Source organism: Acinetobacter sp. TAC-1, from assembly GCF_029025845.1.
Lineage (GTDB): Bacteria > Pseudomonadota > Gammaproteobacteria > Pseudomonadales > Moraxellaceae > Acinetobacter > Acinetobacter guillouiae.
On the sequence record NZ_CP118892.1, the window covers coordinates 4,723,654 to 4,770,596 of the forward strand.

Genomic DNA, 46,943 nt, shown 5'->3' on the forward strand with positions numbered 1-46,943 from the left:
TCGCCATCGGTATTCCTCCAGATCTCTACGCATTTCACCGCTACACCTGGAATTCTACCATCCTCTCCCATACTCTAGCTTCCCAGTATCGAATGCAATTCCCAAGTTAAGCTCGGGGATTTCACATCCGACTTAAAAAGCCGCCTACGCACGCTTTACGCCCAGTAAATCCGATTAACGCTCGCACCCTCTGTATTACCGCGGCTGCTGGCACAGAGTTAGCCGGTGCTTATTCTGCGAGTAACGTCCACTCATCCTAGGTATTAACTAGAAGAGCCTCCTCCTCGCTTAAAGTGCTTTACAACCATAAGGCCTTCTTCACACACGCGGCATGGCTGGATCAGGGTTCCCCCCATTGTCCAATATTCCCCACTGCTGCCTCCCGTAGGAGTCTGGGCCGTGTCTCAGTCCCAGTGTGGCGGATCATCCTCTCAGACCCGCTACAGATCGTCGCCTTGGTAGGCCTTTACCCCACCAACTAGCTAATCCGACTTAGGCTCATCTATTAACGCAAGGTCACAAGTGATCCCCTGCTTTCCCCCGTAGGGCGTATGCGGTATTAGCATCCCTTTCGAGATGTTGTCCCCCATTAATAGGCAGATTCCTAAGTATTACTCACCCGTCCGCCGCTAGGTCAATTACCGAAGCAATCTCCCCCGCTCGACTTGCATGTGTTAAGCCTGCCGCCAGCGTTCAATCTGAGCCATGATCAAACTCTTCAGTTAAAAATCATTAGTGACTTAAGGTCACAATTCTGGCTCATCAATGTACTGACAAATTCTCTCAAATAAACTTCGAGTAATTTAAACCAATCAATCAATGATAATATTTCGATTAATCAATCAGTAAAAATCCACACAAGTTGTTCTTCATATTCTCTTAATGATCTTCTCAATGCTTCGTCAGCATCAAGCTAGGTCGGCTATACTACTCTCTATCTCTAAAAAGTCAATCAATAATGTTAATTATTTTTTCTAACAAACCCAACTCCAATCTCATCTTAAAATCTCAATTCGAAATCTTAACAACTTAATCAAGTGCCTGATTTATCAGAAGTTTTATTTAACATCACCGCCGATGGATGTGCATTCTACAGCATTCCCAACCCAACACAACCCCTTTTTTTAAACTTTTTTATCGGATGTGCGTTTTTTCCTCAAAATCAGTGTTTTTTTATGCTTTTTATCTATTTTTTAAGCATTTTTCATTATTTTTTTCATATTAAAGTTATTTTTATGCTTTGTTTTCCACTCTCGAATCACAAAATCTAAGCATTATTCAACTGAATTAGGATTCAAAAAGAAAAACCGCATCAATTTGATGCAGTAAATCCTATACTTTGTGCACTTTTATATTTTGCAGTCATTTCATCTGTTAAATGCTGCAAAATAGAATCCACATTTTCAAAAGGATGAAAACAGGACTGTCGTACAATCACCGCAAAGTCTCCAGCACTTAAACGATCTAAAGATTGCAGTTTTACTTTTATATCAGCTTCATGAACATCAAGTTTGAGTTGTGTACAGACATTTTCCAATAAAGCCAAACGCTGTGCATAATTTAAAAAATCAAAATGCATTTTAAAATCGAAACGGCGTAACGCAGCTTGATCAAGTTCATCAAAGCGATTGGTTGTCGCCACCACGATGCCATTAAAGCTTTCCATTTGAACCAAAAACTCATTTACCTGCGAAACTTCCCAAGAGCGGGTTGCTTGGCGGCGATCTTGTAATAAACCATCTACTTCATCCAGCAATAAAATTGCCTGTAAGTCTTCGGCTTCATGAAACGCTTTAGCAAGGTTCTGTTCTGTTTCACCAACCCAAGCAGAAATTAAGTCTGAACCACGCTTAATCAGTAATGGTCGATTGATGGTTTCAGATAACCATCGTGCAAATGCAGTTTTACCTGTTCCTGATGCTCCATATAAACATAAACGGCCAAAACCATGTTGCTGGATACCTGATGCGATCGCCGCAAGATTCTGCTTACAATTGATATAGTTCAGATCATAGAACTTGGGCAAAGCATTACTATCTTGCAATTTAATACCTTGATGGCCCTGTGCTTTTAAGGTATTGGACACCAATTTGGTCATGCTTTCCTGAACCACTAAATGCGCATTGTGCATTTGAGCCGCTTTGGCAACACGATAACTACGGCGTAAAATTGCTGGAGATAATTGCTCAACATTGGCCAAGGCTTCCTGATACAAAGGATTAAGTTCTTGACCACAATGTTGTTCGATAAAGCTTCTGCGTTGCTTTTTAGGTGGCACTTTAATTTCAAGCACCATATCAAAACGGCGTATAAACGCAGGATCGAGCTGATCAGAATTAGACACCCAAATCGTTGGTGTACGATTTTGCTCTAAAATACGATTGACCCAAGCCTTACGACTTTGCGCAGTGCTTTTCATCCCCACGCCATTTTCGGTGTCATTAAACACATCCTCAACTTCATCAAACATCAATAAAGCAGATTGACTGTCGAAAATGCACTGTGCTGCACGATACGCACATAAACGCCCTGTGGCTGAAATTGCATCACCATCTTCATCTTCACAGGAGATTTCAAAAAGTTGCACCGCCATTTCATCTGCAAGGGTCTTACACAGTTGTGTCTTTCCTGTGCCTGAACTGCCATAAAGGAAGATATTTACCCCCTGTTGCTTACTCATTTTGACTTGCTTTAAGTAAGCTAGGAGTAAAGTCAATTCAGTGTGTAAATGAGGATAATCCTCTAAGGTTAATTCAGCAGGCTGACTTTTATTAATGGTTCCAACAAACAGATCCATCACATCATTGGTTTTCACCAATAACTTATCGGCCAATTGGTTTGACACCAGATTCAATTTCCCACGTAAATAATTACGATAGTGTTGTTGAACACTGATTAAGCCACTGCGATGTAAACGACCTTGTACAGACAAAGCCTGCCGAATTGCTTCATAAGGTAAATCTAAAACCACAGCCAAAGCACGTATGGTTTTAGACGCAGTCAATTCACCGATGGTATCCGCAATATCATCTAGAAGTTGTTCACTGTTTAACATCACAATAAAGCCTAAAATCGTGCTTTCAACAGCATTTAAATCCAGTAATTGCTGTATTAACTTTAGGTTATATTGCAACTCAGCATTGAACTGAAAATTATCTAATAAATTTTGCTGTTGGCTATTTTTATGCAAATGGTTGAGTTCCTGATAAGCAGCTTGCTCATCGAACTTATCTGCAAGTAATGCTTCAGAAAAACCTAACTTTTTTGCAATCCATTGATGACTAAAGCAATGATCAGAAATAAATTCTTTTGCACCGCCTAACTCGACTAAAAATCGAAAAGCCCAAAGTTTTACAATCGGAGAAATTTCAGCAAAATCCGCTACGTCAACCTGATGCATATTTTGTGCAAAAGGTTGATTAATATATTCGTTCATATATTCACTTTTTTCTTTTCATGACTAAGGCTAAACTTTTTTCAATTTGCATTTTCTGCAAGCAAAGTCATCCCTCAGAACATGTATATTCTTTAAAATAAGGTTTATTTTCGTTTAATTTAAACGATTAAAAATGTATAGGGTCTATTCAAAGCCCAAAATGAGAAATACGTTAAACAACATGATTTTTCTCCCGAATATTGAATTTAACAGCTGATTCAAATCACATTTTAAGCACCCTGCTTAAAATGATGGGTTCAATCAAGATATTATGGTTATCCTGCAACCAGTCAGTGGTTGTAAACAATCTTGTCAAAAGGCAACGTTACAAGATCAAATTGAGGCAAGTGAAAAGAAAATTAGCTTTGTCATTGTGATTATTTAAGCCATCGTGGCTAAATTTTGGCTCATTTTAAAGTTAAGCATGGTTTTTTGCAATTATTTATTCATCACCAACATAGGATTTTGTCAGTTTTCATCAATGAACCAACGAAAAATCCCGCCGAAGCGGGATTTTGATTGTCTGTTTCAGTTTATTTTGCTTTATCGATAAATAGCTGGGTACTGTATTCAGCGGTTGCTAATTTATTAATTTTCTTTTGACCTGTCTGACCAGCCAAACCTTGGGCATATTTAAGGAAAGCCTCAGCATAGTCTAAGCCAACATTCACACGGCGCTCACCAGTAATGGTTTTCAAGGTGGTATAGTAGTCACCACCATTGGCAAGAAAATCAATCGTGATCGCTTTGTAAGTCTTATTGAGATCTAGATTTTCATATTGCCCAGATGCATTACGTACTTGTATTTGGTTAAGACGCTGGCCTTTGTCTTTGGTAAAGTCAACATTCCAACGCATACCACCGGTATATGGGTAGCTACCCGTATTATTCTGGGTAATCACACCATCTATTGCATCCTCTAAGGTGGCTTTAACTTCAGCACCCGTCAGATCTAAACGCAACAATGTATTCTTGAACGGTAAGACATTATAAATTTTACCAACTGTCACATCCCCTAAAGCAACATCTTCACGGACACCACCACCATTTTGGAATGAGATATCAGCGCCAAAGAAGGTCTTTCCTTGTTGTAAAAACGCTTCAGCAATGATTTGTTGAATATCTCCACCATGTTGATCGACATGGGTATTCTTATTACAGATATCGCCGAGTGTTGAACGATTTACATCACGTTGTGTACCAGGGACTCGACGTGAACAGAGATTATCTGTGGCTTGACCTACGATTTCCTGAGCAAATTTTTTCTTTTGCTCTTGATACGGTTTTAAAACATCCAAGGTCTTTTGTAGTGGTGCTACAACAGTAAATGGAACCTGATCTGTTTTAAATTGCGTCAGTATTGCTTGTTTTTCTGTTTCGGTGACTGCTTTTGCGTCTTTGGCGGTACGGGTAAAGTTATTGCCAATAAGTACATGTGGTGTCCCACTACAGCTTTCGACATTCCCGTTTTTGTCAAACTTCACATTTAAATCACCCACGATATAACTGTACTGCCAAGCTTGTGCAACGCAGACCAATTGACCATCTTTGTTTCTCAGCTGTGTTGGATAAGCACCTTCTGGCGTCATGCCATATTTTTTAAGACTGTCAGGGCCCAATAATGTATGTGAATCGCCCCCAATAATCACATCAACATCGGTAAGTGATTTTGCCAACTGTTGGTCTAAGTCGTATCCCACATGGGTTTGAAGAATAATATTTTTAATGCCTTGCGCTTTATATTGATTAATTTCTTTTTGCGCTGTTTCAATTTCATCTGCAAACAATGTATCAGCATTCGGTTGCGAAGAGTTTTTGGTTTTCTTGGCAACCGTTAAACCAATGATTGCAAATTTCCCCCCCTCTTTTTCAAACACTTGTGACTTCAAAATGCGATTGGTTTTATACAGTGGTGATGATGCACCAAAATTGACATTGGCTGTTAAAATTTGGGTTTTGTCTTTACAAGAACTTTGATCTAAGTAGCCAATAAATTTCTTTAATCCATCATCTTTAGAATCAAACTCATGGTTACCCGGCGTAAATGTATCAAAACAAACGGTGTTCATTGCATCTGCGTCTGCTTTCCCATCCGTTAAGTTATAGTACAAATCGCCAGTGATCGCGTCACCTGCATGTATTTTTAAAGCATTTTTCTTTTCTACTGCAAGTTGGTTAATTAAGCTGGCAACACGTGCAAATCCACCACTTGCAACACTAAACTCTTCATCCCCTGTCCCCACATTGCTTTTAAATTTAATGCTTTCTTCATCTAAATGTGAATGATGGTCATTAATATGCAAGATATTCAGTTCTAAAGCTTTTGCCTCTACTGGTTTTTCAGTATTTGAATGATCATTATCATCATTACAAGCAACCAACAGCGTAGACAGTACACTCAGCAAAATGATTTGCTTTTTATTATTAATCAACATGATATTTCCAACAAGCAATAAATATTTATGGCCTAGTATGTTGATCATTTGTTTAATTTTGATGAATAATTAAACATTATTGCTCAGTAACAAGGTTTCATCAGAGCTTGAATATTCAAATTGTTTTGTGAACACCGACAAACACAGCATACCGATACTTTGAACAACAGCTCATTTTATGATTTTTTCTTTAATGTATTTTTTAAATATTGAAGTTTCAAAAAGTTGTATTCAACTTCAGTTGTTTCAAAAATAAAAAACCAATCAAATTTGATTGGTTTTTATAACAAGTTAAACCTTAATCTGCTTGATAAAAAGGTTTATCACCCATCAAAGTGGCTCGATTCATAACACGGTGCTGAGGACGGTAATCATCAACAGCATAGTGGAAAGTACAACGATTATCCCAAAATGCCACATCATTGGCCTGCCACGACCAACGCACTACAAACTCTGGTTTCTGAATATGTTCAAACAACATTTTCAAAACAGCATCGCTTTCTTTAGCTTCGAGTTCATTGATTCGTGTGGTAAACCCTTCACTCACAAATAAAGCTTTACGACCTGTGACAGGATGAGTGCGAATCACAGGGTGGCTAATCGGAGGATGTTTTTTCTTAGCCTGTTCTAGCTTTTCTAATTCGGCAGGATCACCACCAAAACGATCTACTGGAAATGAACGTGCAATATCATGTGTTGCAGTTAAACCAGATAACATCGCTTGCATCGGCTTGGATAATGCTTCAAACGCCGCTGTTCCACTTGACCAAAGTGTATCTCCACCCCATGCAGGGACTTTTTTTGCACTTAAAATTGCGCCCATTGCTGGTGCTTCAAGAAAAGTCACATCGGTATGCCACAATGCATTATCCCGTAAATCATTTAATTCCGTATCTAAAACCATGATTTCGGGTTGTTCTGGAATATTTGGGTAAATTGGGTGGATGTGTAACTGACCAAATTGACGTGCCAAAGCCGCATGTTGCTGTGCAGTCATCGGCTGATTTCTAAAAAAGATCACCTGATGTTTCAATAAAGCTGCTTCAATCAAAGCCTTTTGTTCAGGTGTTAAAGGCTGACTGAAATTCACACCTTCAATCAGCGCACCAATCGTTGGATTTAATGGGGTAACTTTAAAAATATTTGAAACAACAGCGTTCATTTCTTCCTCGATCATCTCACGATATATTAAAATGTTAAAACTAAATATGGCGATATGCTATCGAACAGTGTAGCGAAAATAACTTACTGAGATTGCTTATCCCAAGGGACTAATTTTCTTTGCAAACGACGCAAACCAATTTCCAGAATAAAGGCAATCACAGCGATAATTAAAATCCCGACAATCACCACATCTGTGGCCAAAAGCTGTGAAGATGATTGCACCATAAAACCCAAACCTTCAGAAGCACCAACCAACTCTGCTGCCACCAAAGTCGACCATCCCACCCCAAGACCAATACGGATACCAGTTAAAATGCTCGGTAAAGAACTTGGTAAAACCACATGTTTAATAATTTGCATTGGGCTTGCACCCAAAGACTGTGCAGCACGAATTTTGGCTTGGTCGACTGAACGGACACCAGTTGCTGTTGCGATAACAATCGGTGCAAAAATTGCCAGATAAATCAGTAGCACCTTGGACAATTCACCAATACCACACCAAATTACAATCAAGGGTAAATACGCCAACGGCGGAATCGGACGATAAAACTCAATGATGGGATCTAAAATACCCCGCACAATTTTATTGCGACCAATCGCAATCCCCACTGGGATCGCAGTGATAACCGCAGCAATCAACGCTGTACCAATACGACCCAAACTTGCGCCAATATGACTCCACAAGCTAATACTCATATAGCCATTGCTGAACAAATCATTGAAACGCTGCAACACGGCGGTTGGTGATGGTAAGAATAAAGCATCAATCCAGCCTAAAGTGGTGACCAGCCACCAAATTGCAATCAAAGTAATGATCGTGATACTACTGATCAAAGTAATATTGACTTCACGTGGAACCTTCACCGCCACAGTCTGAGATTCAACTGTACGAGGGATCAATTTAGGGTCTAATTGTGCTGTCATTACTCCACCTTTTCCACTTGAGCTTGGTCGCTCTGAGCAACATGGTATTGATCCTGATTATTTTGAATGAATACACAACTCAACACATGCTCTCGCATTTCAATAAACTTGGGATCTGATTTAATACTTCGTGCTGGCTCGCCATTGGCATAGCGTTTAGCAAAACCCAACTCCAGCTTTTCCACAATTCGCCCAGGATTTGGTGCAAGAATAATCAGATCTGTAGCCAGAAAAACAGCTTCTTCAATGTCATGGGTAATTAAGAAAGTAGGTTTGGACGTACTCTTCCAAACATCTAATAATAAGCACTGCATTTGTTCACGAATGAACGCATCCAAAGCACCAAAAGGCTCATCCATCAATAATATTTTAGGGTCAGAAGCCAAAGCACGCGCTAAACCAACCCGTTGACGTTGCCCGCCTGAAAGTTCCCAGATATGGCGTTGCCCAAAGCCTTCTAAATTCACCAATTTAAGCAATGCTTGTGCACGGTTTTGACGTGTTTTTTTATCAACCCCTGCAAGCTCTAAACCAAAAGCAATATTGTCTTCTACATTCTGCCAAGGCAATAAAACATCATCTTGGAACACCACACCACGGTCTCGGCTAGGTGCAATGATTACTTCACCATCCAGTTTTAAAGTGCCTGCTTGTGGCTGAGTAAATCCAGCAATCAAATTTAATAAGGTTGTTTTACCACTGCCTGAAGCACCTAATGCAACCATCAGTTGCTCAGAGCCTAGCTGAAATGACACATCTTTCAGTACCGGTTGTTCAGCACCCGGATACTGTGCTTGTACATGTTCTACAGTCAATACAGCCATGATGAATACTTCCGATCTCTATTTCGATGTTTGAATAAAACGCGTGTTAATAAACTGTTGATAATTTGGAGAAACCTTTCTCACCAAACCTTGTGCTTTTAAAAAGTTCACTGAGTTGACAATATTTTGTGTAGTCCGCCCACCAAGGTATTGAGTGCTTAATTGCGCCTGACGATCTGGATAGGCGGCACCAGCAAGAAGCGCTGGCACATCTTGAGCATCTACGCCGGTAATTTTGGCAATTTTTTGCACTTCAGCTGAATTGGCCGTCCAACGACTTTTATTCTGGTTATAAGATTGGTAATAGTTCAGTGTCACTGTAGAAAACTTTGTTAAGACCTCAGGATGCTTCTGTGCAAAATCTTTACGTACCACCCAAACTTCAAATGTAGGTGAACCCCATTGCCCAACCTGCCCTGCATCCGTCATAACCTTGCCAGTTTTCTTAATATTGGCAAGTGCAGGTGACCAGACAAAAGCTGCATCTATATCGCCTCTGCGCCATGCTGCATTAATTTCAGCTGGTTTTAGGTTCAACAACCGTATTTGATTGGTTTTAATATTCCAATGCTGCAAAGCCCCCAATAAACTGTAATGGGAAGTCGAAGCAAATGGGGTTGCCACCTTTTTCCCAATCAAGTCTTGAGGACTATTAATGCCTGAACCATTTCTCACCACTAAGGCTTCCGCACTTTTCAGATCGGTAGAAATTAAAAATACCTCTATGGGCAAATTATTGGCAACAGCTGCCCCTAACGGACTTGAACCAATCAGTGCGATATCTACAGAACCAGAAGCCAATGCAGTTAAAACCTCTGCACCACTATTAAATAAGCGCCAATCCAGTTTTTCCCCAATCACTTTGTCATACACACCATCAGCCTGTGCAACTTTGGCAGGTTCTATGTTGGTTTGATAACCAATAACGATAGGGCGAGCATTTGCCAAACCACTATAGCTATATAAGCTTATAGCTGAGCAAAGCAAAATCAGTTGCTGAAATTTCATGATCAATGTATGGACTAGAATAAATAAAAAGAGATGGGAATCAGGTTCATGGTACGGTTTTTTTGTATATTATTAAAAATACGTTTTTTAGATTTACTTATACGTTTTATTGATTAACAAAACTTGAAATCTATTTTATTTTTCTAGATCGATCAAAATTAACAAGATTTTAATTAAGCCACTAAACCCACACCAACAATCAAAACAATATCACAATAATATTTTATTAAGATAAATAAATCACATTAAGCAAGCTATTCAATGGTTTATTCATCGGAAATAGAGTAAAAACTCTATTTTTATTCAAATAAAATTACTATATTTAGTATAAATAAAACGCGTTTTAAGTATAAGGATATAACATGAAAAAGGAATTTCTTGCCCTTACTACAATCGTATTATTAGGAATATCAAGCACCTCTCAAGCTAAACAAGAAATCTGTGTTTTTGATTTATTAGGGAAAGCTGGTGAATCCTATAAAATGATGGAAGAGTGGGCACTCGCTGCAAAAACATGGCATAGCGATGTCCAGCTGATTGCTTACCAAAATGAAGAGCTTGCTGATAAAGATTTTAAAAATGGTAAATGTGATGCGGCCTATATCACCACAATGCGTGCACGCCAATACAATAAATTCGCAGGATCAATTGACGCGTTGGGGGGTGTTCCAACCAATGCCATTGCGCTCAAGGCGATTACCTTTGTCTTGGATAAGCGTAATGTAAAACGCTTAAAAACCACGATAGACAATGAAGAAATAGAAATTGGTGGAATCGGTCAAATCGGCCCTGCCTATATCTTTGTAAATGATCGAGCCATCAATACCATTGAAAAAGGTAAAGGCAAGAAATTCGCGGTATTGGCGTATGACAAAGCGCAAATTGCAATGGTTGAACGTGTCGGGGCAATTCCTGTTCCGTCCGATATTTCCAATTTTATTAAGAAGTTTAATACCGGTGAAGTACCGATGGTGGGTGCACCAGCCTATGCCTTTAAACCCTTAGAAATGGAAAAAGGGCTTGGCTCTAAAGGTGCATTAATCAATTTCCCTGTGCTCAATGTCACTGCTGATTTGGTGTTTAGATCTCAGAAATTCCCAGCTACTTTTGGCAATGATTCTAGAACCTGGTTTATTAAGCAGCTTCCGCGTCAATTCAGTATGGTCAAACGTTTAGAAGAAGGCATCCCAGCCAAATATCGTTTGAATTTAAGTAAAGCAGATACTGAAAAATATCAAAAGCTGTTACGAGATGGACGTATGGATTTAACCCGACAAGGTATTTACGATCCAACCATGATGTCAGTGCTTAAACGGGCGCGTTGTACTGTAGATAGAACCAACTTTGAATGTTCTTTGGCGGGTGAATAAGGTCTGATCAAAATTTCTGCTGTCAAAGCTTACGTATAAATCACGTGAGCTCTAAACTAGATACGGCGCAATTGCTTAGCTTGGTTTTTTGCGCCGATTGCTGTGACACATCTCGCAACGTCCCTGACTACACCTTAACTCTACGTGATAAGGCCGAATCTCGCTTGCAAAGAGACTCTCGAAGAAGTATCTGATAGTCTGGATGTGCAGCTTCTCGCACTGATGCACGTTCAGCCAGCGCCGTGCGCCAAGCTTTTGTCTTGGGTAGATCATCAAAAAAGTGAAAATCACCGAGGCGATCAAATACATCGAAGTAACGAAATACTGGACCAAATACAGCATCCACTAGGCTGAAGTGTTCTCCAGCAAACCAAGGCCCGTTGACGAGTTCCGCCTCAACCTGCACCAGTTGTGCACGAATCAACTCGGCTTGCACATCCAGTGCCGTATCATTTTTGGCATTGTAGAAGGCGCCAATGCTGTTGAGCATTGATGAACCAAACGCCATCCATGCGCGATGCTGGGCACGGATCAAGGCATCGTTGGGATGTAAACGTGGTGTCAATGTATCTTCTAAATATTCGCAGATCACGGCCGACTCGAAAATCCGCACATCATCGACCAACAGTACGGGTGTCTTACCCAAAGGTGAGCACGCCTTGAACCAGTCTGGCTTGTTTGCCAAATCTACATCACGACGTTCGAAACAGACTCCTTTCTCCTTGAGCACAATCACAGCACGTTGCACATATGGGCACAGCACATGGCTGACCAAGATAAGATGGGGGCTCATTATGTGTTCCTCCATTCAATATTACTCAGTAAGAAACAATCACTGCACCACAACACGGCTATCCACTTAATACTTAAATGGATATGTAGCAATGCACTACTATAGAGAGCGCAAGAAGTTGTATTTGCCATAAAAACTTCCAATTTACCAATGCATAGCTTTCATCATATGATTGCAATATCACAATAAAAATAGGCAAATAAGAAAACAATGATTGCAAAATCGCAATACAAACTAGAAGCTCGTGATCTAGAAATCATTCTGGCTTTGGTACGAACGGCTAATCTTGCGAGAGCTGGTGAACAATTAAACGTCGATGCTTCAACGATTTTTCGTGCAATTCGTCGTATCGAACGTGGCTTAGGGCATCAGTTATTTGAACGCTCACGGGCGGGATATTTACCATCTGAACAAGCACAAGTACTGGCCGAACATGCCGAGCAAGTGGAAACACAGTTAGAGCAAGCCCGTTCCGCCATACAACTCACACCAGAGCAGGTATCCGGTACAGTGCGCATCGCCACCACGGATACCCTCCTACATGGTTTGCTCACGCCCGCACTACACAAACTCGCGAATATTCATCCCTTGTTGGAGTATGAGTTGCATACTGGCAATGAACTGACGAGCCTGACGCGACGTGAAGCCGACATTGCAGTGCGCGCAACCAACACTCCCCCACTCCATCTCGTAGGCAAACACATCGGTCCGATCCGAATGGCGTTATATGGCAGTAATCGTATCGAGTACGATCAACAAGTTGAGGCTGCCGTCGACTGGATCGTCCCTGACGATGGCTTACCTGAGCATCCTTCGGTAATCTGGCGCAAACGTCATCATCCCAAAGCCGTACTCCGTTATCGCGTTAACAGTATTCTCACAGTCATGGAGTTGGTGGCCGCTGGTATGGGTGTGGGAGTACTGCCGCTATTTCTTACCCAGCAACGCAGAGATCTGATCGCTTTGACCGACACCCTCGATGAATGCCAGACTGAATTGTGGCTTCTCACACATCCCGAGTCAAAGCATCTACTGCGAGTGTCCACAGTATTCCGACATCTGAGCAAGACATTGAATCTATAATGCATAGACGTTTCCGACGATATTCGTCTGTTTATTCTGCTCAATGTTGGCGCAGCTAAAAACGGCTTTATTTTATCAACCAAGAACTTATTGTTTGGATTCTAATTTATTTGTCATCGTGCTTAAATTATTGATAAAAAATCAGGCAATGGAGGCATCCATAAATTGCCTGATTTTTTATTTTAAAATTTACTGAGCTGAAGGTTGTTCAACTAAACTTGGGTCATTGGTTGCTTGAGCAGGTTGTGATTGCTGAATCGTCGCATCGCCCTCAACAGCAGTACCTTGTTGCGTCGGATCTACAGTCGCAGTTTGTGCTGATTGCTGTTGATCTGCAGAACCCATTGGTGCTGATAGGGTTGTTTCAGGTGCTTGGGTTGTTTCACTTGATGTACACGCCGTACTCATGACCGCAACACCAGCCAATAGCATAAAAATAAGACCTGATTTTTTCATCATAAATTCCTTTATCACTCTATCAAAAAACGGCAACACAGGACTGCGTTGTCGTGCTGACTATGATTGCTATTTTTTCTGAAAACTTCGTTGAAGCTTGGTTAGACTTTTAAGGTGTTGCCGTATAAGTTATGCAAAGTTTATTAAATCAATGATTTAGGTTGACCGATTTTATTTTTCATTATACTTGTTTCATTTCGCTGGGTTTTTTGATGGGATTTAATGTGGTTAGGCAAAAGTCAGCCTGATAAAAGATATACTTTTACCATAAAAGTTTCGCATTACTTACATTGTTAATGGCTTTTAACAAGACAAAAAAAAGCTTACCCAAGAAGATTGGATAAGCTATGAAAACATTGTTCAAACTAAAAAAAGAAACTACAGCCATAGAATCTATGAAGCATGATAATTAAATTATTGCTTTTTCGCAAAGCCTTATTTTCAATAAGTTTAATCGGTTTTACATATGAATTAAGTATTTTAATCTATTCATTCAATTTTAATTTTTGAATTTACTCATCATTTTTAAGCAATAACCGCATCAATTCCCCATAAATTTAAATTTTTAATCTAAAAAAATAATCATTGATTTGATGATTATTCCAACAAAAATATCTTTAAATTTTGGGATTTCTCTCTTAGATCATCTTTTTTCACTGAATTTCATTAAATAATGTCTAAAACTGCTTGAATTTTAGCGGCTCGCCCACATTTCTTATTCATTAATGAATTAAACGATCATGGCAGTTCAAAAATGAACACAGTGCAAAACTGCTGCCGATAAGGACTGTACATGTTTAAGAACCCATTTAAACGGAGTAAATCAATGGCAACTGAGCAGAATCAAGAAGCCCAAGATATTCAAAACGAGCAAGCCGAACAGCAAACTCAGGCTGAAAATGAACAGGTTGAAGTTACCGTTGAAGCTTTACAGGCTCAAATCAGTCATCTTGAAGAAAGCTTAAAACTCGAAAAAGCACGTACTGCAAATGCAGTTTATGAAGCACAAAAAAGTGTAGAACGTATTCAACGTGATGCTGAAAAGCATAAAGACATTGTGTTAGAAAAGTTTGCGAAAGAATTATTAAATTCTGTCGATAACCTTGAGCGTGCGATTCTCGCAGGTGGTGATGAAGAAACACCTGTACTCGAAGGCGTAAAACTGACCTTGAAATCACTTCTCACCACTTTAGAAAAATTCGGTGTTGTTGAAGCAGACACAACCAATGGTTTTAACGCGGACTTACATCAAGCTGTCGGGATCGACCCAAATGCACAAGCTAACCAAATTGGCACAGTTTTGCAAAAAGGCTACACCTTAAATGGTCGACTACTTCGCCCTGCAATGGTGATGGTTGGTCAATAAGCGTAATAAATAGGAGCTTTTTAAAAATATTTTCATGAATTTTCACAAATCATGACTTGAAAATTTTTGAATGGCTCTCATATCGGATAACAAGAAAATCCCTTTTAACTCCCCTTTGCAAAAAGAGGAAACCAGGGATTCAAAAGAATTTAGAGGAATTTGATTTATGGCTAAAATTATTGGTATTGACTTAGGTACAACGAATTCATGTGTTGCTGTACTTGAAGGCGATAAAGTTAAAGTGATTGAAAATGCTGAAGGTACCCGTACAACACCTTCTATCGTTGCATATAAAGATGGCGAAATTCTTGTGGGTCAATCTGCTAAACGTCAAGCAGTGACCAACCCTAAGAATACATTATTCGCAATCAAGCGTTTAATTGGTCGTAAGTATCAAGACCAAGCAGTACAAAAAGATATCGGTATTGCACCATTCAAAATCATCAAAGCTGATAATGGTGATGCTTGGGTTGAAGTAAACGACAAAAAACTTGCGCCGCAACAGATCTCTGCAGAAATTTTGAAAAAAATGAAAAAAACTGCGGAAGATTATTTAGGTGAAACAGTAACAGAAGCTGTTATTACAGTTCCTGCTTACTTCAATGATGCACAACGTCAAGCAACAAAAGATGCTGGTCGTATTGCTGGTCTAGAAGTTAAACGTATCATTAACGAACCAACTGCTGCTGCACTTGCGTTCGGTATGGACAAAAAAGAAGGCGACCGTAAAGTTGCTGTATATGACTTAGGTGGTGGTACATTTGACGTATCAATCATTGAAATCGCTGACTTAGATGGCGACCAACAAATCGAAGTATTGTCAACCAATGGTGATACATTCCTTGGTGGTGAAGACTTTGATAATGCATTGATCGACTATTTGGTTGAAGAGTTCAAGAAAGAGCAAAACTTCAACTTGAAACAAGATCCACTTGCATTACAACGTTTAAAAGAAGCAGCTGAAAAAGCTAAAATTGAGCTTTCTTCATCTAATTCGACTGAAATTAACTTGCCATACATCACTGCGGATGCAACTGGTCCTAAACACTTAGTGATGAATGTAACACGTGCCAAACTAGAAGGTTTAGTTGCTGATTTAGTTGCGCGTACAATTGAGCCTTGCCGTATCGCACTTAAAGATGCAGGTCTTTCGACTTCTGACATCTCTGACGTGATCTTGGTTGGTGGTCAATCACGTATGCCAATGGTTCAACAGAAAGTACAAGAGTTCTTCGGTAAAGAACCTCGTAAAGATGTGAACCCGGATGAAGCTGTTGCAATTGGTGCTGCAATTCAAGGTGCGGTATTGTCTGGTGACAAAACTGACGTACTTTTACTTGACGTAACACCATTAACACTTGGTATCGAAACCATGGGTGGCGTATTAACTGCAATTATTGAGAAAAACACCACGATTCCTGCGAAGAAATCTCAAGTGTTTTCTACAGCAGCAGATAACCAACCAGCGGTAGATATTTCAGTTTACCAAGGTGAACGTAAAATGGCTCAACAAAACAAATTGTTGGGTAACTTCCAATTAGGCGACATTCCACCTGCGCCACGTGGTGTGCCACAAATTGAAGTATCGTTCGACATCAATGCTGATGGTATCTTAAAAGTATCAGCAAAAGACAAGAGCACTGGTAAAGAACAGTCGATCCAGATCAAAGCAAACTCTGGTTTGTCTGATGCTGAAATCGAAGCAATGATCAAAGATGCTGAAGCAAATGCTGAAGAAGATCGTAAGTTTGAAGAGCTTGCAAAAGCACGTAACGAAGCTGATGCTTTAGTTGCTTCTGCAAACAAAGCTGTGAAAGATCTTGGCGAACAAGTCACTGCTGATGAAAAAACTGCAATTGAAGCAGCAGTTTCTGAGTTAGAAGTGACTGCAAAAGAAAATGATGTTGATGCGATTAAAGCAAAAACTGAAGCTTTACAAAACATCATTATGCCGATCACTCAACGTGCTTATGAAGCAGCTCAAGGTCAAGGCGGCGCTGAAGGCTTCGATCCTAACCAATTCGGTGGTGATGCAGGTCAACAACAGCAAAAAGCTGATGATGGCGTTGTAGATGCTGAATTCACTGAAGTTAAAGATGACAAAAAATAATTTGTCACTTTAATCTTAGAAAACCGCTCAAGAGATTGAGCGGTTTTTTTATATGATCTATTTTTATCCGTAAAGCTATGGAGTCACTTTTGTTTATCTCTGATACCTCTAAAAAAACAGGACTCTCTATCCATACTCTTCGTTATTATGAACAAATAGGCTTGCTGAAAAATATCCATCGTAATCAATCTGGGCGACGTGTATATACCAAACTTGATCTGGAATGGCTTGAATGGGTAAAACGCTTAAAATCAACAGGTATGCCTTTAGAAAAAATGCAAGATTTTGCCCAATTTCGACTACAAGGAGAACAAACCTTAAAACAAAGACAAGCTCTTCTTATTGCCCATTCTGCTCAATTAAAACAAGAAATTCAAAGACTCAAGCAAGAACAAAGCATTGTTGACTATAAAATTGAAATATATGCACAAAAAATGCTTGAGCTAGAGTGAACTCGAGCAGTTAATATTTTTGACTCACGATTTGAGTTAGGAGTAGATAATGTTAAGTTCAGGTTTTTACATCACCGCAGAATTAAAAATTAAAGATAAAAACAAAATCTTAGAAACCTGTGAAGCCTTACAAGCATTATGTAAGCTCACTCTTCAACAAGAACCGGGATGTAGCTTATTTCAACTGCATCAATGCCAACAAGAGCCAACTCGTTTACTACTTTGGGAACGCTTCGACTCGGAACAGGCTTACCATGCGCATTTTAAACAGCCCTATACACAACACTACCTTTCCAAAGATTTAACCGAAGTGGTGCAACATTTCGTCAGTGATATTGTGCTATAAAAAAGCTCGAAAAATCACTCCAGTCATCGAGTGGTTTTTCTTATTGATCAATTGCCAATCTTCACTAAATCTTTTATCTTAATTATCACAATAATAATGAGTCAAATGATGAAAAACTCTCCTGCTGTATCCAATACAGTGTATTACAGCTTGATCATAGCGCAATTTATATTGCCTATCATTGCAGCAGTCATCGATATTTACAGTACTGAACCCGAGTTAGAACTTCTGGATAAAACACTCTACCAAGACCCGCAAGCTTGGGAATTGGGAGTGATGTCGATTGCAGGTTTAATCATCCTCATTATCACATTTGGTTTATGTTTAAAAAAAGAATGGGCAAGAAAAGCTTATCTCTATACATTTTTCCCAATATTTCTGATTTATTTTATGCCCTTTATGCATTGGATTTACATGACCAGTTATGCAGCGATATTTAACGATCTGGCCTTTGTTTGTTCTGGAATTTTATTGATGATTTTAGTGACTCCATCACTATATCGACCTATTTTTGAACACGATTAATCATGTATAAAACGCTTGCCATCAGCATTGGCTTATATCTCTTTTTAGAGATTCTATGTCATGGTTTTGCATTTTTTGCAGGTAAAATAGTGAGTAAAGCGGATAAACAAAAGCTCAATCATCCTTTGCACCTTGAATTTACACGGCAAACTTTTTATCGCACCATGTTACTGGTCAGCATTGTATTGATGAGCCATTTTTATACTGAAATTGCCTATTTTGAGCAGAATGCTTGGATTCGTTTGACATTGAGTATCAGCATTATTTTACTCATCCTATTTATACTCTGGTGGCTAAATGCTTTTATTCTGCGCCAAGTGGTTTTAAAGCAACAACAATCTGTCACTCCGGTATTTAAACAGAAAATCAGCTATATCATGTTGCATCCCTTACAATTCAAAGCTTTATATATCAGCCCTGACTATTTAAAAAGATCTGTTTGGATGAATCGATTACTCAGTGTTTTTGCTTTTATTCTCTTATTTATTGATATCCAAGTCCTGTTTAACGCTTAAATAAACTGATTAAGTGAATGAACCTTCCATCGCGATGCCCAAACTCAGCGCGATGATGGTAAATAATCCTTTCATCAACAAAAGTAATCCTGCAAATATGCAAATGATCATGATGATTCTTTGCTTTTTGCTCAGGCTTTCACGTATCTGTAAATTGTATAGACTGTCAGCTTGTTTTTGCATGGATAAATGATCGGTGATGGTCTGAGAAATCTTATCTTCGATTGGGTTTAATGACGAACCATCGAGTACCTCTAAACAATAGTGTCCAACATCCAACTCACAATAAAACATCAGCATTGAAGCACGAGAAAAACCATTTTTACTTGCCCTTGCAATACTTGGTGATAGCTTCACAATCTGCTGAAGATCTGTATTGGTGATTTGTGGATGAATCAATAGCATAGGTGAAAGTTTAAATAATGGACCCTCTTGCCAAATTGCATAGCCGCCCTTTTTGCTGATTTTAAAATTTTTAATTTTTTGATTTAAGGCTAAGTCCAGCACTAAACGTGATCGAAATATAAGAAATAGGCTGTAGAAAGCCCTTATCAAACAAGCGATACCAAGGATTAGAGAAATCCAGCCTAAAATCAGCGTTCCATTCATATTACTGCTTTCCATCTAAAGCTGACTGCTAAAAACATCATCAATTGAAATCAATATTTGTATTGATCACGCAAGCTTTACTTGCTTAAGCATTTGCGATTGTTATATTTTCAGATAAATTATCCTCAACAACAATTATTTTTAAATCAATCATGCGTTTTTGGATTCTAGTCTGTGTAATTGCCTTTACTGCTTATTTTGCGATACAGCGCATGATGTATCCGCAATTGAATCATAATTCTGCCATTGATCGTATCACTCATCCTTTAGATACTCGCTTACGTTATCGTATTGGCGAGGTAGATCCACGTTTTCATGTTAGTAAACAGCAAGTACAAAATTTGGCGCAACAAGCCACGGATATTTGGCATCAAGGGACCATGAAAAGTCTCTTTGTTTATGATGATCATGCCAAACTGACGATTAACTTAATTTATGACGAACGCCAAGCGGAATCTAGCGCCAGAAACCAAGAGTTGCGTATTTTGCAAAATACCCAACAATATACACAAAGTGAAAAGCAAAAAATTCAGCAACTTCACGCTGAATTAGATCGCACCAATGATGAGCTTGATCTGCAAAAAACCAATTATCAACGTAAAGTTGACCAGTATAATCAGCTGATCAATACCCTTAATCAATCCCATCAAAATTTAGATGCCACAGCAAGATTGCAGTTAGATCAGCAGAAAAATCAACTGATCATCGAGCAGAACCAACTCAAACAGCAGTTAGATATTTATAATCAAAAAGTCTATGAGTTAAATCGCCAAGTTGAACAACTCAACGCTGTCAATCAACAATACAATCAATCTGTGGATCACTTTAATAGTCGTTTCCAACCGCGCCAATTTGATAAAGGCGTATTCGATGGTAAAACCATTAATATCTATGAATTTACATCGAACGAAGATTTACGTGTCACGATTGCACATGAACTTGGGCATGCTTTGGGCTTAGCGCACAATAATGATCCTAAAGCACTCATGTACCCAATGATGAAAGAACAAGATTTGAAAAATTTTAGATTAACCACAGCGGATTTAGCCATGCTAAACTCAAGACAACGATAAGCAAAATTTAGCGATGATTATCAATTTTAAATCCATAATTTATTTATGTATTTAAATCAGTTTTATGCAAAATCATGTTATTGTGAATCCCTGAAGCAATAAATTGAGGAGATGACTGTGAGCTATTATCATATTATTTTAGAAGTAAATGATCATATCAGCACGATTGAGCAAACTCGTGATATTGAAATTTTTGATATTACTGAACTTCAACCTTATCTCCATTCGATTCTGCTGCCTTATTTCAACGAACAGATCATTGAACTAGAAGACGACAATGTCGAGTTTAAAGATGTTCTACACCTTGAAATTAAACAGACCTTATTGCCAATTCAACATTTAATTGAAGAAGAACAAAAACAGTTACCTAGCGATACCGACGTAACCATTACAGCCTATGAAATCTTTAATGATCGTGATCATACACAGGATGTTACCGCTGTCATTTTAGATGTCTTAGAGGCGGTCAAAATTGATCCTTTCGCAATTGAATAATCCACATAAAAAAAGGTCTGCTTATGCAGACCTTTTAACATTTGGTGAGGGAAAGCTTTGTCACTAATTTCAGAGTAGAAGGAAGCAACGAAATAGCCCTCAGCAACACTATAAATAATTGGCTAAAATATTGTCAATATCTACAGGACGAATTCCTTCATCTACACTAAAAATATGTTCTGCTCGAACTCGTTCAGTGACACGTTGCCCTCTAGCTCGAATATGTAAATCAAATAGATCATAGAGGTTCGGGAAAGTTTTTTCTGTCATGGCATACTGCATCAGCGACATACTGGATAAATGACCAAAAACGGTGTTATCGATACTTGGCGTAGCTGTCATCGCCAAATCTGTCCAAATCACTTCACGCTTTTCTAGGTCAATGATCAGTGGAATGGTAAAACTGCTTTTTGAAGTCACATCAAATTTATGCTGAACCGTGGTTGGTTCATAAATCTGACCTTGTTGTGCGTCCTCTCGCATCATAAAACCAGCAAAACAAATAGGTAAATCACAATAATTTTGCTGAGTATAACTATTGATACTCATCATCACATAGCGAATTCCCAGAGATAATGCCTTTGAAATATCAATGTCAATAAATTCAGATGCACCTTTTGGTGCTGAAGTAATATCACCGCTATGCACTGCAAAACTTTCTTTTAAATTATAAAAAGCAATTGTTGCTTTAACTGTATGTTCTGCATCAAAAACCAATGCGGATAAGTCTATATCCACCCTTTCTGAGTCAGAATCTTTCCAATAAATAAAAAATCGGACAGTATTGCCAAGATCCAAAGCTAAACGGCTCCCTGCTGCAATGGTTTTCAATGCTTTACTTGCTGCTCGTTGCGCAAAAGGTACACTATAATTTTTCAACTGATCATCCAGATAGCAAGCACCTAATGGTGAAAGTTTACTGAAACGCTGAATAATACTTTGCTCACATAGGGTTGTTATTTGTGTTGTTATGACTGCAGACAAAGGCACTAAATTGTTTTTGATTGCAAACACTTTAGCAGACTGACCTTTTGGGAAAAAGGTTCGATATTTTAAAGTTCGATTTTGCAGAAAATAGTGCTTGATCTGAAACAGTAAAGCGATCGGTACTGCATCTATAACTGTTTTAAATGCATCAAGCAATTGTTGCTGTTGCACAGGAAATTGCTTTAAACAGTGCTGTAACCTACGCGCAAACTCTCCTGGTCTTTGTTTTAAAAGTTTCACCACATCTTCAAATTGATGGCTTTGTAATGCAATTTCTATCTTTTGGCTGAACCGTTCAGGCTTTTTATTTTCAAGAATATGCTGAAATGCTATACAGGTTTTAGGAAAATGCTTTTGATAACTAAACGGATGTATCCGCTCAATCACACGTTTCCACGGTTCTGGATAACGAAATAAATCTTCCTGAATATTTAGGCAGTTTTCCAACAATGTTAGTAATATTCGTCGTTGAGACTTTTTCAAAGAAATCAATTTACAAGGTTCTGCCAAACTGACATCACCATCTGACAATGCAACATAAATCCGTAAGACATCAGTTGAAGTCTGTACATGAAGTTGTAACTGTTGCACAGCCCATAATTGCAAACACAAATATTGAGCGCTGACGATCGCCTGTACTTCTTTATGCTGAAATTTTTCAGGCAAATATTGCAACCCTTTAGATCCAAAATCTCTTATTAAGTAGATAAGATCTGCATGATCCTGCTGATTTAACGATTTTTTTGTATTTAACAGGTTTGAAAATAATGTGGTTAATTCAGTGCCATCCGCAAGATCCAATACATTAAGAATCCTTTTGTTTAATGCTTTTCTAGGTTCAATTTGATATTCAGGTAAGAGGCGTATTCCCAAAAAATCACCAAGATAATGGGCAAATGCATTACGATATAGTTCTGACTCCGACATTTCATATACTTGTTGCGGAAAATTTGGATACATGGGTTTATATTTCACATGTGCCCCATACATCTTTTTAATACAACCCAAAGTATTTTTATAAAATTCATCAAATTGCGTATCAGACAATTTTAATATTTCAGTGCAGAGCTGTTCAGAGCAACTAAAACCAATTCTTTCAAAGTTTGCCAATAAATTGATTAATTTATGAATGGATTGACTCGACTGTCCCTGTGAAAGCTTGATTTTGTTAAATCTTCTGATTAAAAGTTCATTATTCATTGTTATGACTTTCTAAAATTTATAAATTACATCATAAAAGAAAAACCTGATTATTCATCAGGTTTTTCGCAAAAATCATGCAAAACTTTTTGATTAACGCATCATATTCTTTGCCTCTTCATTTCTAAAAGCTTTTAAAATCTGTTGCCCTGCTCGCCCTGTTGGGCTTAATCCTAACTTCACTTGCTCTTGCTGAATAGCCTGACGCGTTTTATCGCCAATCAAGCCATCTGCATCGCCAATCGCATAGCCTTTTTTCAATAAATAATTTTGAATTTCTCGGCGTTCTGTACGAGATGTTCCTGCATCGTCAGTTGGCCATGCGGTTTGAAAACCGCCCTTGCCTTGTAAACGATCAGACAAATGTGCAATTGCCAGTGCATAACTTTCCGCAGCATTGTACGAATAAATTGCATCAAAGTTTTTAAACACCAAGAATGCTGGACCATTTGCACCCGCAGGCATCATTAAACCAGCCTGAGCGCCTTCCGATAAATTGCCTTGAATGATTGGAGTACCGTCAACACGAGTAAAACCACGATTTACCCAAGTGCTCAACGATTTTTTATTACGACGACTTTCACCACCTACAGAGGCGCCAGCTGGAATTTTTACTTCAAAGCCCCACGGCATTCCCGTTTGCCAGCCACGTTTTTTCAAAAAGTTTGCTGTTGATGCCAAAGCATCCGAAGTACTTGAAACCAAGTCACGTCGACCATCACCATCAAAATCTACAGCCAACTCTTCATACGTTGAAGGCATAAATTGAGTATGACCAAATGCCCCAGCCCATGAACCTTTTAACTGTTCTTCGCGTAAATCACCTCGTTGTAAAATACGCATTGTGGCAAAGAATTCACCTCGGAAATAACCTTGTCGACGCCCTTCACAACTTAAAGTTCCCAACGCTTGTAATAAAGGATATTTTCCTGAAATGTCACCAAAATTACTTTCCACGCCCCAAACAGCAACAACCGTTTCTGCTGGAACGCCGTAAGCTGCTGAGACACGGTTTAAAACTTCACGATGCTGAGCCAGCATTTGACGGCCTTTCTCTACCCGCTCTTCATCGACCAAACCTGAAAGATAATCCCAAATCGGTGTTGAAAACTCAGGTTGATAATCCAGTTTGCTGATGACCGAATAATCAGGCGTTAGATTTTGCGTATAACGATCAAAGGTTGTGCCACTAACACCTGAACTGATTGCTTGCGAACGTAAATTTGCAATACAGCTTTGAAAATTAGAATTGGGTGTATAGCTTGTATTCGGTGTTGTTGTGATTGGTGAGCTAGATACAGCCTGACCGTTAATGATTAATTCAGCATTGGCATGCGATGCTGCCAACAAAACAGATCCACAAATCAAAGTTAAATGACGCATAATATCCACAAAATGGTTTTAAATTTAAATTATGTGAATACCATAGCAGTCTGTGAATAAAATGACAGATGTAAAAACGTAAATTTTGAATTCATTTTTCGATTTTAAATTCATAACCCACAGTTCACTGTTTTGAATTTAAATATAGTTATCCACACCCAAGCAAACTTATCATTTTTTAAATTCAAAACTTTCACACAAATTTGAATTCAAAAAACATCATTATTTTAGCAACCTTAGCTTTAAATTTAAAATTCCACTCAATCCCATAAAAACTCGCTTAAGTGTTTATTTTTATCCACAATTTGGATTTTGGATTGGTGAATCAAAACTTATCCACAGTCGTTATTTTCACTTCGAGCAAGCAAAAGTTTAAATTTAAAGTTTTAAATTCAAAAAACACCTTCAAGTTAATTTAAATTCAAAGTGGATAACTTTTTGGGTTTTGCTGTTAATACTTTTGAATTCAAATGTTCTAAACCCTTTAAATTTGAACTTTGAATTTAAAAATAGATGCTTGTTTTTCTGTTTATTGAAGCTGTTTTTATCATCATTCTTGTGTTTATAGCCCCAGAAAATGATCCATTTTTGGGTCATTGCTTAGCAATAAAATAGGGGGAGCGTCATGATACAGAACAGTAGAATAGAAAAAAGCGGGCAAGAGTTTGACCGCTTTTTTTACATACAAAATCAAGCTTAAATGTTCATATCTTCGCTTAATGACAATGGATTCGGTAAAATCTTCGCCAATTGACGACATAAAGTCGTTAATTCAGCAGCATCATTTGGCATCAGGGTGATATGACCAATTTTACGACCTTCACGTTCTGTTTTATTATAAAGGTGTAAATGTGCACCTTTTAACGCTAAAACATCTTCGGATTTAGGGTGTTGCCCGATGATATTTACCATCACTGTTGGTCGAACCACTTCGGTTGAACCGAGTGGTAAACCTGCCACTGCGCGAATGTGATTTTCAAATTGCGAACATACTGCGCCTTCAATTGACCAATGCCCAGAGTTATGCACACGTGGTGCCATCTCATTGGCATATAAGCCTTTTTCAGTCACAAACAATTCAAGTGTTAACACACCAACATAGTTCAAATGGTTTAACAAACGGGTGATGTATTCCTGCGCAACGGGCTGTAAATCAGCACTGTTTGGAGCAGGAACTATTGAATGCGAAAGAATACCATTGTGATGATGATTTTCAGCCAAAGGCCAAGTTTTTACATCACCATCAATACCACGCACCGCAATAATTGACACTTCACGAGAAAAAATCACAAAACTTTCAGCGATTAATGATCCTGCTGGCCCCAACTCAGCCCATGCTTGATCAATTTGATCCACTGAACGCAGTACAAATTGACCTTTACCATCATAACCACCTGTCGCAGTTTTAAGTACGATTGGTAAGCCTAATTCACTCACTGCAAGCTTAAGCGTCTCCAATGAATCGACTGCTTTATACGGCGCAACAGGAATTTCCAGCTCATCAAATAAAGCTTTTTCAGAAAGGCGATGTTGTGCGATTGCTAAAGCTTGGCGTGGCGGATACAGATCTTTTTGCTTGGTTAATACATCAACATCAATCAATGGCGTATTTTCAAATTCCAGACTAAAAACATCTGCACTGGCAATAAAATCTTGTAACCCATTTTCAGCTTTAGTGCTAAAAACTTGTCCCAATATTGCAGATGGACAATCCGCATCAGCTTCAAAAAATGTGCATTGGATATTTAATGGGAGCGCAGCTTGCGCCATCATACGGCCGAGTTGACCACCACCAAAGATACCGATGGTTTTATTCATAACCTGTGTCCCGTTTTTAAGCTTGACCCGGAATATTTTTACTTGCCACTTTATCGGTTTGAGCGGCACGGAAATCTGCAACATTTTTTGCGATTTCAGGGCGAGTTAAACCTAAAATTTGAGCGGCCATGATTGCGGCATTGGTTGCACCCGCAGGGCCAATTGCCAATGTGCCAACTGCAATACCTGCAGGCATTTGTACAATAGACAACAATGAATCAACGCCATTTAAAATTGAAGATTTCACAGGAACACCCAGCACAGGCAAATCTGTTTTTGCTGCGCACATTCCTGGTAAATGTGCTGCACCACCAGCACCAGCAATAATCACCTGAATACCACGTTCACGTGCTGTTTCAGCATATTCAAATAAGCGGTCTGGCGTACGATGCGCAGAAACAACTTCGGCTTCAAAAGGAACACCAAGCTGTTTCAGCATATTGGCAGTGTTTTCGAGAGTTGCCCAGTCTGATTGAGAACCCATAATAATTCCAACGAGAGGAGCGTCTTGTACAGCGGCCGCATTCATTGCATATATTCCATAAACGAATGTAAGGAAGTTTAAATACTGGTGATCAGTGTTTAAATGAATATCAAGAAGCTCGCTATTATAGACTGATTTTTCATCTCACGAAAATTTAACAGACGTAGGAAGTCAATTTTTTTTAAAGGAGCAGCCTAAAAGCCGTTTAACTTGAGAATAAATATGATCTCAACCCCGTAAATAACAGAAAAATTGCTAAAGATTGGGACATGAGACGAATATGCTGTCTGAGTGAAATCCGTTTTAATTCACATCATCACAGCTCATCTACTGGCTTCTAAACACAAAAAACACGCAGCCCATTAAACATAAACCCGCCCATAAATAATCTAATTTAAATGGTTGTTTAAACAAGAAAATCATAAACGGAACAAACACCAACAGTGTGACCACTTCTTGGGTGATTTTCATTTGCCCCAACGACCAACCATGTTGCGCCAATAGACGTGTTGCGGGAATCATAAAGCTGTATTCAAGTAAGGCAATGATCCAACCAAACAAGATCGCTTGCCACAGAGGTGCATCATGTAAGAATTTTAAATGCCCATACCAAGCCAAGGTCATAAAACAGTTGGAGATAATTAGTAATAAAAGGGGGAGAGATAAAGCCATTTTTAACTCAACAATTATGTATGCCTCAATAGATTACACTGCATTTTTTAAAAGTAAAAAATCTTCAATCTTGATCATGATGACGTGCATACCAATACACATGAGTGGCAAAGAATCTGGATTTGGCACGAACAGGATAAAACTCCAATTCACTTTGAGCTGTTTTTAAAAATTTAAGTAATAATCGACGCTTATTTTCATTAACAATACTTCTATAAGAAGAATCATTTAAAAATATTTTTTGACCCTGATCGAGATAAAAATGAATTGAAACTTTTGAATTGAATAATAAAGGTGATTTGGTTGAATAATCATAACTGTAAAAACCTAAAATTTCCTGTTTGGCATATTTTTGCGGTGCTTTTTGATTGAATTGAAGATACATATACTGATCATCAAACCAAATGGAGACATCTTTAGTAAATAGTCGGATTAGGCTTGTCGTTGTAGCAAAATAAAACAAAAACGTTAAGCTTACTGGACCTAAATAAAAACCGTCACCCAACAAAGAATAATAAGCAATGCCATAAATCAACATTACTGGCAAAGCAATCAATAAACTACTGATCGAAGAATAAGGATAAATTTGATTTAAGACGAATTTTTTCGCTGTTCTTTTTCGAAATTTTGACATGTCTGACAACAATAAATTTTATTTTACGGTCTATATTCAACTGCAAATATGCAGGATTTTATCCGTAAAAGCTATCCTTTAAAATCGTAACAAGAAAAACTATCTTTTCGCCTTAACCCTTGCTATCGTTGCTTTCAAATCAAATGAAACGGCTACACCACAACAACAAAGTGATGTGTCTATAAAAGCACTGGAGTTAACACGAATGCATCTGCATATTTTGGGTATTTGCGGCACCTTTATGGGTTCATTGGCGCTATTGGCGCGTGATTTAGGACATAAGGTCACCGGTTCAGATGCGAACGTTTATCCACCGATGTCGACCCAACTCGAAAATGCTGGCATTACCTTAATGCAAGGCTATGACCGTAGTCATTTACAACCACATCCAGATCTTGTCATTGTAGGCAATGCAATGAAGCGTGGTATAGATGCGGTGGAATATATGCTCAATGAAGGTTTAGCATATATTTCAGGTCCACAATTCCTTGCTGACCATGTTTTGCAAGGTAAACATGTGCTTGGTGTTGCAGGTACCCATGGTAAAACCACAACAACAACAATGCTGGCTTGGGTACTGGATCAAGCAGGTTTAAATCCAGGCTTTTTAATTGGTGGTGTCCCTTTAGGCTTTAGTGAAAGCGCACGTTTAGGTGGTGGAAAATATTTCTGTGTAGAAGCAGATGAATATGACTCTGCTTTTTTTGATAAACGCTCTAAGTTCGTACATTACCATCCAAAAACTGCGATTTTAAATAATCTTGAATTTGACCATGCCGATATTTTTGATGATCTAGCAGCGATTCAAAAACAGTTCCATCATTTGGTTCGTACTATTCCAAGTGAAGGTCGTATCATTGCCCCAATTAGCGAAACCAATATTGATGAAGTATTGCAAATGGGTTGTTGGACACCTGTCGTAAGGACTTCACTTGACGCCAATAACAGTGCTGAAGTTTATGCTGAACAGCTTTCTACGGATGGTTCACATTTTAAAGTGCTTCAACACGGCGTAGTAAAAGGTGAAGTGAAGTGGAATATGACAGGTCAACACAGTGTTGCCAATGCTTTGGCAACCATTGCAGCAGCTGAACATGTCGGCGTTTCAATTGAAACAGCATGTGAAGCCTTATCGAATTTTGGTGGGGTGAAACGCCGAATGGAATTACTTGATACGGTGAATGGTATTGAGATATATGATGACTTTGCCCATCACCCAACTGCGATTGATACAACGCTTGAAGGTGCACGTAAACGTTTAGGCGAACGTAAGCTTTGGGCGATTATTGAACCACGTTCAAACACCATGCGTATGGGCAGCCATAAAGATGGCTTAGCATATTCTGCACGTCTTGCAGATGAAGTGATGTGGTATCAACCTGAAGGTCTGGACTGGGATTTACAGCCTGTCATTGACGCTGCAACCAATAAAGCCGTTGTGGCTCGTACACTGGATGACATTATCAGTACCGTTGTTACACAAGCAGGTGAGGGCGATGCTGTGGTGATTATGTCCAATGGTGGTTTTGGTGGATTACATCAAAAATTGATTGCAGCATTAAAAGCAAAATAAGTCGAAATAACGTGTAGAAAACCCACAAAATTTTGTGGGTTTTTTTATTGATTTACTGAGGGTGTACTTTCAATAAGTTTAAAATCCTTAAGCTTGACCCAACCTTCAACCAGATCATCTTCTATATTTTGATTTGGATCATTAAATATCACATAAACCCAGTGTTGTTTTTTTCTGTCTTTATAGATTGAATAAGCCGTGACATTATCATTTTGAAGCACAAAAGTATCATTCATCTTACAGATGTTTTTGGGCGCTGAATAAAAATAAATACGATGTTTAGATTTGCCTAACAACTCCCAACGTGGCTGTATTTCTTGCTCTTTTTTATAGGTTTGTAAATTTAATTCAAAACAACTCATTGCTAAACTGAACGATGAACTGCTCAATAACAATACAGTGATTATCATTTTTTTAAACATGTTTAATCTTCTAACCGAATCTGAATCTGAACGGCCCAATGAGTATTGGGCACACAATAAAGCTAAGCTTTCACATCAACAAAACTTTTATCACGTCTAAACATGACTTCGACATAGGAACAAGTGGGTACAATTTTAAGCTGCTTTTCACGTGCAAACTCAACCAAAGTATCCAACAACTGACGCGCAATTCCTTGACCACGCAAGGAGTCATCTACCCAAGTATGGTTCGCAATGATCTGATGCTCACCATGCCATAAATAACTGATCTCAGCAATTCGCTTACCTTGTTCATTATCAAAGTAAAATTCACCTTTTTGTTGATTATCTACATGTTGGAATTGCATATATTCTTTCTCATGGATGTTCTATAACACAATCCCACTGTAGCAAAGCAAACTTAAGATTTCAAAACATCATGAATCGATTGATCTTTATCAAATACTGATTTTGAAAAAGGGCAGAGTGGAATAATTTTCACATTCTTTGAGCGAGCCATCTCTACAACTTGATCTAATAATTTTCGACCTACACTTTGACCACGCAATTCATCTTCTACAAGTGTATGGTCAATAATCAACATATTTTCACCCGCCCATGTGTACGCCATTTCAGCCAAATGGTGACCTTCTTCACCAATATAAAATTCACCTTTTTTACCATCATCTTTATGTCTGATTTCTAACATTTTATTTACTCTTATATACGTTTAAATTTATAGGCCTATTCAAAATGCCATAACTATATTTGAATTATTGTTAAATTTTGTCTGACAGTTTTATTTTTGATACAACAAACTTAGCTTAACTTTATCCACAATTCAGCCTAAAATTTAGCGCTAACCTCTTTTAATATTGACCATGTCTGCCTTATCTCCCCAAACTCCAGCACCACAATCTGCCCCCAGTGAATCCCAGCAATGGATCAGTGTGATTAGCCTTGCTTTCGCAGCATTTATTTTCAATACCACAGAATTCGTTCCTGTGGCTTTACTGAGTGACATTGGAAAAAGCTTTGCGATGCCTGCAACTGATGTTGGTATCATGATTACTCTATATGCATGGGTTGTTGCACCCATTTCATTGCCGATCATGTTATTGACCAAAAATATTGAACGGCGCTTTTTACTGATCATCTTATTTATGGTTTTCGTGGCCAGTCATGCATTATCTTATTTTGCATGGAGTTTCGATGTACTCCTGATCAGTCGAATTGGTATCGCATTTTCTCATGCTTTATTTTGGTCAATCACTGCATCACTGGCAGTGCGAGTCGCACCCAAAGGTAAGGAGTTTCAAGCTTTGGGGCTATTGGCCACAGGTACGGCATTGGCGATGGTTTTAGGTATTCCATTTGGACGAATGATTGGTGAATCTTATGGTTGGCGTAATACTTTTGCTTTAATTGCAATTGGTGCGGCTATCGTTTGCGTTATCTTAGCCAAAACATTGCCACGCTTACCAAGCGTCAATTCAGGTTCTTTGAGTAGTTTAAAAGTATTTTTAAAACGCCCAAGCCTGATGATTGTTTTTGCTCTGACCATTATTGTGATTACCGCACAATTTACCGCATACAGTTATATCGAACCTTTTGCTCTGAATGTTGCGCATTTTAGCTCGACACAAACCACAACCTTATTATTAATCTATGGCGCAGCGGGTTTCTTTGGCTCTTATTTATTTGGTAAGTTTGCCAAAAAATATCCAAAACTTCCGATACCGTTAAGTAGTGCGATATTGGCTGTTTCGATGTTATTGTTGACTTCACTGAGTACTGATTTTACCAGTTTTAGTCTACTGAGTTTATTTTGGGGCATGGCGATTATTTGCTTTAGCTTAGCTCAACAAGCCAAAACCTTGGCTTTAGCTTCTGATGCCACTGATGTCGCGATGGCAATTTATTCAGGACTATACAATGTGGGTATTGGCGGCGGCGCTTTGCTTGGCGGCATAGTGACTACCAATTATGGGCTCAACCATATTGGCATCGTTGGCGGTATAATCGCTGTTCTTGGGACCCTGTTAGCTTTAGTGCTTGTACAACGTAAAGATTTTATTCAAAAAATATAAATATCTTTTTACAAGTTTTAAAGTGACATGCTGAGTTAAAAACTTTAATTTGATAAAAGCTAACTTGGCTTTAAGGTCAAAAAAGACATCGTGCGAACAGTCAAGGTGTATGTAGGTATCAAGGAGCAATTCGATGGCATTGACCGCCTCACCCAAGGAAAAACTGAACACTTCAGAAAAGCCTAGAGTCTTGACCCAATCTGAGATCACAGCATTACGACAAGACATGAAGCAGTCAATTGCGTGGGCACAAGCTGAACTGCGCCGTCGACACAAGTATCTTAATTAACCCAGTGCGGACGTAAAGTCCCATATAGGCAATAACTGCAATGCAACCAATCATTTTATTTAAATTATTAACCACCACACTGCATCGGCAGTGTGGACGTATACATTTAAAATAAAATGTAGAAACCAACCCTGCCAATGAGCGGGGTTATTTTTTGCTCCGTGATTTGGTCAATATTTACGGAGAAACTCATGTCTGAGTATCACAATAAACAAGCCTTACTCGTTATTGATCTACAAAATGGCCTATTTCATGCACAGCATCCTCCATTTCAAGCTGATCAATTGTTGAAAAACGTCAATCAGCTCATTGAATATGCGCGTGTTAAACACATTCCGATTTTTGCGATACGTCATGTTGGTTTAGCTGGCACAGGACTCGCACCAAATAGTCCAATGACTCAACTCATTGCTGAATTAAATATTGATCCTAATACAGATTACCTCTTAGAAAAAACACGGCCAAATTGCTTTTTCCAAACAGATTTAGCACAACAATTAGAGTCTTTAAATGTTGAAGAAGTGATCATCTGTGGTTTAAAAACTGAATTTTGTATCGATAGCACAAGTCGTGCGGCAAAAGACTTAAATTATAAAGTGACATTAATTTCAGATGCGCACAGCACAGTAGATTCAAAGGTTCTCAATGCTGACCGTATTATTCAGCATCATAATTCAACGCTCAATCAAGCTTTTGTTGCGCTAAAAACCAGCGCTGAATTTTGTACATAAAATAAACTACATAAAAATACATTCAAAATTTGCACATTTTAAATAAATATGCGATTCTCACTAGATATTAAGAAATGAAAAATTTCTTACACAGTATATTGAACAAGGGGAGTAGCCTCCTTTAATCAGAATATCGTCATTACGCTTTGAAAAAAGCCGGTATCTGAGCATTTGAGATTGATGTACATAACTCAAATGTAGGCAAGACCTTGATCATGTTGACACAGATGTTTAATCATCTGGCAACAGGTCAAGGTTTTTTTATGCCTGATTGCCAGATTCGGAGAGTTTTATGGAAACTATTGGCAATCCATGGCTGTATCTAGCGTTCTTCGCTATTGTTATTGTCATGCTACTGATCGACTTTTTAGGCTTTAAACAAAAAGAAGGGCAAGAAGTCAAAATTAAAACTGCTGCCTACTGGAGCATTGCATGGGTCAGTGTTGCAGCGTTATTTGGTGGCGGTTTATGGCTGTATCTACAACAAACCGCGGGTGTTTCTATTGCCAATAGCAAAGTCATGGAATACTTTGCAGGTTATCTACTTGAAAAATCATTAGCGATCGACAATGTCTTTGTCTGGTTGATGATCTTTGCTGCATTTGCGATTCCACAAGGCTTACAACGTAAAATTCTGCTCTATGGTGTATTAGGTGCAATTATTTTACGTACTATCTTTATTTTTATTGGCGCATGGTTCGTTCAAGAATTCTCTTGGGTGCTTTATCTCTTTGGTGCGTTCTTGGTTTATACAGGCTATAAATTCCTTAAAGGACAGGATGATGAAGAAACCAATATCGAAGATATGGCTATTCTCAAGTGGTTGCGTAAACACATGCGAATCACCCCAAAATTAGAAGGTGCTCAATTCTTTGTTCGTCAAAATGGTGTGTTGTGGGCAACCCCGTTATTCCTTGTCTTAATTTTAGTTGAAGCTTCAGATGTAATTTTCGCGGTCGATTCTATTCCAGCGATTTTTGCGGTGACCAGTGATCCATTTATTGTATTAACTGCGAATTTAATGGCGATCTTAGGTCTACGTGCAATGTTCTTCTTATTGTCGGGTGCCGCGTCTAAAATGCATTACTTGCCTTATGGCCTAGGCATCATCTTAGTCTTCATTGGCTTTAAAATGTTAATGCTGGATGTCTTCCATATGCCGATTTGGATTTCGTTAGGTTTTATTGTGATTGTCTTGGCAATTACCGCTTGGCTCTCTATTCGCCATAGCAAAAAGCACCATGAAACAACCTTATAAACACTAGATCAAGCCTTCCAATTGGAAGGCTTTTTTATGATCAACAATAATACTCAACGATTTAAATTGTATGGACAGTATTGAAATGAAATCTTTATCCATCAGCATAATCATCTGTTGTAATAGCCATCTGTTGTCTTGGAGTATGATCTTCACTATGGTTTGATTAATTTAAATCTGATCGCCTAATCATCCACAACAAGCAGCTTTTCCCATCTGGTTAAAAACTGTTTAGCCTGAATCCGTGCTAAAAAAACTGGATAACTGACCAAACGTTTATTCCATCTCAATTTTAATTCAAACAAATCATTTAGCCCAAACGGCGCAATAATTTCGATATCATCATTTTCAAGTAAACGTACTGCAATTGCGGTTGCCGTTTCAACCCATACGGATAAAGCATCGAATAAGGATTGGTATTGAGAGATAGAGCTTCCATCATCTGTTTTATACCACAAATGCACATAGGCTTGATTGACCACATCCCATTCATTATTGGGAAATTTTTGCTTTAGCAATTCAGTCAAACGTTGCTCTTTAAGGCCTTGTTGATCATTTAAATCATAGAAAATCACATCGATTTCAATCTGATCGAATCCATAAGACTGATGATGTAAAATAGACCATACCAAGTTACGAATTACACCTGCACTCAAATATGCATGTGTATGAATACCTCGCAAATACTGTAATCGGAGCATCAATTCAGGACATGAATAGATAAGCTGTTTTAACTGTCGGGTATGATCCATTGTTGTCTTATTTCACCATTTTCCAAGACTGTAGTGATTGTTGCTATCAAGATAAACTTACAATATAGAATATGCCTTTAGCCGCTAATTTTAGTTATATTTCGATAAAAACGTCACTATGCTAAAACAATAAAAAATAACGTTATTCAATTTTTTAGAATGCTTTCGCGCAAAACTGCATACAGCACCTGATACAAATTTCAGGTACAATCAATCGAAAAAAGGATAAATTGCAGGTTCTACATGTCTTGTGTTGTACAGAAAACAGCAGTTCGTGGGCGTTTTCTTGATATTAAAAATACCGTTTCTCAAGCAGCTCAAATATTAGATCAAGTTCGTTATATCGAAGATGGTTTACTGATCACAGAGCAAGGCAAAATCACATGGTTTGGCCCTTGGGAAGATGCACAGTCTCACCTGACAGATGATATTCAAATTGATCACTACCCAGAACAACTGATTGTGCCTGGTTTTATTGACACCCATATTCATTTTCCACAAACAGAAATGGTGGGTGCATATGGTGAACAACTTTTAGAATGGTTAAATACTTATACTTTTCCAACAGAAATTCAGTTTGCAGATAAAACCTATGCCGACAAAATCGCACAGTTTTTTGTCCAAGAATTACTTAAAAATGGCACCACGACAGCACTGGTTTTTTGTACGGTACATCCCCAATCAGTCGATGCCTTATTTGAAGCGGCAGAACAGCATCAGATGCGTTTAATCGCTGGTAAAGTCATGATGGACCGTCATGCACCTGAAGCACTCACAGATACTGCTGAAAGCGCATATATTGACTCTAAAGCACTGATTGAAAAATGGCATGGTAAAGGTCGTAACCTATATGCCATTACTCCGCGTTTTGCTCCAACCTCTACACCTGAGCAATTGGCAAAAGCAGGGCAGTTAAAAGCAGAGTATCCAACGGTATATGTGCATACCCATCTTAGTGAAAATAAAAATGAAATTGCATGGGTCAAAGACTTATTCCCAGAGCAGAAAGGTTATCTGGATGTCTATCACCACTATGGTTTAACAGGGGAGCGTTCTGTTTTCGCACATTGTGTTCATTTAGAAGAGCATGAGTGGGATTGCATGCATGCAACTGATTCAGCGATTGCATTTTGCCCGACATCAAACTTATTTTTGGGAAGTGGTTTATTCCCATTAAAAAAATCCTGGGAAAAACAGGTGAAAGTCGGCTTAGGAACAGATATTGGTGCAGGAACAGCATTTTGCCAATTACAAACCCTCAATGAAGCCTACAAAGTGCAACAACTCCAAGGTGATAAACTTTCGGCAATGGAAGCCCTTTACCATGCAACGCTTGGTGGAGCGAAAGCGCTGCATTTGGATGCGCAATTGGGCAATTTCAATATCGGTAAAGAAGCCGATTTTGTTGTGCTAGATTTAAAAGCAACGGCGCTACAACAACTGCGTCAGGAACGTGCTAAAAACATAGATGATGCATTATTTGCCTTATTTACCATGGGGGATGATCGCAATATTCAAGCCACCTATATTTATGGACAAAAAGCCTATGAGCAAAACCAAACAAAAACCGCGTAAATCAAAGAAAAAACTGATTTTGATTGGTACAGTTTTTGTGATTTGTGCATTCGTTTTAAAACGTGATGCACATTGATCATTTCGGCTTAAATTAGGGCATTTACATTTTCAAATGTCAAAAAAGATGCATCTTGATCTGATATGTTTTAAAATTATGTCATCTTTTAGGGTGTTGCTAGTCAACACCTTTTTTAATTTTAGAATTTGATGTTTAGGTTTTTAGGTATTTCCCATGACTATTGAAATGAAAGTGATGATTTCTGCTGAAGAAATTCATGCAAAAGTTCAGGAACTTGGTAAAAAAATTGATGCGCATTATGCCAATAGCGATAAAGAGCTTGTCTTAATTGGTTTATTGCGTGGTTCAGTGATTTTTATGGCTGATTTATGTCGTGCAATCAACAAGACTCACGAACTCGATTTTATGACCGTTTCAAGCTATGGTGGCAATACAACATCTTCTCGTGATGTCAGAATCCTCAAAGATTTAGACGGCGAAATTCGCGGTAAGGATATCTTAGTCGTGGAAGATATTATTGACTCTGGCAATACCTTAAGCAAAGTATTGGAAATTTTAAGTACACGTCATCCCAACTCGATCGAGCTGTGTACTTTAGTCAGCAAACCGTCTCGCCGTGAAATCGACTTAGATGTGAAATTTCTGGGCTTTGAAGTTGAAGATAAATTCATTGTGGGCTATGGCTTAGACTACGATCAAAAATACCGTCATATTCCGTTTATCGGGGAAATTGGTCTTTAATTGAGACCTCACCACATCATTTTAACTAAAATGAGTTAAGCGACTTCGGTCGCTTTTTTTATTTTTTTAGCTTTCATAGTGAACAAAAATGCAACAACTTGTAGCAAATAAGCGCTTTTACTTCACTAGAGAATATTTGATTATTAAACTAATTCGATGCAGTAACTCACGACAAAATAAAGAAAAAGGAGAAAGATTATGATGTCACTGATTAGTGCAATTGTGATTGGTTTTATTGCTGGTTTAATTGCACGTGCAATTCACCCAGGTGATGACAAAGCTGGCTTCATTGTAACAACAGCACTCGGTATTGTAGGTTCATTGGTTGCAACTTATGGTGGTCAATTACTCGGCCTATATCCAAAAGGTGCATCAGCTGGATTTATTGCCTCAGTCATTGGTGCAATAGTGGTACTCTTTATCTATAACATGATTGCCAAACGTACTTAAATTTTCTCCTCAATATAAAAAGCACCCTCGATGGGTGCTTTTTTACGCTGTCAGCATTCTAAGTGCTGTTTATAATCCAAAATTTTTCCATATTTTCTCAATTTCTTCGGCAGGGTAGGCACCCATCACCTTATAACCATTTGAGAAAATAATTGCTGGTGTTCCATGCAAACCTAATTTTTTACCCAATTCCAAATTACGTTCGATTGGCGTTGCACAATTTGCTGGTGCAGTTGGTTTGATCCCATTTTGAATCAAATTTTTCCATGCATATTCTTTATTTGCAGAGCACCATACTTGCTTAGATGGCAAAATTGATTGCGCTTTGATGGAATAGATAAATGTATAAATTGTCACATCATTGAGCTTGGCTAAATTCCCTTCAAGCGTCTTGCAATATGGGCAATTTGGGTCAGAAAAGATTGCAAGCTGACGCTTACCATTCCCCCTGACTGTTTTTACCGCATCATTCAAAGGTAATGCTTTAAAATCTATCGTATTTTCTTTAACTGCTAAATCTTTGGTTAAATTATGCTGATCTTTCAAACGAATCATTGAACCAATAAATAAATGCTGGGCATCCTCATTGACATAAACAATTTGACTATCCAAGGTCCCACTATATAAACCCTGCATTTCTGTTGTTTGCAGATTATTAATTTTTACATTGGGATACTGCTGTGCTAATTTTGCTTTCACAGTCTCAACACTGGCAAAACCAGCTGTACAAAAAGCCAGACTTAAGCTCAATGCGATAAATTGCTTTAACATAAATCGATAAAATCAAAATAAATATTGAGATGCATTAAAGCATAATTCATCAACTGACTTGTTTAAAAACTGTGATTGATCCTTATTTCTATTTGCAATTGTTCTCTACCGATCACAGTACCTTGAACTGTTAAAAAGCTGTACTTTATTCTTGCTCAGGTTTCACGTGAAACCCAACTAAACATCGCGATTTTGTTGATTTCAACAGAAATATGCACCAATTGTTGATGAATAGATAAAGCCTGACGTACCTGATCTGCATTTAAATTTTTATCATTGGATTCAAGCGCCAAAATCACTGAAAATTTGCCTTTAGCCACTTTCCACACATGAATATCGGTTATTTGGGCTTCAACATTTAGACACTCAATCACTTCACGTACGTCTTCAACTATAGGATGATCCATTTCCGCATCTAATAATGTTTGGGCCGTTTCTTTGATTAAACCATATGACCAACGCCCGACTAAAATGGCCCCAACAATCCCCAATACAGCATCTAAAAAATCCCAACCCAAATACTTTGCAGCAAAAAGAGCAATAATCGCCAAGACAGAGGTCAGTGCATCTGCAACCACATGTAAAAACGCAGCTTTTTGATTTAAATCATGTCCATGATGGTCATTATGCGTATGTGAATGATGGTGATGGTGATGGTGATGGTCAGCATGATCGTGTAATAACCATGCACAAACCAAATTGACCAATAAGCCTAAAATAGCAATTAAAATCGCTTCATTATAATGAATCTGTACAGGATGAAATAAACGCACTAACGACTGGACGGCCATAAATAAGGCCACCACCATCAATAGAATTGCACTGCTATAGCCAGCAAGAATTTCAATTTTCCATGTGCCAAAACTAAAACGAGAATCCTGCGCATAATAACGAGCAGCTCGATAAGCAGCATAAGCCAAACCTAATGCCAGCATATGCGAACTCATATGCCAACCATCTGCGAGTAAGGCCATGGAATTAAAAATCCAGCCTCCCGCAATCTCAAAAATCATCATCAATCCAGTCAAAATGGTCGCCCATAAGATTTTCTTTTGTGCTAAAGGATTACCTTGATCAAATTGATGGCTATGCTTTCGCTGAATGGTTTTGAATTGCATGAGGCATGATCCTATATACTCCCCATGAGTATATAATTTCAATTTAAAATATACTATAAGGGAGTATATAAAATAGCGGATTAATTTATGAGTCATTTACATCAAGATAAAAAAGTCCTCAATCGTGTGAAACGACTAAAAGGACAAATTCATGCGATTGAAGAAGCTTTGAATGATCAAAGCAGCTCATGTATCAGCGTTTTACAGCAAGTTGCGGCAATTAAAGGTGCCGTGAATGGCTTAATGAATGAATTGATTGAGCAGCATTTAACTGAGCATGTGATTAAAGACGCTCAAGCCGTGGATGAAGCTGAATTACAAGAATTTTTAAAGCTGCTCAAACGCTATTCATAACTCAATTCACAGTCATCTATGCTTGAATGTTCAAGTTTCCATTGACCCTTTACTGATTAAGTTTTAATCTTTCCATACTCAATTCCTTCCATGCCGAACTTTGTATTGAACAGGTTTGGCATTTTTATCTGCAAAACATTTGCATTTGAAGTCCTATATTTATGAATCAACAATCATGGCGTTCATTTTTAATGATCAGCCTAGCCTTATGTATTGGTACGATTGGTACGGCGCTTGCTAGCCCCTTATATCCAATTTATCAACAACTTTGGCAATTGCTCCCAAGCCAGATCACCTATATTTTCGTGGCCTATATGTTTGGTTGCTTAACCACATTATTATTTTTAGGACGTAGCAGTAATAGTTTTGGTTTTATTCGTACCTTACAAATCGGGCTATTGTTTGCTGTAATTGGCCTAACACTGTCGGTGTTTGCATCAACCACCTATTTGCTTGGATTTGGCCGCTTTATCATTGGTATTGCCTCTGGATTAATCAGCACCTCCGCAATGTTAGGTTTGATTTATACCATTCCTGACTCACATAAACAGAATGCAGCACAGTTAAGTTCAATTATTACCGTGATTGGCTTTGGACTGGGCCCGTTTATTGGTGGTGCAATTGCACAATTTTCTGATCGCCCACTTGTCACACCTTATTTACCCGTAATTGTTGCAGCAATCATCAGTTTGCTGAGTTTATTTACGATTAAAACCATGAGGTTTGAAAGGCAGCCATTTTCTATTGCACCCCACTTACAACTGCCAGAAGCTCAATTTAAAAAACTGTTTTATATCGCCAGTTTTACCGCATTCTGTGCTTTTGGCTCATTTAGTTTATTTGCCTCATTGGCACCCTCCTTTATTCGAGATGTGATTCCTTGGCATGGACCATTGGTCAGTGGTGCAACCATTGCCAGTATCTTAATGATTTCTGCGATCGTCCAATTTATCGCAAAGTCTTTTGATATGCATAAAGCATTGAATACTGGCTTAGTCTTATTGATTTCCAGCTATATTATTTTATCGATCTGTATGACCATGCATTGGAGTTTCTTATTCTTTTTGAGTGTGGTTTTGGTTGGAATGGGGCATGGTTTAACGTTACTGAGTGCTTTTGCATTGATTCACCACATGACCAATGTTGAAAATCGGGCAGCTGTGGTTTCCACTTATTTGTTTATTGCCTATTTTGGCACCATTGTGCCGATCATTAGCGCAGGCTTTTTATCTGATCATTTCGGTTTAATGGTTGGTGTTTTAGGCTTTTGTGCAGGAATTGGTATCTTATGTATTTATTTATTGATCAGTCATTTAAAAATTAAAGCTTGATCAAACATCTAGGCGCTGTGCGCCTAGATGTTGGTTAAAAGCAATTATTGAATAATCTCAATTTTAACCACTTCTATATCTGTGGGTTTATAACGATGGGTATCGACTTCCCCCACAACTTTAACTTTGGTACCCGGTTTTAACTTTTTTAAATCGATAAGATCGTCATCCACTTCGATCCCAATGGTGCCCGTGCTGTCTTTTAGCTCATAATGTTCATGTTTTATTTGACGAACAATTGTCCCCGTCAAGGTGACAGCTGTTTCATCATTGGCACGTATTGCTTGTCCAATGGTGATCTTGTTTTTGGCAGCTTCTTGAATAATCACATGATCATCTTTACCCGCCCAAACATTTGATGTCATCACTAAAACAGCAATCGCAAGCAATAAAGGAGTTTTTTTCATGAAAAGAAGCCTTTGTTGAATATGTAATTGATCTTACAGTAAACAATTCTAAGATTGATGTAAATTCAGCTTACAAAAGCACAACTTTTCATCAAAAAAAGCGGACTAATGTCCGCTTTTAAGCTGTTAGAGTAAAGGATTATTTTCCAATACAGAACGAGCCAAAAATTACCCCTAACAGATCATCTGCACTAAAATCGCCTGTGATCTCAGCTAAGGCATTCTGTGCTAAACGTAACGATTCAGCGACCAGTTCACCCGCATGATAGACCTCAAGTTGCTCATGTGCTTCTGCAAGATAGTGCTGAGTGCGCTTCATTGCGTCTAAATGGCGTGTACGTGCAATAAAGGTATCTTCTTCAGGATGGAAGCCAGCATGCGCTGTAATCGCATCTATAAGCGCTTGTACACCCATTTCCTGTTTGGCTGACACGCTAATATGGCGAAAACCTTGAAAATCACTTAATTCAGGTGATTGCGCAGTTAAATCACATTTGTTACCAATCAACATCAAGCGTTTAGTTTCTAAATGATCTTCAAAATAGCGCTGAGCAAGTGCTAAAGGATTTTCACCTTGGCTGAGGTCATAAACCAAAAGTAATAAATCCGCTTGCTCAATTTCTTTGATTGCTCGGCGAATGCCTTCTTTTTCGACCACATCACCTGTCTCACGTAAGCCCGCAGTATCGGTGAGTGTGATGGGTAAGCCATTTAAAGTAATTTTCTCATGCAGTACATCACGCGTCGTTCCTGCGATATCCGTAACAATGGCACGGTCATTTCCCGCCAAGGCATTCAATAACGAAGATTTACCCGCATTGGGCTTACCTGCAATCACCACTTGCAGACCTTCACGTAATAACTGCCCCTGACGCGCAGAGTGTTGCACAGCAGAGACTGAAGCCTGCACATCTTCAAGTAGATGAAGAATTTTTCCATCTGCCAAAAAGTCGATTTCCTCTTCAGGAAAATCAATCGCCGCTTCAACATGCAAACGTAAATGAATCAGTTTTTCCAATACGGTATTCACTTTATTGGAAAATGCACCTTGCAAAGAACGTACTGCAGAACGCGCAGCGGCTTGTGAAGTCGCATCAATTAAATCTGCAATCGCTTCAGCTTGAACCAAGTCCATTTTGCCATTTTCAAAGGCTCGCATGGAAAACTCGCCTGCTTTGGCGGCAATAGCACCCAGCTCGAACAATCGTGCAAGAAGTGCATTTTGAATTACAGGACCACCATGTCCCTGCAATTCCACCACATCTTCACCAGTAAACGAGTTTGGATTTGGAAAGCAAATTGCTAGCCCCTCATCCATCACTTCACCTTTTTCATCAAAAAACTGACGAAAACCAGCAAAGCGCGCTTGGGGAAGCGCTTTTTGAGTTAAAGCTTGTGCAATCGCATAAGCCTTAGGACCAGATAGACGAATCACACCTACACCACCACGTCCAGGTGGAGTCGCAATTGCTGCAATTGTGGTTTGGCTTACAGGGTTGCTCATCTAAATTACTCAAACTTTGACAATAAAAAAATCCGCCTAAGATTACCATCTTAAGCGGATTTTTTCAGCTATTGCTTAATCTATGAAGATTAAACCACTTCGCTTGCGACTTTGGCTTTAGCAACATTTTTGTTGATAAACCATTGTTGCAGAATCGTGATCGAGTTGTTCACAATCCAGTATAAAACCAAGCCAGAAGGGAAGAACAGCATAAATACTGTAAACATGATCGGCATGATTTTGAAGACTTTAGCTTGCATTGGATCAGTAGGTTGTGGGTTCAACATTTGTTGAACAAACATCGTTACACCCATGATCAACGGCAAAATAAACCAAGGATCCATTGCAGATAAATCTTGAATCCAAAGCATCCATGGTGCATGACGAAGCTCTACAGATTCCATCAATACCCAATACAATGCTAAGAAGATTGGCATTTGCAACAGCAATGGTAAACAACCCGCAAGTGGATTGACTTGCTCACGTTTGTAAAGCGCCATCATTTCTTGTGAGAAACGCATGCGGTCTTCACCAAACTCTTCTTTCATGCGTTGCATTTCAGGTGCAATCACACGCATTTTCGCCATAGAACGATAGCTCTTAGACGACAATGGCCAAAGAATAAGCTTAACCAATACAGTCAATAAGATAATTGACCAGCCCCAGTTACCCACAAGATTATGGAAGAACTGTAAACCAGCAAATAATAATTTTGCAATTGGCCATAACCAACCATAGTCTACAGTTTGGTTTAAACCAACAGCCAAGTCTTTTAATTCAGATTGAATTTTTGGACCTGAGTAGAACGTTGCATCAATGCTCATTGCTTTTCCAGCTGGAACATTGATGGTTGGAGAAGTAAACCCAATGATATTCATACCATCTGCAGATTTACGAGATTCCAATTTTGCTGTGTATTCTTGACCGCCAAAATGACCAGGCATCCAAGCACTTACAAAATAATGCTGAACAATCGCAACCCATCCGCCTTTTGCTTCAGTGTTGAGTTTTTCATCAGTAAAGTTTGCAAATTTTAGCTTGTTATAATGCTCATCAGGTGTACCCCAAGCGCCACCCAAATATGTTCCAAGTGTAAAAATCCCTTGAGAGGTTTTTCCTGGGTCATCTGAGTTATCACGCTTAATTTGACCAAACATTTGTCCTTGCCAATTTTGCGCACTACGGTTGACAACCTGATAGCTTACATCGATTGGATATTGACCTTGTTTAAAGGTAAATGTTTTGATGATTTCAACGCCATCTGCTGTTTTAAATACCATTGGTACAGCTAAAACTTGCGATGTCTTGCCATCTTTGTCTTTGGCTGCTTTGGCATCTGCAATAGTATAAGCAGTTTTTTCAAACGCATAGTTTGGTCGATCTGGCTTACTGTCCGGACCATTCAATCCAATTAACCCAGATTGCGCAACATAGGTACGTTTTGCATCACTTTCAAGCATAACAAAAGGCTGATCACTGTCTTTGCTCTTGTCATGATTCAGTAATTCAATACGAACAATATCACCACCTTTAGGACTAATCCAAAGATGATAAAGGTCAGTTTGTACTGAAATCAATTGTTGATTTGCTGTGGCTGGTGCAGCTGTATTCTGTTGTGCAGCAGCTATATTTGCTTGTGGAACATCGCTAGTGGCCGCAGTTGCTTGACCTTTTGGCAGATCGGCAGACACATCATGCGCTACAACAGCCTGCGGTGTCGCAGCCTTCGATGTATTGTCATGACCATAGTCTTTTTGCCAAGCCAAAATGAGCAAATATGCGGTGACTAACATGGCCCCAAGGATTGCAAACCTGGCCCATTGTTGCATATCTATTACCCCAAGTGGTTAGAGTGATTTTGGTTCAATAAACGTTCACGCAAGGGTACAGGAACATGAAGCGTTTGAGAATCTATTTGCTGAAATGAAATAAAACGAATTGTTTTTTTTGGCACAGGATCATAACCATACCCACCCCAAGGATGACAACGACACACGCGTTTGGTCGCTAACCAGCTACCTTTTAATGCGCCGTGCGTATGGATCGCTTCTAACGAATATTGAGAACAAGTCGGAATATAACGACAACGAGGTCCAATGAGAGGACTAATCGCAATTTGATAGAAACGAATCAACCAATGCAATAAACGAATCATTGGTATCCTCTATTTTTGAGGGGAAGATTGAGCTATTTTATGGTGCTTTTTAACAATGCGCTGCAATTTCAACCAAGCAAATTGTAATTGCTGAAAAAGCTCAGCATTTGGAACTGCTTCTATACCAACTTTAGGCATCACCACAATATCCAATAAATCTATATTTTGCTGGTTTAAGCGAAAACTTTCACGCGTTAAACGTTTTATTCGATTTCTTTCATGCGCACGGCGCACTTTCTTCTTTGCAACAACAATACCCAAACGGCTTTTAGGCTGTTCGGTGACTTTTGCTAAGAATATAAAATGGGGTTGATGCACTTTAAAAAGCGCACCATCAAATACATCTTTGTAATCAGCAGCGCAGTGGATTCTCACCTCTGGACTGAAACTATAAAGAGACATAACACCCAAGTCGTCTATCAACTGTCTAAAAAATTAAACAGTTAAACTATGACGGCCTTTTGCACGACGGCGAGCTAATACTTGACGACCAGCCTTAGTAGCCATACGAGCACGGAAACCATGAACACGCTTGCGCTTTAATTCAGATGGTTGGAATGTACGTTTCATATCGAAACTCCAAAATTGATCTTTTCTAAAGGTTCGCGATTGTATTGTGCATTCTTTATTCTGTCAATAAATATACACATTTCTTTTATATAGACGCTTTATTTTTACCCAGACAACAACTTTATATAGATTAAATTGAATAAATTATTAAAAATATATATTCACAGCATAACTTATTCTTTTATAATGCAAATAAGAGTTACACACAGATATATCCTCAAAGTTATCCATAGGCTGATTCACAATTTAAATTTAATTTCTCAATTTTAAATTTAAAAATCGTGTTGTTTTGAATTTAAATTCATAACTTAAGCTTTATCCACAGAAATCCTGATCCTTATAAATAAATTCAAATTTAAAATTTATATTTATTATTATTAGGGAGCATTTTTTCTGTGGAAAACCGCTTTTTTAAGATAAATAATAATAACTTACCCTGTGAGTATCCATGTTTCTATTAATTTGATGGATTGTGGATAACTTTCTGTGATAATTTATCCACAGCTTGTGGAAAACCTTATCCACAACTGCTTTGAATTTGAATTTATTTACAGAAGGTTGCTTTTTTGAGCGAATTAGATTGAATTAACCATGACAGATGTGGATAACTTGGTTAGAATGGCGACCCCTTCACCTACAGGGTAGGGGTAAATAGTCTTTTTTGAATTTAAAATTGAATGAAGGGGTTTCAC

46 protein-coding genes and 1 rRNA gene (1 of these 47 running past the window's edge) are annotated in these 46,943 nt (G+C 38.5%); 19 read left to right on the forward strand and 28 right to left on the reverse strand.

The features are described 5' to 3' along the window. The 7 genes from PYV58_RS22085 to tauA form a co-directional block, all read right to left on the reverse strand. Nucleotides 1-725 (reverse strand): 16S ribosomal RNA (locus PYV58_RS22085) (it extends 814 nt beyond the left edge of the window). 587 nt (nt 726-1,312) lie between these two features. After that, a complete protein-coding gene (locus tag PYV58_RS22090) occupies nt 1,313-3,436 on the reverse strand; it encodes an AAA family ATPase (RefSeq protein WP_034613246.1) in 2,124 nt (707 codons plus the stop codon). A 533-nt stretch (nt 3,437-3,969) separates the two neighbouring features. Beyond that, nucleotides 3,970-5,871, reverse strand: a complete 1,902-nt coding sequence (locus PYV58_RS22095; protein ID WP_034613253.1) for a 5'-nucleotidase C-terminal domain-containing protein — start codon at nt 5,869-5,871, stop codon at nt 3,970-3,972. Nucleotides 5,872-6,169: 298 nt separating this feature from the next. Further along, nucleotides 6,170-7,033: a taurine dioxygenase gene (gene tauD / locus PYV58_RS22100; protein WP_034613258.1), complete on the reverse strand. Its 864-nt coding sequence runs from the start codon at nt 7,031-7,033 to the stop codon at nt 6,170-6,172. Nucleotides 7,034-7,116: 83 nt separating this feature from the next. Beyond that, nucleotides 7,117-7,959 carry a taurine ABC transporter permease TauC gene (gene tauC / locus PYV58_RS22105; protein ID WP_004818127.1) on the reverse strand — a complete coding sequence of 281 codons (843 nt, stop codon included), beginning with the start codon at nt 7,957-7,959 and terminating at the stop codon, nt 7,117-7,119. After that, a complete protein-coding gene (gene tauB / locus PYV58_RS22110) occupies nt 7,959-8,783 on the reverse strand; it encodes a taurine ABC transporter ATP-binding subunit (RefSeq protein WP_034613261.1) in 825 nt (274 codons plus the stop codon). Before tauB ends, tauC begins: the two co-directional genes overlap by 1 nt. A gap of 18 nt (nt 8,784-8,801) precedes the next feature. After that, nucleotides 8,802-9,791 carry a taurine ABC transporter substrate-binding protein gene (tauA, locus tag PYV58_RS22115; RefSeq protein ID WP_034613263.1) on the reverse strand — a complete coding sequence of 330 codons (990 nt, stop codon included), beginning with the start codon at nt 9,789-9,791 and terminating at the stop codon, nt 8,802-8,804. A 362-nt stretch (nt 9,792-10,153) separates the two neighbouring features. On the opposite strand from tauA, the gene PYV58_RS22120 reads away from it, so the two are divergent. Continuing rightward, nucleotides 10,154-11,161 (forward strand): putative solute-binding protein, encoded by a 1,008-nt coding sequence (locus PYV58_RS22120; RefSeq protein WP_004818132.1) that lies wholly within the window; start codon nt 10,154-10,156, stop codon nt 11,159-11,161. Nucleotides 11,162-11,288: 127 nt separating this feature from the next. Here the strand turns inward: PYV58_RS22120 and PYV58_RS22125 are convergent, their stop codons facing one another. Continuing rightward, nucleotides 11,289-11,954, reverse strand: coding sequence for a glutathione S-transferase family protein (locus PYV58_RS22125; protein ID WP_034613266.1), 666 nt, complete (start codon nt 11,952-11,954; stop codon nt 11,289-11,291). Between the two features lie 210 nt (nt 11,955-12,164). On the opposite strand from PYV58_RS22125, the gene PYV58_RS22130 reads away from it, so the two are divergent. Beyond that, nucleotides 12,165-13,037 (forward strand): LysR family transcriptional regulator, encoded by an 873-nt coding sequence (locus tag PYV58_RS22130; RefSeq protein ID WP_034613269.1) that lies wholly within the window; start codon nt 12,165-12,167, stop codon nt 13,035-13,037. A gap of 189 nt (nt 13,038-13,226) precedes the next feature. Here PYV58_RS22130 and PYV58_RS22135 read toward each other — a convergent pair whose 3' ends face one another. Then, nucleotides 13,227-13,493, reverse strand: a complete 267-nt coding sequence (locus PYV58_RS22135) for a hypothetical protein (protein ID WP_034613272.1) — start codon at nt 13,491-13,493, stop codon at nt 13,227-13,229. Between the two features lie 826 nt (nt 13,494-14,319). Here PYV58_RS22135 and grpE point away from each other — a divergent pair. The 6 genes from grpE (at nt 14,320) to PYV58_RS22165 (ending at nt 18,807) form a co-directional block, all read left to right on the forward strand. Beyond that, entirely contained in the window at nt 14,320-14,859 is a 540-nt protein-coding gene (grpE, locus tag PYV58_RS22140; protein ID WP_004719014.1) for a nucleotide exchange factor GrpE, read from the forward strand. Nucleotides 14,860-15,025: 166 nt separating this feature from the next. Continuing rightward, nucleotides 15,026-16,969, forward strand: coding sequence for a molecular chaperone DnaK (gene dnaK, locus PYV58_RS22145; RefSeq protein ID WP_004719012.1), 1,944 nt, complete (start codon nt 15,026-15,028; stop codon nt 16,967-16,969). Nucleotides 16,970-17,058: 89 nt separating this feature from the next. Then, nucleotides 17,059-17,421 (forward strand): MerR family transcriptional regulator, encoded by a 363-nt coding sequence (locus PYV58_RS22150; protein WP_034613362.1) that lies wholly within the window; start codon nt 17,059-17,061, stop codon nt 17,419-17,421. A gap of 49 nt (nt 17,422-17,470) precedes the next feature. Continuing rightward, nucleotides 17,471-17,767: an antibiotic biosynthesis monooxygenase gene (locus PYV58_RS22155; protein ID WP_034613276.1), complete on the forward strand. Its 297-nt coding sequence runs from the start codon at nt 17,471-17,473 to the stop codon at nt 17,765-17,767. A gap of 108 nt (nt 17,768-17,875) precedes the next feature. Further along, nucleotides 17,876-18,292, forward strand: a complete 417-nt coding sequence (locus tag PYV58_RS22160) for a hypothetical protein (RefSeq protein ID WP_004719005.1) — start codon at nt 17,876-17,878, stop codon at nt 18,290-18,292. Nucleotides 18,293-18,294: 2 nt separating this feature from the next. Then, on the forward strand, nt 18,295-18,807 hold the full coding sequence (locus tag PYV58_RS22165) for a hypothetical protein (RefSeq protein WP_034613280.1): 513 nt from the start codon (nt 18,295-18,297) through the stop codon (nt 18,805-18,807). 9 nt (nt 18,808-18,816) lie between these two features. On the opposite strand, the gene PYV58_RS22170 is transcribed toward PYV58_RS22165, so the two are convergent. Further along, complete coding sequence (locus PYV58_RS22170; RefSeq protein ID WP_227504228.1) at nt 18,817-19,431, reverse strand: hypothetical protein; 615 nt, start codon at nt 19,429-19,431, stop codon at nt 18,817-18,819. Nucleotides 19,432-19,568: 137 nt separating this feature from the next. Here PYV58_RS22170 and PYV58_RS22175 point away from each other — a divergent pair, with 137 nt between their 5' ends. Together PYV58_RS22175 and PYV58_RS22180 are read left to right on the forward strand one after the other, a co-directional pair. Then, the gene (locus PYV58_RS22175) at nt 19,569-20,489 is read left to right on the forward strand and encodes a matrixin family metalloprotease (RefSeq protein ID WP_034613284.1); all 921 of its coding nucleotides are present in this window, start codon (nt 19,569-19,571) and stop codon (nt 20,487-20,489) included. 111 nt (nt 20,490-20,600) lie between these two features. Next, the gene (locus PYV58_RS22180; protein WP_154130490.1) at nt 20,601-20,984 is read left to right on the forward strand and encodes a hypothetical protein; all 384 of its coding nucleotides are present in this window, start codon (nt 20,601-20,603) and stop codon (nt 20,982-20,984) included. Nucleotides 20,985-21,092: 108 nt separating this feature from the next. On the opposite strand, the gene PYV58_RS22185 is transcribed toward PYV58_RS22180, so the two are convergent. The 6 genes from PYV58_RS22185 to PYV58_RS22210 all read right to left on the reverse strand — a co-directional run bounded on the left by PYV58_RS22185 (nt 21,093) and on the right by PYV58_RS22210 (nt 28,162). Then, nucleotides 21,093-23,171: a TerD family protein gene (locus PYV58_RS22185; RefSeq protein WP_034613287.1), complete on the reverse strand. Its 2,079-nt coding sequence runs from the start codon at nt 23,169-23,171 to the stop codon at nt 21,093-21,095. Nucleotides 23,172-23,264: 93 nt separating this feature from the next. After that, complete coding sequence (locus tag PYV58_RS22190; protein ID WP_034613290.1) at nt 23,265-24,554, reverse strand: lytic murein transglycosylase; 1,290 nt, start codon at nt 24,552-24,554, stop codon at nt 23,265-23,267. 696 nt (nt 24,555-25,250) lie between these two features. Further along, nucleotides 25,251-26,372, reverse strand: a complete 1,122-nt coding sequence (locus PYV58_RS22195) for a 5-(carboxyamino)imidazole ribonucleotide synthase (RefSeq protein ID WP_034613296.1) — start codon at nt 26,370-26,372, stop codon at nt 25,251-25,253. A gap of 16 nt (nt 26,373-26,388) precedes the next feature. Further along, on the reverse strand, nt 26,389-26,901 hold the full coding sequence (gene purE, locus PYV58_RS22200) for a 5-(carboxyamino)imidazole ribonucleotide mutase (protein ID WP_004718991.1): 513 nt from the start codon (nt 26,899-26,901) through the stop codon (nt 26,389-26,391). Between the two features lie 282 nt (nt 26,902-27,183). Beyond that, nucleotides 27,184-27,528: a DMT family protein gene (locus PYV58_RS22205; protein ID WP_034613299.1), complete on the reverse strand. Its 345-nt coding sequence runs from the start codon at nt 27,526-27,528 to the stop codon at nt 27,184-27,186. 64 nt (nt 27,529-27,592) lie between these two features. After that, complete coding sequence (locus tag PYV58_RS22210; protein WP_034613301.1) at nt 27,593-28,162, reverse strand: hypothetical protein; 570 nt, start codon at nt 28,160-28,162, stop codon at nt 27,593-27,595. 205 nt (nt 28,163-28,367) lie between these two features. Here PYV58_RS22210 and mpl point away from each other — a divergent pair, with 205 nt between their 5' ends. Continuing rightward, a complete protein-coding gene (gene mpl / locus PYV58_RS22215) occupies nt 28,368-29,735 on the forward strand; it encodes a UDP-N-acetylmuramate:L-alanyl-gamma-D-glutamyl-meso-diaminopimelate ligase (RefSeq protein WP_034613302.1) in 1,368 nt (455 codons plus the stop codon). Nucleotides 29,736-29,779: 44 nt separating this feature from the next. Here the strand turns inward: mpl and PYV58_RS22220 are convergent, their stop codons facing one another. The 3 genes from PYV58_RS22220 to PYV58_RS22230 form a co-directional block, all read right to left on the reverse strand. Beyond that, entirely contained in the window at nt 29,780-30,157 is a 378-nt protein-coding gene (locus PYV58_RS22220; protein WP_004818156.1) for a hypothetical protein, read from the reverse strand. 62 nt (nt 30,158-30,219) lie between these two features. After that, entirely contained in the window at nt 30,220-30,504 is a 285-nt protein-coding gene (locus PYV58_RS22225; protein ID WP_004718976.1) for a GNAT family N-acetyltransferase, read from the reverse strand. A 53-nt stretch (nt 30,505-30,557) separates the two neighbouring features. Further along, on the reverse strand, nt 30,558-30,845 hold the full coding sequence (locus tag PYV58_RS22230) for a GNAT family N-acetyltransferase (RefSeq protein WP_004818159.1): 288 nt from the start codon (nt 30,843-30,845) through the stop codon (nt 30,558-30,560). A gap of 172 nt (nt 30,846-31,017) precedes the next feature. Between PYV58_RS22230 and PYV58_RS22235 the strand changes: the two genes are divergently transcribed. The 3 genes from PYV58_RS22235 to PYV58_RS22245 all read left to right on the forward strand — a co-directional run bounded on the left by PYV58_RS22235 (nt 31,018) and on the right by PYV58_RS22245 (nt 34,504). Further along, nucleotides 31,018-32,226: a sugar transporter gene (locus tag PYV58_RS22235; RefSeq protein ID WP_034613304.1), complete on the forward strand. Its 1,209-nt coding sequence runs from the start codon at nt 31,018-31,020 to the stop codon at nt 32,224-32,226. Between the two features lie 480 nt (nt 32,227-32,706). Next, nucleotides 32,707-33,246: a cysteine hydrolase family protein gene (locus PYV58_RS22240; RefSeq protein WP_034613307.1), complete on the forward strand. Its 540-nt coding sequence runs from the start codon at nt 32,707-32,709 to the stop codon at nt 33,244-33,246. Between the two features lie 292 nt (nt 33,247-33,538). Next, a complete protein-coding gene (locus PYV58_RS22245; protein WP_034613310.1) occupies nt 33,539-34,504 on the forward strand; it encodes a TerC family protein in 966 nt (321 codons plus the stop codon). 185 nt (nt 34,505-34,689) lie between these two features. Here PYV58_RS22245 and PYV58_RS22250 read toward each other — a convergent pair whose 3' ends face one another. Continuing rightward, entirely contained in the window at nt 34,690-35,256 is a 567-nt protein-coding gene (locus PYV58_RS22250; protein ID WP_034613312.1) for a nucleotidyltransferase family protein, read from the reverse strand. A gap of 243 nt (nt 35,257-35,499) precedes the next feature. Between PYV58_RS22250 and guaD the strand changes: the two genes are divergently transcribed. From guaD to PYV58_RS22265, 3 genes are all read left to right on the forward strand, one after another. Beyond that, entirely contained in the window at nt 35,500-36,831 is a 1,332-nt protein-coding gene (gene guaD / locus PYV58_RS22255) for a guanine deaminase (RefSeq protein WP_034613314.1), read from the forward strand. A 232-nt stretch (nt 36,832-37,063) separates the two neighbouring features. Beyond that, the gene (hpt, locus tag PYV58_RS22260; protein ID WP_034613318.1) at nt 37,064-37,591 is read left to right on the forward strand and encodes a hypoxanthine phosphoribosyltransferase; all 528 of its coding nucleotides are present in this window, start codon (nt 37,064-37,066) and stop codon (nt 37,589-37,591) included. A gap of 198 nt (nt 37,592-37,789) precedes the next feature. Next, complete coding sequence (locus PYV58_RS22265) at nt 37,790-38,041, forward strand: GlsB/YeaQ/YmgE family stress response membrane protein (protein WP_004718955.1); 252 nt, start codon at nt 37,790-37,792, stop codon at nt 38,039-38,041. A gap of 69 nt (nt 38,042-38,110) precedes the next feature. Here the strand turns inward: PYV58_RS22265 and PYV58_RS22270 are convergent, their stop codons facing one another. Then, nucleotides 38,111-38,812 carry a DsbC family protein gene (locus tag PYV58_RS22270; RefSeq protein ID WP_004718953.1) on the reverse strand — a complete coding sequence of 234 codons (702 nt, stop codon included), beginning with the start codon at nt 38,810-38,812 and terminating at the stop codon, nt 38,111-38,113. Between the two features lie 155 nt (nt 38,813-38,967). Beyond that, complete coding sequence (dmeF, locus tag PYV58_RS22275; protein ID WP_275059683.1) at nt 38,968-39,930, reverse strand: CDF family Co(II)/Ni(II) efflux transporter DmeF; 963 nt, start codon at nt 39,928-39,930, stop codon at nt 38,968-38,970. An 87-nt stretch (nt 39,931-40,017) separates the two neighbouring features. Here dmeF and PYV58_RS22280 point away from each other — a divergent pair, with 87 nt between their 5' ends. Continuing rightward, the gene (locus PYV58_RS22280) at nt 40,018-40,284 is read left to right on the forward strand and encodes a metal/formaldehyde-sensitive transcriptional repressor (RefSeq protein WP_034613324.1); all 267 of its coding nucleotides are present in this window, start codon (nt 40,018-40,020) and stop codon (nt 40,282-40,284) included. A gap of 161 nt (nt 40,285-40,445) precedes the next feature. Continuing rightward, entirely contained in the window at nt 40,446-41,615 is a 1,170-nt protein-coding gene (locus PYV58_RS22285) for an MFS transporter (protein WP_034613328.1), read from the forward strand. Between the two features lie 44 nt (nt 41,616-41,659). Here the strand turns inward: PYV58_RS22285 and PYV58_RS22290 are convergent, their stop codons facing one another. The 6 genes from PYV58_RS22290 to rpmH form a co-directional block, all read right to left on the reverse strand. After that, the gene (locus PYV58_RS22290) at nt 41,660-42,022 is read right to left on the reverse strand and encodes a NirD/YgiW/YdeI family stress tolerance protein (RefSeq protein WP_004818181.1); all 363 of its coding nucleotides are present in this window, start codon (nt 42,020-42,022) and stop codon (nt 41,660-41,662) included. Nucleotides 42,023-42,161: 139 nt separating this feature from the next. Further along, on the reverse strand, nt 42,162-43,526 hold the full coding sequence (mnmE, locus tag PYV58_RS22295; RefSeq protein WP_034613331.1) for a tRNA uridine-5-carboxymethylaminomethyl(34) synthesis GTPase MnmE: 1,365 nt from the start codon (nt 43,524-43,526) through the stop codon (nt 42,162-42,164). An 89-nt stretch (nt 43,527-43,615) separates the two neighbouring features. After that, the gene (yidC, locus tag PYV58_RS22300; RefSeq protein ID WP_004718941.1) at nt 43,616-45,355 is read right to left on the reverse strand and encodes a membrane protein insertase YidC; all 1,740 of its coding nucleotides are present in this window, start codon (nt 45,353-45,355) and stop codon (nt 43,616-43,618) included. Between the two features lie 5 nt (nt 45,356-45,360). Beyond that, nucleotides 45,361-45,681 carry a membrane protein insertion efficiency factor YidD gene (gene yidD, locus PYV58_RS22305; protein WP_004718939.1) on the reverse strand — a complete coding sequence of 107 codons (321 nt, stop codon included), beginning with the start codon at nt 45,679-45,681 and terminating at the stop codon, nt 45,361-45,363. A gap of 9 nt (nt 45,682-45,690) precedes the next feature. Beyond that, the gene (gene rnpA, locus PYV58_RS22310; RefSeq protein WP_004718937.1) at nt 45,691-46,083 is read right to left on the reverse strand and encodes a ribonuclease P protein component; all 393 of its coding nucleotides are present in this window, start codon (nt 46,081-46,083) and stop codon (nt 45,691-45,693) included. Nucleotides 46,084-46,116: 33 nt separating this feature from the next. Then, complete coding sequence (gene rpmH / locus PYV58_RS22315; RefSeq protein WP_000831329.1) at nt 46,117-46,251, reverse strand: 50S ribosomal protein L34; 135 nt, start codon at nt 46,249-46,251, stop codon at nt 46,117-46,119. Between the last annotated feature and the right edge of the window lie 692 nt (nt 46,252-46,943).

Coding starts and splice junctions, on each gene's coding strand:
- PYV58_RS22090 (WP_034613246.1), bottom strand. CDS start 3,436: ATGAACGAATATATTAATCAACCTTTTGCACAAAATATGCATCAGGTT.
- PYV58_RS22095 (WP_034613253.1), bottom strand. CDS start 5,871: ATGTTGATTAATAATAAAAAGCAAATCATTTTGCTGAGTGTACTGTCT.
- tauD (WP_034613258.1), bottom strand. CDS start 7,033: ATGAACGCTGTTGTTTCAAATATTTTTAAAGTTACCCCATTAAATCCA.
- tauC (WP_004818127.1), bottom strand. CDS start 7,959: ATGACAGCACAATTAGACCCTAAATTGATCCCTCGTACAGTTGAATCT.
- tauB (WP_034613261.1), bottom strand. CDS start 8,783: ATGGCTGTATTGACTGTAGAACATGTACAAGCACAGTATCCGGGTGCT.
- tauA (WP_034613263.1), bottom strand. CDS start 9,791: ATGAAATTTCAGCAACTGATTTTGCTTTGCTCAGCTATAAGCTTATAT.
- PYV58_RS22120 (WP_004818132.1), top strand. CDS start 10,154: ATGAAAAAGGAATTTCTTGCCCTTACTACAATCGTATTATTAGGAATA.
- PYV58_RS22125 (WP_034613266.1), bottom strand. CDS start 11,954: ATGAGCCCCCATCTTATCTTGGTCAGCCATGTGCTGTGCCCATATGTG.
- PYV58_RS22130 (WP_034613269.1), top strand. CDS start 12,165: ATGATTGCAAAATCGCAATACAAACTAGAAGCTCGTGATCTAGAAATC.
- PYV58_RS22135 (WP_034613272.1), bottom strand. CDS start 13,493: ATGAAAAAATCAGGTCTTATTTTTATGCTATTGGCTGGTGTTGCGGTC.
- grpE (WP_004719014.1), top strand. CDS start 14,320: ATGGCAACTGAGCAGAATCAAGAAGCCCAAGATATTCAAAACGAGCAA.
- dnaK (WP_004719012.1), top strand. CDS start 15,026: ATGGCTAAAATTATTGGTATTGACTTAGGTACAACGAATTCATGTGTT.
- PYV58_RS22155 (WP_034613276.1), top strand. CDS start 17,471: ATGTTAAGTTCAGGTTTTTACATCACCGCAGAATTAAAAATTAAAGAT.
- PYV58_RS22160 (WP_004719005.1), top strand. CDS start 17,876: ATGAAAAACTCTCCTGCTGTATCCAATACAGTGTATTACAGCTTGATC.
- PYV58_RS22165 (WP_034613280.1), top strand. CDS start 18,295: ATGTATAAAACGCTTGCCATCAGCATTGGCTTATATCTCTTTTTAGAG.
- PYV58_RS22170 (WP_227504228.1), bottom strand. CDS start 19,431: ATGGAAAGCAGTAATATGAATGGAACGCTGATTTTAGGCTGGATTTCT.
- PYV58_RS22175 (WP_034613284.1), top strand. CDS start 19,569: ATGCGTTTTTGGATTCTAGTCTGTGTAATTGCCTTTACTGCTTATTTT.
- PYV58_RS22180 (WP_154130490.1), top strand. CDS start 20,601: ATGACTGTGAGCTATTATCATATTATTTTAGAAGTAAATGATCATATC.
- PYV58_RS22185 (WP_034613287.1), bottom strand. CDS start 23,171: ATGAATAATGAACTTTTAATCAGAAGATTTAACAAAATCAAGCTTTCA.
- PYV58_RS22190 (WP_034613290.1), bottom strand. CDS start 24,554: ATGCGTCATTTAACTTTGATTTGTGGATCTGTTTTGTTGGCAGCATCG.
- PYV58_RS22195 (WP_034613296.1), bottom strand. CDS start 26,372: ATGAATAAAACCATCGGTATCTTTGGTGGTGGTCAACTCGGCCGTATG.
- purE (WP_004718991.1), bottom strand. CDS start 26,901: ATGAATGCGGCCGCTGTACAAGACGCTCCTCTCGTTGGAATTATTATG.
- PYV58_RS22205 (WP_034613299.1), bottom strand. CDS start 27,528: ATGGCTTTATCTCTCCCCCTTTTATTACTAATTATCTCCAACTGTTTT.
- PYV58_RS22210 (WP_034613301.1), bottom strand. CDS start 28,162: ATGTCAAAATTTCGAAAAAGAACAGCGAAAAAATTCGTCTTAAATCAA.
- mpl (WP_034613302.1), top strand. CDS start 28,368: ATGCATCTGCATATTTTGGGTATTTGCGGCACCTTTATGGGTTCATTG.
- PYV58_RS22220 (WP_004818156.1), bottom strand. CDS start 30,157: ATGTTTAAAAAAATGATAATCACTGTATTGTTATTGAGCAGTTCATCG.
- PYV58_RS22225 (WP_004718976.1), bottom strand. CDS start 30,504: ATGCAATTCCAACATGTAGATAATCAACAAAAAGGTGAATTTTACTTT.
- PYV58_RS22230 (WP_004818159.1), bottom strand. CDS start 30,845: ATGTTAGAAATCAGACATAAAGATGATGGTAAAAAAGGTGAATTTTAT.
- PYV58_RS22235 (WP_034613304.1), top strand. CDS start 31,018: ATGTCTGCCTTATCTCCCCAAACTCCAGCACCACAATCTGCCCCCAGT.
- PYV58_RS22240 (WP_034613307.1), top strand. CDS start 32,707: ATGTCTGAGTATCACAATAAACAAGCCTTACTCGTTATTGATCTACAA.
- PYV58_RS22245 (WP_034613310.1), top strand. CDS start 33,539: ATGGAAACTATTGGCAATCCATGGCTGTATCTAGCGTTCTTCGCTATT.
- PYV58_RS22250 (WP_034613312.1), bottom strand. CDS start 35,256: ATGGATCATACCCGACAGTTAAAACAGCTTATCTATTCATGTCCTGAA.
- guaD (WP_034613314.1), top strand. CDS start 35,500: ATGTCTTGTGTTGTACAGAAAACAGCAGTTCGTGGGCGTTTTCTTGAT.
- hpt (WP_034613318.1), top strand. CDS start 37,064: ATGACTATTGAAATGAAAGTGATGATTTCTGCTGAAGAAATTCATGCA.
- PYV58_RS22265 (WP_004718955.1), top strand. CDS start 37,790: ATGATGTCACTGATTAGTGCAATTGTGATTGGTTTTATTGCTGGTTTA.
- PYV58_RS22270 (WP_004718953.1), bottom strand. CDS start 38,812: ATGTTAAAGCAATTTATCGCATTGAGCTTAAGTCTGGCTTTTTGTACA.
- dmeF (WP_275059683.1), bottom strand. CDS start 39,930: ATGCAATTCAAAACCATTCAGCGAAAGCATAGCCATCAATTTGATCAA.
- PYV58_RS22280 (WP_034613324.1), top strand. CDS start 40,018: ATGAGTCATTTACATCAAGATAAAAAAGTCCTCAATCGTGTGAAACGA.
- PYV58_RS22285 (WP_034613328.1), top strand. CDS start 40,446: ATGAATCAACAATCATGGCGTTCATTTTTAATGATCAGCCTAGCCTTA.
- PYV58_RS22290 (WP_004818181.1), bottom strand. CDS start 42,022: ATGAAAAAAACTCCTTTATTGCTTGCGATTGCTGTTTTAGTGATGACA.
- mnmE (WP_034613331.1), bottom strand. CDS start 43,526: ATGAGCAACCCTGTAAGCCAAACCACAATTGCAGCAATTGCGACTCCA.
- yidC (WP_004718941.1), bottom strand. CDS start 45,355: ATGCAACAATGGGCCAGGTTTGCAATCCTTGGGGCCATGTTAGTCACC.
- yidD (WP_004718939.1), bottom strand. CDS start 45,681: ATGATTCGTTTATTGCATTGGTTGATTCGTTTCTATCAAATTGCGATT.
- rnpA (WP_004718937.1), bottom strand. CDS start 46,083: ATGTCTCTTTATAGTTTCAGTCCAGAGGTGAGAATCCACTGCGCTGCT.
- rpmH (WP_000831329.1), bottom strand. CDS start 46,251: ATGAAACGTACATTCCAACCATCTGAATTAAAGCGCAAGCGTGTTCAT.